Genomic DNA, 57,671 nt, shown 5'->3' with positions numbered 1-57,671 from the left:
TCCTGTCCCATTGAAGCATAAAATCTTTGCGTTTTACCTCCTCCCCTTGCAGGTGGACCTCCACGACCATCGAAAAATACAAGATCAACATCATATTCTCTAGCAATAGCCGTTAATTCAATTTTTGCACTGTAGATAGACCAATTAGCCATTAGATATCCCCCATCTTTAGTACTATCCGAATAACCCAGCATGATCGTTTGCTTATTCCCTCTTAATTTAAGGTGCTTTGCATATTCCTTATTCGTATAAAGGGATTTCATCACATCTGCAGCGCGGGTCAAATCATCTACAGTTTCAAATAATGGTACAAAATCAATTGTCAAGGCATCCTTGGTCCATCCTGACCATAAGAAAAGTTGTCTTAAACCTAAAATATCACTTGCTTGCTGACAATTACTAATGATAAAACGCTGCGCAGCACGTTCAGAACCTGATTTTTGAATATTTTTGAGCAAACGGATCACCTCTAGCGTATCTTTTTCCAATGCTGTAGCTTCATCATCAAATTTCAGATCCAACTCCTTAAAATTGATGGCCTCTTGCTTATCTATCTCGGACAATGATCCAAAATCAGCAGAAATACCGGTTTCTTTAGAGTATTTTTTAATGATATAATCAAAAGTTTGAGTCAAGATACTACTATCTTGGCGAATGTCCAATGTTGTAAAAAAGCAACCAAAAGTCATTACCTTACGCAAAAGATCATCGACGATCTCCACGAAAAGATTATTATGCTTTTCTTTCAGTACCTCCTGAATAGCTTTTAAATTTTCAATAATATGAGCAGTCTCATCGACAGGGTTTTCAACAGGATTAAAACTATTTTCATAAAATAGCTCCTGTAGATTGTCCATATATTGTTCAACACCTCTAAAAGTAATACGGCGTTTCACCACTCTGAAATCTCTGTAATAACAACGGAATAAAATAGTTCTTAAAAGTGTTGCCACTTTTTTAGTACTATCAGCACTCACATTTGGATTTCCATCGCGATCCCCCCCTGGCCAAAAACCAAGCTCAATCAATTGCCTCACTTCCTCTGTCTCAATCCCCAGCTCATCATCAATATAAGTTTGGATCTCAGAAGCTACTTTGTAGAACACATTTTCTAGAAACCAAGCCAAGCTAATCGCTTCATCAACCGGAGTAGGCTTGTTATTATTGATAAAAGGTGTTTTACCAAGTTGTTGCAATAATAAATGAATATTATGAATATCATTCTCTTTGATTGCACTGATCAGATCATTGATAATCGACAATACAGATCCAGGATAAAACTGAGTCGGGTGAGCAGTCAATACAAGGCGGACAGAGAAATCTTTTAGTTTCGCAACTATTTTTCGCTTAAGTTCCGGATTTGTTTCTGAAGATTTAATTAAAGACCCAAGCTGTGAAGATTGATCTGTTTTACCAATTGCTTTAAATGAAGAATCTTCAATTGCATCAAAAAGCACCACCTGTCTTTCGATGTATTGTACAAATCGAAATAACAAATCGACTTGAGTTTCCTCATCCGAATAAATTTCATGCTGCTCAAAAAAAGTATTGATGATATCTTCCGGAGTTTGATGCTTCTCTACTCCATTTTCACAGTGTTTGGCAAAAAAAGGTAATAAGGTACCCGTATCCTTTACCTGTTGGAAGGGTAGCGTTAAAAATAGACTTTTAAAAAGTTCAAATCGCGTCAAAACTTCGTTTTGAAAAACGGCTTCTTTTGTACTTAATTTCATATTATAGAAAAAACAGTTGTAGTTAATGGAGAACGTTTGAATATGATCAAACATTCAAATATATAAAATTTATATTCAAATAATCATTTAAATGAAAAAAAACTAATAATAACATCTTAAAATTACAATATTATTAAGAACAAAAACGTTTTTCACTTGTTATATTATTTTTGATCAAGTACAAATTACTAAATGTTACAAAATGGGAAAAATTTATACAGCAGAAGTTACTGCAACTGGCGGACGTAATGGTGAAGTAAAATCTTCAGATGGTATCATTGATTTAATTGTAAAAAAACCAACAGCTATGGGCGGTGATGGAAACGCGACCAATCCAGAGCAATTATTTGCAGCAGCATGGAGTTCATGTTTTTTAGGAGCCGTTGCCGCAGTAGGAGAAAAAGATAACGTCGATATGACCGATGCTACAGTGACGGTACGCGCATCATTTAACGAAGAAAACAATGCCTTCTTTATTTCTGCAGAAATTGATTTACATGTACCTACTCTTAGCGCCGAACAAGCTCAAAAGCTTGCGGAAAAAGCACATCATGTATGCCCCTATTCAAAGGCTACCAGAGGAAATGTAGAAACTAAAATAACAGGTATTTAATTACCGATCTTCAAATACGAACCCGCTATGCTTTTACAATAAAAAGCATAGCTTTTCCTATTCAATCTTGTATATTTGTTTGTATTCTAGATTATGAAGCAGACACAAGAGATAAAAAGTTTTTTTTATAGCCAATACTTCGCCGATGGTATCAGGATCACCATCGGATGTATCATTCCAGTCATTATTTTTGCGGCAATGGGCCAGTTCATAAATGGAACATTCGTGTCCTTAGGAGCACTGTTGGTTGGATTGTCAGATACTCCAGGCGCCCCCTCTCACCGTCGTACAGGGATGTATTTTGCAGCGATACTAACAATTATAACTTTTATTCTGACAGTCGCTGTAAATTCCAATATTTATTTACTAACGATATTAATTGCTGCCTTGTGCTTTATCTTTGCCATGTTTGCAGTGTTCAATGCTCGTGCAGCGAATGTCGGGTTGATGTGCATGTTGATGATGCTTATACATGTTGATACACCATTTACACTCGACAGCGCACTTACCTATTTATTTTATTACTCCATAGGTTGCCTTTGGTATATTATCATCAGCTTATCGATCACGCAAATTAGACCCTATAGACTAACGCAACAGGAACTTGCAGAATCCATTCGTCATGTTGCCGATTACCTACGTTTAAAAGCTAATTTTTACGACATCAATGTTGATAATGATAAAAATTATCTGAAACTGATAGATAAACAAGTCGAAGTAAACGACCATCAAGAAAACGTACGAAATCTACTCTTTCAGAGCAAAAGATCCATCAAAGATACCACCAAAACTGGACGGTATTTAACATTCGTATTCAATGATATTATTGATCTCTTTGAGCAAAGTATGGCAACTCATTATGATTATAATGCAGTCAGTGAAAAATTTGGACATACCGGTATTTTAAATGAATTTAAACATATCATCTTAAAATTAACGAATGAATTAGATCATATCGCCTATCAATTAAATGCAAATCGAATACCAACCCCAATGTACAACTTTGATCAAGAGATCAATTTAATGCACAAAAGGATCGATCAAGTGGAAAAAGAACTTCAATATAATGCCATTGCGCTTCGAAAAATTTTAATCAATGTTCGAGACATCATCCGTCATATCAATGATATTTATAGCTATTCGCACATAAAATCGACAGAAATTAATAAGCAAGAAATCGATGAGGCAAAAAAATTCATTGAACCATCCATTATTGATTTAAAAAAAATAAGAGAAAATCTAACCTTAGATTCAACTTATTTTAGACATGCGTTGCGCATGGCCATCGTCATGTCATTATCTTATTTTATAGCCAAGTCATTTCATATCAGCCAAAATATATTTTGGATATTGCTGACGATAATGGTCATTTTAAAACCAGGATTTGGATTAACAAAATCAAGAAATATCCAGCGCCTAATGGGGACCATAATTGGAGGACTGATCGGAGCTTTCATCCTTTTTATGGTACATGATGAAACCATTCGCTTTGTACTACTCATATTTTTCTTCCTAAGCGCTTATAGTCTCTTTCGAGTCAATTATATTGTAGCAGTTATATTCATGACGCCTTATGTACTGATCATGCTGAGTTTTGTCAGTACAAATACAATTGAAGTAACAAAAGAGCGAATTTTTGATACCTTTATTGGAGGTATGATTGCATTCCTTTCCAGTTATGTTATCTTCCCAAATTGGGAGTCAACACAAGTTAAAGTCTCTATGCAAAAGCTACTCCAAGCAAGTTATCACTATATTGCATTGACCATCAAAGAGATTGCAGGAAATGAACCAACAGTTACAGAATATAAGTTGGTTAGAAAAAAGCTGTATGTAGAAACAGCCAACATGGGATCAACATTTCAACGTATGCTTACAGAACCCAAAAACAAACAGAAATACACAAAAGATGTCAATAAGTTTGTTATTTTTAATCATGTTTTAGCATCATTTGCAGTTACCTTACATAATCAGGTTACTTCATCAAGAGCTAATCACAGCATCACAAAAGAACATATCAAATTGATTCGTAAGATATTAAGCTCCTTAGAAAGTGCAATCAGAGATTTAAGTAATCCCAATGAAGAAAATCCATTTACACCAGTCGATTTTCAGATACCTGAAACTCTCATAGCAATAGATGACATCAGGGACGAAAACAGTATTTTACTAACAGAGCAACTACAATTTATCAATAAAATCGCAGCAGATATTGCAAAGTTGGTACAGCAATTAAAAGAAAAAACAAGCGCGGAAATCGACCCGATGTTAAACAAAAAGGTACAATAGTTAAAATAAATGGCAATTATGCAAGATAATTATTTCGATATCATCATCGTAGGTGGGGGCCCAATAGGACTTGCCTGTGCTTTAGAAGCATCATTGAATAATCTCAGCTATCTTATATTGGAAAAAGGATGTCTTGTCAACTCACTTTATCATTATCCCCAAAATATGACTTTCTTTTCTTCATCAGACCGATTAGAAATTGGAGATATACCTTTCGTAACGACATTGCCCAAACCTAAGCGATCCGAAGCGCTGGAGTATTACCGACGCATTCAACAAAAGTTCAAATTAAAAATTAATTTATTTGAAGAAGTCACATCAATTGACAAAACGGAATTTGGCTTCCATACGCAAACGGTTAAAGACAGCTATACATCCAGATACGTCATCATTGCGACTGGCTTTTATGATATTCCTATGCAACTAAACATTCCTGGAGAAGATTTGGATAAGGTCAAACATTATTATGATGATCCACATTATTATGTCAATCAAAAAGTGATTGTAGTAGGCGCCAGTAATTCCTCTATTGACGCAGCTTTAGAGACCTTTAGAAAAGGGGCAGATGTTACCCTTGTTATACGTGGAAAAGAAATCAGTCCAAGAGTCAAGTACTGGGTCAAACCTGACATTGAGAATAGGATTGCTGCTGGTGAGATTCGCGTATTGTATAATAGTACACTGAGCAAGGTAACCCAATCTCACGCCTATATCCATACGCCAGATGCTGAAGTTGTACTAGAAAATGATTTTGTATTGGCTCTGACCGGATATCAGCCAAATTTCAAATTCCTAAAATCTGTCGGAATTCATATCGGTGAAGAGTCTCCATGTATTCCTGAGCATGACCCTATAACAATGGAAACTAACGTTAAAGGTCTTTATCTTGCAGGTGTTGTATGCGGAGGTCTAAACACTCATTTATGGTTTATAGAAAATTCCAGAATTCATGCTCAACAGATCATAACAGCGATCAAGCAGAAATAATGTATATACAACTATTTTCTTAAACCCTTTAAGAAAATCTTCATCATCTTTTTTTGTAAACTCAAGATATCGTCAAACTCATCTTTGGTCGGGAATAACATGTTTTTCATATCTTTCAAAATGCCCATGCGCATTCCAAATAAAGAATATAATAAAATTCGAGCTGTCTCTTCAATATCTTCAACCTCGATTTTATTGTGCTCTACGCCGATCACTAATATTTCAACAAAAAGTTCGACTTCCCTTACATGTGATTCTTTAAATACACGCTCCAATTCTTCAGGGAGCTCTTTGACCATATTGATCGTATATTCAAATAAATTATAGTACTTATTGATTTGTTCAACCCTTTTATCAAGTGTATACATCATGATTTCTTCAAAATCATCACAAGTATTAATTTTTTCTTTAATATCTTGAACCATTTTATCAATGACGTATTCAAATACAGCAGAATATAAACTATTCTTATCCGGGAAATAATAATAGAGCAGTGCTTTTGAAAAATTCAAATCAGTAGCAATTTCAGACATGGTTGTTTTTGCCATACCAAAATGCGCAAATCTACGTGTTGCCGCCTCCAATATCCTCGTTCTTTTTAAATCCGCATTTGCCATCAATTCAAAAATTAATTATACTTAATTACTGCTTTGTACTATCTTTACTAACTATTATATAAAGATAATTTATTTTTTTGATTTTTTGAAAAAACTAGTCAACAATGGGTATAAACATACAATCAGATATTTCTTTAAAAAAATACAACACATTCGGCATTGAGGAAGTTGCACACCATTTCATTGAGATCACTGAAGCAACTCAATTATTGGATGCTTATGAGTCTGGTATATTCGAAAAAGACTTTCTGACATTAGGCGGTGGAAGTAATATTTTATTCACCCATCCCTATGAAGGCTATATCATCAAAATTAACATCAAAGGAATAAATGCAAACCAAGTTCATCAGGAAATATTCCTAACCGCATCAGCCGGCGAAATCTGGAATGATCTCGTATGGTTCTGTGTTGATAATAATTACAACGGATTAGAAAACATGGCGCTTATCCCTGGTACAGTCGGAGCCTCTCCAGTCCAAAATATTGGAGCTTATGGCACTGAACTTATGGATATTTTTTACAGCTGCGTCGCCTTTGATACACTTGAAGGTGTATTTAGGATTTTTTATAATGAAGATTGTCAATTTTCTTATCGAGATAGTATTTTCAAATCCGAACAAAAAGGTAGATACATTATTACAGAGGTAACGTATAAACTTAAAACTACTCCATCGATCAACACTTCATATGGAGCAATCAGCACGGAGCTTGAAAAACGCAAAATAACACATCCTACGATACGAGATATTGCAGAAGTGGTGTCGACTATTCGTGTCGAAAAATTACCAGACCCGAGCACAGTTGGAAATGCAGGAAGTTTTTTCAAGAATCCAATTATATCGGCTGAGCAGTTCAAGAAGATCAAATCATTATTTCCAGATATGATCAGTTATGATATGCCAGATGGACGTGTAAAACTTGCCGCAGGTTGGCTGATTGAGCAATGCAACTGGAAAGGTCGAGTCATCGGTCAAGCAGGTGTATGGAAGAACCAAGCCCTTGTACTAATAAATATACAATCAGCTACAGGAAATGAAATTTTTGAATTATCGTCTAAAATAATAAACGATGTGTATCAAAAATTCAATGTGAAATTAGAACGTGAAGTAAATATTTTTTGATTTTTAATAAAAAAATATTTCATAAAAATTTTTATAAAAAAGCGCCCTATTAGGTATTTGAATTAGTGTTTATAGAAAAACAACTTTTCTATAAACGAAACTTCCTGTTAAATATTTATTAATTTAATATCAATTCTCAATAATTAGCATACTATTTGCAATCGGTTTACTGAACCGTATTAAAATCGCTGAGGAATTTACATTTTATTTCTCTCTCAGTGTTTTGCAAACCATTCATTTTAAAGTGAATATAAATTCAGTGATATGACTAAGTATGAATTCAACTCATTAGTGGTAGAGCAATCCGACTCCCTAAAACACTATGCAAAGAAATTTACAAATGACACCGAAGATGCAAATGATTTGGTGCAAGACACAATGTTAAAGGCTGTTACCTATTTCAACAACTTTAGAGAGGGAACCAATTTAAAAGGTTGGTTATATACTATTATGAAAAATACATTCATTAACAATTACAGAAGAATTGTTAAAACGAATTCTTTCATAACTAAAGAAGAAGAAATTTCAAGTGCTAACTTGATCTTGTCAGCATCAAAAAACCAAGGTGAAAATAAATTTGTCATGGAAGATATACATACCGCGCTTTCTAAGCTTTCAGAAGACTACTATGTCCCTTTTAGCATGTATTTTGAAGGATTTAAGTATCATGAAATTTCAGAATATTTAGCAATTCCTATTGGTACTGTCAAAACACGAATACATATCGCTCGAAAAGTTATGAAAAAATCATTATCAACTTATAAACTTATCGACTAAGTTTTATACCTTCGATTCATGGATCATCATGAAGCACTTCCCGTATATTCCAAATCGAAACTTGCATTGAGAAATGGTCAAGATCGGCCGGAAATATGGGTGGCTTTTCAAGGATTAATATACGATGTCACAGCAAGTAGATTGTGGAGATCCGGAAAACACTATGAGCATTGGGCGGGTCAAGACCTAACTGAGGAGCTTTCAGAAGCTCCTCACTCAGATCAAGTATTTCTTAAGTTTCCAATAATAGGAAAAATAGGATAATTAAATATCAAATTTAGCTAAAGAAACGAAAGCCTTCAATCGAGCTTCGATTTCTTCCTGCGTTAAAGTCTGCAAGCGTTCAGTACCAAATTTCTCAACACAGAATGATGCTAATGCGGATCCATAGACCACAGCATTTTTCATATTGGTAAAGTTAATTGTTTTCACTTTAGCCAAATAGCCGATAAAACCACCTGCAAACGCATCACCCGCACCGGTTGGATCAAATACTTCAGCCAAAGGCAATGCTGGAGCTGAGAAAATCTGTCCTTCACCGAATAATAAAGCACCATGCTCTCCTTTTTTAATGATCAAATATTTTGGTCCCATTTCAAGAATAACAGCAGCAGCTTTTACCAACGAATACTCACCAGATAGCTGACGAGCCTCACCATCATTAATAGTTAATACATCAACATGTTTCAATACCGCTTTCAAATCATCCATAGCGATATCCATCCAGAAATTCATGGTATCTAAAACAACCAATTTAGGTTTGTTTTTTAGGCGATTTAAAGTCGTCATCTGAACTTGAGGAGTCGCATTGCCCAATAACAAAAATTCGCAATCTTGGTAACTCTCAGGAATAATCGGATCAAAATTTTCCAATACATTCAATTCAGTAGTGATGGTATCACGACTGTTCATATCGTTATGATACTTACCAGCCCAGAAAAATGATTTACCCCCCTCTATGATCTGGATACCCTCAACATCTACACCTTTACTCGTAATGATATTGAGATTATCATCTCCAAAATCTTCACCGATTACGCCTACTAATTTTACTTGGTCATATAAGAAAGACGCTGAAAGTGCTGCGAAAGTTCCCGCTCCACCAACAATTTTATCTGTCTTACCAAAAGGTGTTTCGATAGCGTCGAATGCCACCGTACCCATTACTACTAAACTCATAGTGTATAAATAAATAACTTTAAACAAAAAAAACCGGCTTTTTAGCCGGTTTAACCTAATGCTCCTGAAGCTGGGCTCGAACCAGCGACCCTCTGATTAACAGTCAGATGCTCTAACCAGCTGAGCTATTCAGGAATCTTCTCAAGAAAGATGACTATATATCCTTCTCTTTTGATGCCACAAAAATAGCTAAATTCAACGTATTTCCAAATTATTTTAAATATTTTTTACTTTTTTTTTATCGAAATTATGATCATATTTAGATTATAAAATAGTAGCGATTGAAAACAAAGCAATTACATCATCCTATTACTTTAATAATTTGATTTAAATTTATTCCCTTATGCACAAAGTTGCTGTAAAAACAAGCACCCTTCTTCTCTTAGCCGCACTTGTTGTGAGTTGTAGCAAAAAAAATGTAACAGATGATGAACCGATAAAAGAGCCCGATACAAAAACCACACGTATCGAAAGATTGACAGACTCTCTTTTCTATTATGCAACAGATGCATATTTATGGAACACCGATCTTCCGACGTATACCGTTTTCAATCCACGACAATACAGCAAAGGAACTGATGAATATGAAAACCTCAACGCCGAACTATTTGCCATTACACGTTACGGTATAAATCCGAAGACGACACGACCTTATGAATATAGTTCCGATAATGAAACAAAATATAGTTATATCGACAAAGAAAGTTATAATGGGAGTACCGCTTTTATTAGAAAGAACGAATCAGCATCTCTCGACTTAGAAGGAAATGGAAATGACTTTGGTTTGAAAGTAGGTCTTTATGGAACCAATACAGACTACGACATTAAAATACAATTAACCTATACTGGTTCTCCAGCCGCTATAAAGCAGTTAGATCGTGGAGATGTAATCACACATATCGATGGCATTAAATATGGATCCAACTTCAACAGTGAAATAACAGCACTAAACAAAGCCCTATTTGATAGTGAATCAACCACAATCAAAGGGATAAAACTTGATGGAAAATCATTTGAATTCACATTAAATAAAGCAAGATATAAAACTCGTTCAGTTGTCAAAGATAGTGTGTATACCAGTGGAGCCAATAAAATTGGCTATTTTGCATTCACTTCATTTTCTAGCTTGGAACATACACAAGCCGATCTGACCAACACCTTTAATAAGTTCCAAACTGCAGGTGTTACGGATCTGATTATCGACTTACGCTATAATGGTGGTGGCTACATCAATACTGCTCAGTTTATTGCCAATAAAATTGCTCCAGCCTCTCTAAATGGGCAGCTGATGTTTTCAGAACATTATAATAGTACCATGCAAAACAACAAAACGCAATATCTGAAGAACCTGCCTTATCAGACAACGGATCGAATGGGAAATCCTGTAACGAGTAATTACGGTAATATTGATTATAGTGTTTCTGGCAATACATTTAAGTTTGCCCCAACCGGAAATTTAAATATCAAATCCATTGTATTTATTGTTACAGATAATACTGCTTCGGCCAGTGAACTACTCATTAACATCTTTAAGCCGTATTTAAATGTAAAATTAGTAGGTGAAAAAACCTATGGAAAACCGGTCGGATTCTTTCCTTTGACTATTGGAGGTTATGATGTCTACATGAGCATGTTTACATCGAAGAATTCAAAGAATGAAAGTGATTACTTTGATGGCATGTCCGTTGATAAAGCTAGCAGAGATGATGCAGATTATGCATTGGGAGACTTAAAAGAGCAATCATTACAAGCAGCCTATAATTACATTACCACGGGCAGTTATCTCAATAGCTCATCTGCAATTTCAAGTATACGGACATCAACGACCCAAATCAAGAAGTTAAAGGATTTATCCCCCAATCAGTTCAAAGGGATGGTAGAACATCGATTAAAAACAAGATAAACGCAGAAAGCCTTTCCAAAATGGAAAGGCTTTAATTTTTGTCTTCTCATGCGCAATTCTCAAATCAGATGATTGTTTCATCACCTAAATTGATCGATATAAGAATCGATATAAGAAATGATCACTATATAAGATACATTTAGCAAAGAGTAATGATCACGCATGATCAATGACCATCGGTTTCAGAATCCTTTCCTTAAAGGTCTTTCCGGATCCAGAAGCAGAAAATCTTTCAAAATCGTCCAGGCTTTTTATTTTTTGCAGTTCTAGATTGAGATCAGGATCAGATTTTATCGTCGATAAAACGGCAGGGTCATCTTTCATGAAATCAGACAGAATAATAACACCTTTTTCCAATCCAAGAGCAATCAATTCAGAAAACTTCGTATTGGCATATACATGTTCGGGTTTTCTAAAATACTCATTATTGAGCTGAACATATTTACCGGCAATCCATAAAGCGGTCTTTTCACTCTTAACACCAATCTTCCCATCCTGAACAGCAAGTTCATTTATAAAATGATGCACCTCAACAATATTGATTAAGCCAAAATGATATAAATCCCTCATCGTATAATCAATCCTATCCGCACAAAGGGCAGGAAGGGGCACCTCAAGCAAAGTATATTTTGGATCTTCCAGTAAAGAAGTACTGAATCCATGTTTAGTGAGAATAGATGGTATAGTGGAATTTGCAATTACTTCTTTAAAAATTTGCTCATGATAATCTTCTCCTGACTTTTGCAGAACATAATCGCTAACATGTGAAAAAGCAGTATGGGAGACATCGTGCAAAAGGGCAGCAATCTGCTCTTCCAGACTACCTCCAAGTTTCTTCACAAGAAGCATCACTCCGATCGCATGTTCATATCTGCTGTGACTAACATGTGGTGAAACCAAAAAAACCGCACCTCCCTGATGAATATTTTTTAATCTTTGAACCGGTGCCGAACTTATGAGATCGCTGAGGATATCTTCAAGTTCGAAATTGCCATAAAAAATATCCATTAACGTCATCATACAAATATAATAGATTTAGATAATGGTAGAGATAAACAAAAGGAATAATACGATTTTCTGATGATCTAGAAATTTAAAATCAGTTTTTATAATTGTATGGAGATTGTTCATTGGTATTCACCGAAAAGTTGACCTATAATGAGGGCAAGATCGAAGCGCCAATGTCGGCTTTATTTATGAACTTACACCTCCGGCTTAGAGCAGACTATGGGATAAAAAAAAGGAAAGCGACCGTTTTACCGTGCTTTCCCTTTTGCTCCTGAAGCTGGGCTCGAACCAGCGACCCTCTGATTAACAGTCAGATGCTCTAACCAGCTGAGCTATTCAGGAATCATTCAAGAGTATATTGCTATAGCTCTTTTTGGTTTTAAGAATTTACATTCTTATCTTTTAAATAAATTCAATCTAGACTATCGATTGAATGACGATTTTACTATCTAAAATCGCTTTGCTCCTGAAGCTGGGCTCGAACCAGCGACCCTCTGATTAACAGTCAGATGCTCTAACCAGCTGAGCTATTCAGGAATCCGGTTAATTTTCCGAAGCGTCATTTCCGTTTCGGTGATGCAATTATCGGAAGATTATTGCAATCCTACAAATCTTTTAAAAACATTTTTTGCAACTCCCTCGCTTCCAACAAGAATAATTTTTATCCCATTTAGATCAAAACACCCTTTAAGAGCAAAACAGCAAACGTGAAGTAAATCAGAAGACCCGTTACGTCAACTAAAGTGGATACAAATGGAGCCGACGAACTGGCAGGATCTGCACCAAGTTTTCTTAAAATAAAAGGGAGCATTGATCCCATCAACGAACCCCAAAGCACAACACCTACCAACGAAAAGCTGACCACAAGACCGACTAAAACCCAATGTTCACCATAAGCATGCGAAAATCCCTGCCAAGTCATAATTCGGATAAATCCTAAAATCCCAAGTATAAGACCCAACATAAATCCAGAGACTAATTCTCTCTTCATCACTCTCCACCAATCACCTAGTGTAACCTCACCCAGTGCCATGGCCTGAATAATTAATGTCGAAGCTTGTGAGCCACTATTACCACCACTCGATATAATGAGTGGCATCAAAGCAAAAAGCATGATAGCACTCGCTAATTGATGCTCAAAATGCTCGATGACGGTAGCTGTCAACAATTGTCCAAAAAACAAGACCACTAACCATCCAGATCGCTTTTTGACCAGATTGACAATAGATACATCCAAATAAGGTTCATCCAAAGCCTCCGTTCCCCCAAACCGCTGCATATCCTCAGTATACTCCTCATTTGCGACCCATAAAATATCATCAATCGTCACAATCCCCAACATGATTCCCGCTTTATCAACAACAGGCAATGCAACACGATTATTCATTCGAAAGATATTAACAGCCTCCTCCTGAGGATCATTGGCATTTAAAGAAATCAATCTATTATCGATAAGATCACCAACGACAACATTGGGGTCTGCCATCAGGACATCTTTAATACGAATATCATCGATCAATTTGCCAGCAGCATCAATAACATATAACACATCAATAGTTTCCGAATTTTTTCCATATTGACGAATATGTTCTAAAATTCGAATGATATTCCAGTGAGGTTTGACAGTGATATAATCAGGCGTCATCAAACGACCAACACTATCTTCCGGATATCCTAATAAAGAAAGAGCTTCTTTCCGATCTTTTGGAGGTAATAAAATAATTAATTGTTTTACGACATCACCATCCTTCAATTCACTAAAAAATGAAGTTCGATCATCGGGGGGCATTTCATTAATCAGTTCACTAATTTTACCACCAGAAAGCTTCTTAAAAATACGCTCCTGGGTAGGGAAATCCAAGATACGAAATACATTAACAGCACGGTTCAGATTTAAGGTCTCGATGAAGATATGGGCATACTCGGGAAGCTCATCGATCAGTGCCTCCACATCTGAAATATTTAGTTCATTTAAATATGCTTGTAATCCATCAGTATCCTTCGACTCAATGAACTGTTCAATTTGTTCAACTTGCATTTCCAATTCTTCCATAGTTCCCTTTCTTTACTAATATGCTACATCGGTGTATTTAAAATTTTATGCAAAAATCGTCTTTTTAAAAATAATATAAGAATTTATTTATAGTCTATTCCAAATACTTATTTTCACTTACGCATCGATGACAAAAAACAATATGAACTTCATTTTCATTTCATTTGAGAAAGGTAAGCAACTCTACGCGGTAATTCAAAACAATTAAAAAACAAGACATATTGTCACTCACACATCTATCCGAAAGAAGTGAAATTTTTGAAATAGAATTTGAGGATAAATTAAAATAGATCCACGCATGTGCACAACTATAGCGTATCAAGAAACTCCTAATAGGTCGATTTAGATTAATCGTATTCCAAATCGATCCCTGAATCAGATACTCCTTTAAAATCAAGCAATCACGCAGTTAAAATAGATAGAATAAAAGTTGTAAAAATAGAGAAACAAAGAAACAGAATACTCATTATCAATTGATTGAAATAAAAAAACACCAAAATAAGTAAATTAAAATAAAAAACTTATATTTAGTAATCGATTTATAAAAAAGCACAAGTATAATAACAAACTATAACATAACCACTTAATAACCAAATGGTAAATAAATCATTAAATTAACAAACAGGAATAATACTAAACTAATTAGCAATCAATGAAAACAACGATATAAAACTACCGTAAGTACATGAAAATCTACCTGTTATCTTTAATATTCTCTATTTTCACTTTCCATACTAGTTACTGTCAAATTTTTGAAGACAGTCAAGCCCCTCCGTCACAAAATTGGCATCAGATTGACTGTAAGGAATTTAGACTTATTTTCCCAATTGAAATGGAAAAGAAAGCCTCTACCCTAGCCGATCAAATTATACAATATCTAAGGATAAATGGTAAAGATTTACAGATAAAACCTCGAAAAATATCACTCATTCTACAAAACACAGAGCTGCGACCTAATGGATTTGTACAGTTAGCTCCTCGAAAATCCGAATTATATAGCAGTCCCTCACCCGAACCAGATAACCAAGAGTGGCTATCCAATCTAGCATTACATGAATTGAGGCACGTTGCACAATTTGACAAATTGACAGGAAAACTAAAAGCTCCTTTTTTAGAACAATTAGCACTCGCCATTTATGGATTAACGTTACCGTCGTGGTATTTCGAAGGCGACGCTGTCTGGACAGAAACCTTTTATTCAAAAGGTGGAAGAGGCAGACTCCCATCTTTTGAAATGACTTTAAAAGCGAATGAAAGAAGCGATAAAAAATACAGATTTGAAAAATACATACTCGGATCCTATCGCGATAAAATTCCGAGCTATTATACAATAGGCTATTTCATGACTGAATATCTAAAACGAAATTTTAAAGAAAATTTTGAACCAGAACTATATCAAAATATCAACAAAAATCTACTGACCCCATACAATTTCAGTCGATCATTAAAGAAAACAACAGGATATAATACAACAGGTTTGTTCACTAACACGATGAGCGCCCTGAATAATAAGTGGACACAAAATGAACAAACAAACGCATCCTCTGCATACCCAATAATTGAATTTAAAAGCAATAAAAACTATCAAGATTGGCTGCTACCGAAAAGTGATGAACACAGCAATTATTTTTCCATTTTGCAAACTCCCCATAACACCTCTGAAATTATTAAGACAGATCCTGATCATCATATTTCAACACTCATAAAATTAGGTTACCAAACGGTACCAAATTATGATATGCGAAATAATATGATTGTATGGGATGAAGTAAGGAGAGATCTGCGATATACAAAAAGATCCTATAATGTTATCAATCTGTATCATTTAGAAACAAAAAAGCAAGAACAAATCAGCTCTAAAAGTCGCTATTTCTACCCCATTATACATCCACATAAACCAGAGATCCTCACCCTTGAAGTCGATCTAAGTAACCAAACTGCAATTGTCATAATCGACATCACAACAAAAAAAGTACTAAAGAAAATCCCGATCGACCCCGCTATATTTCTCCAACAACCCTCATTTAATGCTGACGGATCAAAAATAGTCGCTATTGCAATTTCAAATAAAGGAACAAATTTAGCGGAAATAGTATTAAACTCTGGACAGATCACATTACTGCAAAAATGGGGAAATGAACAATTTGAAAGACCTCAATATATAGACGAAGATCAGATTTTATTTAAAGCGCAATACTCGGGGCTAGATAATATATATCAATACCATAAGCGATCAAAAAAATTGACAAAGCTCACGAATGTCCCGTTTGGTGCATTCAATCCTTTTTATGACCCCTATAAAAAGGAAATTCTATTTAATAACTATCAATATAACGGATATAAAATATCAAAAACAGCGCTACTGAATAACGATTCACTAAATGCAAATTCCTTTACCCTAGTGATGACTGATATAGATCAAAGTATAGAAAAACAATTTTCCAATTATTCCGATACCACAGCACAACATACAATATCTCCTTATAAAGGTTTATCCAGAACATTTAATTTTCACAGCCTATCATTAAGCAATACTAATTTCGAAAGCTTAGACAACTTTAAACCAGGTATATTTTGGCTCTCCAACAACATACTCAATACCACACAAATTGTTCTCGGATATGAGTACGATACAGATATTAAAAAATCTATCTATTCTGCTACCCTAAATTACAATAAGTACTTTCCAAAATTCACTTTGAAATATGAGAATAGAGGGCAGATAGGTACAGCTACCATTAATAATAAAACAGATAGCACCATCAACTTTGATTGGAGAGAACATGATGTAAGCGGACAAATATCCATACCGCTGGCTTATTACAGCAAAAACTATGTTTATAGCACAGGATTTAATTTTGCAACATCCTACCTTCAACGATACGATTTAAGTATGAATAGTTTGAAAAAATTCAACTCAAAGGTATTATTCCCATTAACCTATCAATTTTACTGGAATAGAAATGCGATGATGTCAAAAATGGATATAACACCAAGATGGGGACAAAACTTCAGCATCACATACCGTCATCTCCCCTTTGACAATCAACAAGGCACATTATTTTCAATCAGAAGCGGTTTCTATATTCCAGGATTGGCTACCAATCATGGTTTCCAAGTACGGTTTGGATATCAAAAAGCATCAGGCCGCTATCAGTACAGCAATGATATTCCAACCATTAGCGGATATGGGTATTACAAATATGAAAAAATTAAGAATACGCTATTAATAAATTACAGATTTCCTATTAGCTATCCCGATTGGGCTATTGGCGGTTTAACCTATATCAAACGGATCAAAGGCGGAGTATTTGCCGACTACCAAAATATACATCATCAATCCGATATCAGTCCAAAAACCTTTGGCCTCTCTGTATCTGCAGATTTTAATGCCTTTAGATTTCCATTGCCAAATTTTGACGCAAGTCTCAAATTGACTTATATCAATGATATCACAGCTAGCCAGAAAGTTGTTCCCGTATTTAGTCTCAACTACACTTACTAACGACAAAAGGCATCACATCGATGCCTTTTGCTTCATTATTTTTATGATTAATTAATCCTCTATAGCTTTTACACCAGGTAATACCTTACCCTCCATATATTCTAGCAAAGCACCACCACCTGTCGATACATAGCTTACTTGTTCAGTCATGCCAAATTTAGAAACCGCAGCAGCAGAATCTCCACCACCGATCAAGGAGAAAGCACCCTTTTCAGTTGCACTCACCACTGCATCTGCAACAGCTTTTGTTCCAGTAGCAAAAGTATCAAATTCAAAAACACCCATAGGACCATTCCAAAGAATCGTTTTAGACGCCTCGATTACTTTCGCAAAAGCAGCACCCGATTCCTTACCGATATCAAGACCTTGCAATTCTGCAGGGATCTCATCATTAGGACCATCATACACTTGAGCATCATTAGCAAATTTATCTGCAATCTGAGCATCAGTAGGTAGTATTAATTTCACACCTTTATCAGCAGCTTTCTTAACCAATGCTGTAGCCAAATCCAACTTATCAAGTTCTACCAATGATTTTCCGATCTCACCGCCACGAGCCTTTACAAAAGTATAAGCCATACCACCACCGATAATCAAATTATCAACACGGTCCAATAAAGCTTCGATTAATTCTAATTTATCTGAAACCTTAGCCCCGCCCATAATAGCAGTGAATGGACGTTCAGCCTTATTTAAAACTTTCTCTGCATTTCCAAGTTCTGCAGCCATTAAATAACCAAAATATTTGGCATCAGGAAAAAATTGTGCAATCACTGCAGTAGAAGCATGTGCACGATGCGCTGTACCAAAAGCATCATTCACATACACATCTCCCAATTTCGCTAACTTCTCAGCAAAAGCGACATCACCCTTTTCTTCCTCTTTATAAAAACGAAGATTTTCTAAAAGTAATACTTGACCAGGTTTCAAGTTCTTCGCTTTATCTACAGCCTCTTCACCAATACAATCATTTGCAAATTGAACATCTACACCTAAAACTTGAGATAAATGGGATACAATGTGTTTTAATGAATATTTATCCGTCGGTCCGTCTTTTGGTCTACCTAAGTGTGACATCAAAATAACCGATCCACCATCAGTTAAGATCTTTTTAATCGTAGGAGTTGCACCTTGAATTCTATTATCGTCTGTAATATTAAAATTATCATCTAAGGGAACGTTAAAATCAACACGTATCAGCGCTTTTTTGTCAGCGAAGTTTAAATTATCTACTGTTTTCATTTCTATTGTTTTTGTGAAGTATTACTAGTCCATTCAAATGGACAGCTAAATATAAAAAAAGCCTTTTACTATCCGAATAATAAAAGGCTTTTTTTGATAAATTTGAAAAGAATTAATGTATTTCAATCGAATATGGCAATTTTGCCATAATACCCGATTGACTGGAAACATTTTTAATTACATTAAAATAATTATAAAACTCCCCCATTTGTTGCTGAGCCATCCAGATCTGCACCTTTTCCTTAGATGAATTTAAAAACATAGATAAGGCATCATCTTTAGCCGGATATTGCTTGACCGCATATTGAGCTATTTTAGCTTTTTTAGCAGCAGATTTTATAGCATCATCGATACCACCAATACGATCTACCAAACCGATTTCAAGCGCTTGTTTACCCGTCCAGACACGACCTTGACCAATAGTATCAACCTGAGCAACAGTTATTTTTCTTCCATCCGAAACACGTTTCATAAATGTTTGATACACACGATTCACTTCCATCTGGATGATATCACGTTCTTCAGCAGTTAAAGGTCTATCGGGAACCATACCCAAATCCGAAAACTTACCTGTTTTAACACCATCAAAGTGTACACCAATTTTATTGTTCAACAAGTTTTTAAAATTGGGAATCACACCAAACACGCCGATGGAACCTGTAATTGTATTATTCTCCGCAAAGATAGAATCCGCGGCAGCAGAAATATAATAACCACCAGAAGCAGCATAATCACCCATAGAAACAACGATCGGTTTTACCTTTTTTGTCAATTCGACCTCTCTCCAAATAACATCAGAAGCTAAAGCAGATCCTCCAGGTGAATTAACGCGAAAAACTACAGCTTTCACATCTTCATTCTCACGCAACTTCCGAAGCTCTCTAGAGATCTTATCCGAGCCTATTTCATCTTTAGATCCTTCGCCACTTACAATTGCACCTTCAGCATACAAAACCGCGACTTGAGATGTCTCAGAACTGGTATTTGTTTTCGATTTATAATCCATTAAAGATACAACGGATAGATCATCCTTTGCCGATACGTTCAGTTTTTTCTTTAATGCTGCAATCAGTTCATCTTTATAGAATTTAGCGTCAGCCAATTTATAACGCACAGCATCATCTGCATTTCGAACCAAATAATTATGAGCAATATTCCGTAATGAATCCGCACTCATTTTTCTAGAAGTTGAAATCTCCTGAATAAAAGAATCATAGATACTTCCCAAATATGAATTTACTTGCAAACGGTTTGCAGCACTCATTTCATTTAAGAAATACGGTTCAACCGCACTTTTAAAAGTCCCGACTTTGACCACCTGCATATCAACTCCAAATTTATCGAAAGCATCTTTCATAAACATAGTAGAACTGGCCAAACCTTTAAAATCAATCGTTCCTTCTGGATTTACATATATTTGATCAGCAACACTCGCTAGGTAATATGCTTTTTGAGAATAGCTTTCATTATAAGCAACGATAAACTTACCTGATGATTTAAAATCCAGCAAAGCATCTCTAATTTCTTTTAGACTAGCAAATCCAGTAGCGATTGTGCTCGCATCCATATAGATGCCTTTAATTTTACCATCCTCCTTTGCATTTCTAATTCTAGCAAGAATATCATCCAAACCTAGATTCTTCAAGTTATAGCCCGGGATATCCAGAGAGCCAAATGGATTTTCCACCGAACGCTCTGAAATCGCATGATTAAAAGTAAGGTATAAAAGCGTATTATCTTTCACGATAACCTCCTTTTCCGAAGAAGCTGAAGTCACCAATGCACCTATAATACCGAGTGCTATAACAAATAAAACTACTGTTGATATCACAATTCCAGTGACAGTAGCCAGTACATATTTAAAAAATGATCTCATATAATAAAAAATCTAAAGTTCAATTGATTCATTAGTTGTCAATTCTGTACAAATGTTACAAATATATTTTTAAATCTTTCATATAATTAACTAAAATTCTATATTTATAAGGTGAAAAGCATCTACATTTTATTAGGAGCAAATCTTGGCGATCGAACAGCGCAATTAAATGACGCGTTAATCGCTATTGCAAGTTCAATTGGAAAAATTACAAGAGTATCTACTATCGTCGAAACCGCAGCTTGGGGCGTAGAAGAACAACCTAGTTTTCTCAATCAGGTTATTCAGGTTAAAACATTCCTCAATCCTATTGAAACCTTAGAAATCTGTCAACGTATAGAAAATCAATTAGGAAGAGTTCGTTCTCAAAAATGGGGAGCACGTGTCATAGATATTGATATCTTATATTATGAAAATGAAAGCGTCAACTTGCCACATCTTCAAATTCCACACCCTTACATCCAGGACCGTAAATTTACGCTCATCCCATTGGTTGAAATCGCGCCCGATTACATACATCCAGTTTTAAATAAGACTAACGATGAGCTGTTAGCCATATGCACAGACCCCTTAGACGTACATATTTATAATGAACATATATAAACACATTAAACCCGAAATTATTGAACAAAGTATGTTTAATAATGAAGAAATGATCAGAGAGTTTATTGCACTGTACCGGACACAGACTCCAATAGATTTTGAAAAATTAACAAAAGCAGTCCAACAAACAGATCATCAACAAATAATGAGTGCCGCCCATCATATCAAACCAACAATGGAATATATTGGAGCCTCGTATTTAAAAGATCAATTACAACTACTGGAAACATCAGCAAAAGAGATAGCCGCTATTGATCACATTCAATCACAATTCAATTCGTTAAAAATAGTGTTCGATGAACTATTTAATGAATTGGAGCAATATGAAAAATCACTATAACGATTATTTCAAACGTTGAAAATGTAACAACGAAAGGATAATATAGATGAGCAATATCATAGGCAAGGCTATAAACTGAAAAATAGCAAAAAGCGCAATTGCCAAAATCACGAAAATAAATTTAAATTTATTTTCTTCCCAGGACATCGAAGACAATTTCATCGAAAACAGTTTAATCTCACTGATCAACAGATAGCTCGTTATAGCAACGCTTATTAACAGAAAAAAAGGATTCAGGATGATCTGTGGGTATTTTTCTGCAATAAAAGGCAACGACAACACGTAAAAGGTATTCATTGGTGTATTTAAACCAATAAAGTCGGTCGTTTGACGTTCATCCAAATTAAATTTAGCGAGACGCAATGCCGAAAAGATGGTCACGACAAATCCCAAATAAGCTACTGCAGGTTGATCAACAAAAACCTCTCCCAGCAATTTATACATAATGACACCTGGTAAGAAGCCAAAACTTACCATATCAGCCAACGAATCCAATTCTTTTCCAATATTCGATTTCACGTGCAAGAGGCGCGCAACCATACCATCAAAAAAATCAAATATACCAGACGCCAACACACAATAAGCAGCTGACATATAATCCCCCTTTAGCGCCATCAGTACTCCGATACATCCACTAAATAGATTTAAACAGGTTATGGTATTAGGAATATGTTTTTTCATGTTTTCTGTATAAATAAAAAAGCCATCATTTTAATAAATGATGGCTAAATTATTAAAATCAAATGGGATTACCCATTCATACTGATCAAAAACTCTTCATTGGACTTAGTACCACGCATTTGCGCTAATAAAAATTCCATTGCTTCATTAGAATTCATATCTGCCAAATGATTACGCAATATCCAAAGACGACGAATCGATTCTTTATCCATTAATAAATCATCACGACGTGTACTAGAAGCAGTCAAATCGATAGCAGGGAAAATACGTTTATTCGCCAACTTACGATCCAATTGTAATTCCATGTTACCTGTACCTTTAAACTCTTCAAAGATCACTTCATCCATTTTAGATCCAGTCTCTGTCAGCGCAGTCGCTAAAATAGTCAATGAACCACCATGCTCAATATTACGAGCAGCACCGAAGAAACGCTTTGGTTTATGTAAAGCATTAGCATCCACACCACCAGATAAAATTTTACCAGAAGCAGGAGCAACCGTATTATAAGCACGGGCCAAACGAGTGATTGAATCTAACAAGATCACCACATCGTGACCACATTCGACCATACGTTTTGCTTTTTCCAATACGATATTAGCAATTTTCACATGACGCTCAGCAGGCTCATCAAAAGTAGATGAAACTACTTCAGCACGTACACTTCTAGCCATATCCGTTACCTCTTCTGGTCTTTCATCAATTAATAAAATAATTAAGTAGACCTCAGGGTGGTTTTTAGCGATTGCATTTGCAACCTCTTTTAATAAATTTGTTTTACCCGTTTTTGGTTGAGCAACGATTAGACCACGTTGACCTTTACCAATCGGTGTAAACAAATCCATGATACGTGTCGAATAATTACTTGTTCCTAAATCCAAGTTCAGACGCTCATTAGGAAATAATGGCGTTAAGAAATCAAAAGGAACACGATCACGAATTTCAGCAGGATTTTGACCATTGATCGCCTCTACGCGCACTAATGGAAAATATTTTTCGCCTTCTTTCGGAGGTCTGATACTTCCCCTTACCGTATCACCAGTTTTTAATCCAAATAATTTGATTTGAGACTGAGAAACATAAATATCATCCGGGGATGTTAAATAATTATAGTCAGAAGAGCGTAAAAATCCATAACCATCAGGCATAATCTCCAACACCCCTTCGTTGACAATCACATTGTCGAAATCAGCATTTGATGAAGTTGATTCTGCTTTTGTTGGAGTTGGTTTTATTGCTGGAGCAGCTTTTATATTTTCTTCAGATTCTGAGTTTACTACTTCAGTAGTTGAATCTGTTTCTTCTTTTTCTTTTTTGCGAACAGGGACCGGTTCTGATGTTTTTGCCGTTCTTATTCTTTTTCTAGGTCGCTCAGTTGATTCATCATGATGCTCCTCCTTTACTTCAGAAGTATTTTCTGCGTCATCACCAGTACTGATAATTTTTTCTATAAGTTCTTGCTTTCTAAGCTTATCAGCGTCACCGATACCTATTAATTTTGCAATTTCGCGTAATTCAGACACGAGTTTTGCATTTAATTCATTAATATCCATTAAATTTTTATTATGATATATTAGGATTTTATTTTAAAATGAAATCTATTTATTGCGCTCCATTAATCATTTTGATTAACAAACCAAGGGATTTAAGAACTAAGTGATTTCTTTTATACCTGAAGCGGAATAAATTATGAGAACCTGCACAAAGAAAAAAAACAAATATGACAATTCAAAATAAATTACAAAAAAAAACAAATTTTTAACAAAACATTTTTTGTTAAATCGTTTTACTAAAAATGGAAACGGACTTCCTAACGACAATATTATATTTGATTATGACATTTTTTTTTTAAGTTAGCGGTGCAAAAAAAAACAAAGCAAACGATTTAGATGGAAAATAAACTCATTAAAACGAATTATCCAGCCCTTTATACATTAATTATTGTATTTTTCTTTTGGGGCTTTATTGCAGCAGGAAATAGTGTATTCATTCCTTTTTGTAAAAACTACTTTCACTTGGATCAATTTCAATCACAATTGATTGACTTTGCCTTCTACACCGCCTATTATTTAGGAGCACTACTTCTTTTCATTTTCAGTACATTTTCCGGAAAGGATTTAGTAGGTAAGTGGGGGTACAAAAAAAAGTATTGTATATGGTTTACTTTTCTCTGCACTCGGTGCCGGCGCGATGATCGTAGCCGTAGAAGTCAACGTATATATAGGTATGCTCTTAGGTCTATTTACCGTAGCACTAGGTTTTTCACTTCAACAAACAGCAGCCAATCCATTCGCTGTTTTATTGGGCGACCCTAAAACTGGAGCCTCACGTGTTAATTTGGGCGGCGGTGTCAATTCTTTTGGAACAACGATAGGCCCATTAGTAATTGGTTTTGCCTTATTTGGAACATTTGAGAAAATATCAGATTCTGAAATTGCAAATTTACCCTTAGACAAAGTAGTCTATCTTTACATAGGTGTTGGTCTGTTGTTTCTATTAGCAGCAAGTCTATTTTATTTTAGTAAAAAAGTTCCTGCTGGAATCAGCAATGAGCCTATGGAAAAAGCAAACAAGGCGTTAAATACCTTGGTTATCATGACGATTTTGCTTTTTGCTATGTTTACACCGGTATTTTTAAGTTACAAAAGTGAAATAGCATTACAGTTAGAGCAATTAAATGCACAATTAAAGACCCTAACAGATCCAGCAAGTATTGACCAATTAAAACTTCAAATCAAAGAACTTGCTCATCCACTGGAGATACAACGCATGCTTTGGTTAGCAGGAGCTCTTATTGTCGTAGTAGGTGGACTGATATTCGCCAACGTTAAAGCACAAAAAAATGCCGAAGGATGGGGCGCAATGAAATATCCACAACTTGTCTTGGGTATGATTGCCTTATTTTTATATGTAGGTGTTGAAGTAGCCATAGGAAGTAACTTAGGTGAACTGCTTACTTTAAAAGAATTTGGAAGTCTTCAATCATCACAAATCACTCCATATGTATCCATGTATTGGGGAAGTATGATGATCGGACGTTGGGCTGGAGCAATTACAGCTTTCAATCTAACAAAATCAACTAAAAATATCCTATTGATCATTGTGCCACTAGTCGCTTTTTCTATTATTATAGGCGTTAATACAATGGCTGGATTTGAAATGACACATCTTTATTATTATGTGATCTGTATTATCATCCAAATCGGTGCATTCTACTTAAGTAAAGAAAAACCTGCTCGTACATTGATCGTTTTTGGCTTATTTGGTATCATAGCGATGACAGTAGGCTTATTATCTTCTGGAACAGTAGCGATTTATTCATTTTTAGCAGGTGGATTAGCATGTTCGATTATGTGGTCTTCTATTTTCAGTTTATCCATTGTAGGCCTTGGTAAGTATACTGCTCAAGGATCAGCATTCTTAGTCATGATGATCTTAGGTGGAGGTATCATCCCTCCTATTCAAGGAAAATTGGCCGACATCATCGGTATACATAATTCTTACTTACTTCCATTACTTGGATTTGTCTACATTGTATTCTTTGCAATCGCAGTAAGATCAGTATTGAAAAAACAAGGTATTAATATCGATGATATTGAAGCAGAAGGAGGACATTAAGCTCTCCAAAACCCCAACTAATTGTAAAAAATACACTATCAAACTAATTTGATAGAAATCAACAAAAAGCGCCTTAAATATAATTTTAAGGCGTTTTTTATGTAAAAGAAATTTTATGGTCGAAATAATTTTTTATTTTAGTACGCTGGGGATACATAAATTATAAATAAAAAAATGTATTTTCGAAAATCGGATTCTAATAATCCCATTTTAAAACGAAAAACTCAATTAAAACTACTCAATAATGATTATTATTGCTGACGGAGGATCAACGAAAACAAACTGGTGTTTGTTAGATGATTCAAACAAAAAAATTTACTTCAACACTGAAGGATACAACCCATATTTTGTGGATAGCGAGTATATCGTTAATTCATTAAAAAAAGGCCTTCCCAATGATTTACCATTTGATGATATTAAAGAGGTTAACTACTACGGGGCAGGTGTACACAATAAAGAAAAAGCAGAAATCGTTGTAAAAGCTATTCAAGAAGTTTTCCCACAAGCTCAAGTTGAAGTTGGCCATGATTTACTTGCCGCAGCAAGAGCTTTACTAGGTAAAGAAGCTGGATTCGCAGCTATTTTAGGTACAGGAACCAATTCTTGTATCTATGATGGACAAAACATCACCTACAACATCGATTCTTGTGCATACATTTTAGGAGACGAAGGTAGCGGCAGTTATATTGGTAAAAAATTATTAGCTGATTATATCCGTGATTTAATGCCTCAAGATGTTCGTAAAGTATTTTACGATACCTACAAAATCACACCTGATGAGATCATGGATGCGGTATACACAAAACCTTTAGCAAATCGTTTCTGCGCTAGTTTTAGTAAATTTGTTTACGACAACAACGTGAATATTGAATATACTCGTGCTATCGTTGACGAAGCTTTTGAAGCATTTTTCAAAAACTTAGTAAGTAAATATCCTAATTACCAAGAATACACCTTTAATTGTATCGGATCTGTAGGTTACAATTTCCGCAATGTACTGGAAGAAAAGGCATTACAATATGGAATGAAAGTAGGTAAGATCTTACGCTCGCCGATTGATGATTTAGTTCAGTTTCACATTAATAGAGCTTCAAAATAGGCACGCCCTATTTTAATACTAACAAACATAAAGGGTGGAAATCATGATTTCCACCCTTTATGTTTGTTAATAATTTCATAACAAAGCATTTATACACACATCATATTAAAATGCGTCTTTTGAAAAAACGAAGTTATGAAACGAAACCTCGATATTGTAGTACTATCAGACATTCATCTCGGAACCCATGGAAGTCATGCAAAAGAGTTGTTGTATTACCTAGAATCCATCGCTCCAAAAATGCTCATTTTGAATGGTGATATAATCGATATCTGGCAGTTCAAAAAAAGTTACTTCCCATCAGAGCATTTGCATGTGATCAAAAAAATCATTGATTTAAGTGCTAACGGTACAGAAGTCTATTATATCACAGGCAACCACGACGAAATGCTCCGAAAATTTGCTGATCTCAAACTGGGCAATATCAAATTAACCAATAAACTTCTGCTATCACTCAATAATAAAAAAGCATGGATATTCCATGGTGACGTATTTGATGCTTCCATTCAACATTCCAAATGGTTGGCAAAACTAGGTGGCTGGGGATATGATAAATTGATTCAGCTCAATCATTTCATCAATTGGATACTAGTCAAAATGGGGCGAGAAAAATATTCCCTATCTAAAAAAATAAAAAATAGTGTCAAGAAAGCAGTCAAATATATTTCAGATTTCGAAGAAACCGCTACAGAATTAGCGATTGAGAAAAACTATGACTACGTAATCTGCGGACACATCCACCAACCACAAATCAAGGAAGTCATCACAAGAAAAGGAACCGTAACCTATATGAACTCCGGCGATTGGGTTGAAAACCTGAGTAGTCTAGAATATCATAACGGCAAATGGACATTGTTCCATTACGAAGACTATAAAGAGTCTATCATGAAAAATAAGCTAGCGGATACACCCATTTTCACTTTAGAAGATTTAAAAAAATTAGTTACTATATAATATAAAAGGGGAATTAACACATAATTCCCCTTTTATAGCTATAATTCGATCGACTCACCGATTGCAGGTAAGTACAATGTCTTGCCGCAATTAGCAAATTTTTCTACTGCATTGACTTTGTCAATAGTAATTGGAGGAAATGTGTCATAATGAATTCCTACTATTTTATCACAATCGATAAATTCCGCAGCTCTTACTGCATCATCAACGTCCATTGTATAATGTCCACCGATAGGTAAAAAAGCCCAATCTAGTTCAATATCAGCCAACAATTTCATTTCCATGGTCAGCGCAGTATCTCCAGCAAAGTAAATTTTCTTATTCCCAGCATATAAGATAAATCCAACAGGAAATCCACCATATTCACCATCTGGAGTACTGTTAGTATGTAAAGCATATACCATCTTGACTGTACCAAAAGAAGTTTTTATAGTCCCTCCTAAGTTAAATTCAATTACCTTATCATCTGGTACACCTTGATTTCTTACCCAAGCAGCAGTCTCCACAATAGCAGCAACTGTAGCTTGGCTATTCTTTTGAATTTGAGCCATATCAGCTACATGATCCTGATGTCCATGACTTAAAAAAATATATTCAGGTAAGATCGCATTTACATCAATCGCTTTTGCCAATGGATTATAACTGATAAATGGATCCATTAATACCTCATGTCCATCAAAGTTAAATGCAACACAAGATTGTCCATAATAAGTAGCTTTCATAATTTTATTGATTAAATAGTCCACCTAATCCACCTAACATATCCTGACTAGCAGCAGACATTTCGGATTGACTCACATTTTCCGCTTGTACCATCGCCTTATTTAAAGCCACTACAAGTAGTTCCTCCAGCTCCTCTTTGTCCGCATTACTCAAAAAAATCGGATCAATTGTAATTTCCTTAATTTCCTTATTAGCGGTCGCAACAACTTTTATCAGTCCACCTTCAGCTTCTCCAAATACGGAAATATTATCTAATCGCTGTTTAATTTCTTGTGCCTTTTGTTGTGCTTGGAATAATTTATCAAACATAATATAAGATCTAAATTTACAATTCTAAATATAGGGCAATTTACACATTTGAATTCAAAACATAGATGTCAAAATTACCTTTCAATTTAATTCGCAAATCAAATCATCCTTTCGTAAATTTGCAACATGCAAAGCAATCAAGAAATTTTAGTTGAAGCTATCCTAAATCAATATGAAGTTGATCAAGCTCATTTGCCACAAGGAATTTTAGATGAAATCTATGCCATACCCAGTAACTTGGTGACGAGTAACGATATCATAAATTACACCAAGTGTATAGGTCAAGTATTAAATAAAACTGAAAAAACAGCTGATCTTTTAGAAATTTTAGATGATGAAGTCCATATCATCATCCATAAGCTGAAATTTATCACAGCATCAGATCGTCCTAAAGTCGTTGTTTTAGACGGACTAAACCCAACAGTAATAAACTCCAGCAATTATTTGCAAGAATGTCTGACCATTGCGGGCGGCATACCAACCAATAATATTGCAGAAGCTGATAAAGTCATGATTATCAATGATGAGGAATTAACAATTGCACAAATTCCTAATCTACTATCGGATTCAAACTGGTATGATACCAATGCCATTAAGCTAAATCAGGTTTTCTTAATCAATAAAGAAAAATTCGGAAAAATTCCAGGGAAAAACTACTGCCTAGAATTAGAAACATTAGCCGAGATACTGCAACCCAAATACTTTTTTTATGGGTTAGAAGGCACCACTTGGATTCAATTTCAACTACAATAAAAAAGCTGACTTAGTAGTCAGCTTTTTTATTGTAGTTATGCAAATCTCTTTCTAATCAAAGCATAAAGCTTATCAACACTATTAGGTTTTTCGACCCATTTATTTTTTACAGCATAATTGGTTTGTAAAAATGCGTCTGCTTCTGCATAATCATTACAACGATTCAGTAACTCAATTGCTTCGCTATAAGCCAAACTATAGCCGTTGAACAGATCTTTAATAAACAAAAGCTTATCATTCAAATTGATGATCGTCTTAATATCCTTCACCTGTCCTGAATTGCCTGTTGGATTATTCATTTCAAAAACACGATTTTGAACACCAGCTTTCTTTTGTTGTGAAATAATTTCATTTAATGTTAAAGGTCGAGCAGTAGTTTCAGATTCGCTTGAAGCTTCCACACGGATTTCTTCTTCTATGAAAATTTCCTTTGATTCTTCGATTACTTCATGAACAATCACTTTTTCTTGCTCCATTTCCGGTATTGCTGATGGAGCATCGCTTATCTCAACTTTCTCTTCAGGCACCACAGGTCTAACATACACCTGCTCGCTATCCACTACTTCACGTTCAACGTTAGCCTCTTCAGTAGCTTTAACCGATTCAGTAGGATTGACTTCCTGGGCAGGACTCACTTCATCCGCATGCGTTTGTTCAGCATCCGTATCCAAAATATCATTTCCACCTGTTAAATGATTTTTTTCAATGACGACATCAGCATGAGCAATAGGCTGCTCTTCTTTCTTCTGCAGACTACCTTGAAACAAATTGGAAGGTGGAGTAAAGTAATTATTAAATGACACCTTTTCTTCTTCTACTTGACTATGTACTACTTTTGGCGCAGCAGGTTCATCTTCCCGAGCCAATTTCTGTTCTTTATCGAGGAGATCCTGTGCCTTTAACACCCCTACTTGAGCAGCAAGATATTGTGCAGTAGCCTCTAACAGAGCTAAATCAGTTTTTTTATTTTCAAAACCATTTTTTGAAAGTGCTAAATACTGTACTTCCAACTCTTGCAATACATCGCCTATCTTATCAAATAAATTTTGTTTCGTCGCCATAAATTATACATTTCTTTGTTCTTGATGCCAGTAAAAGCTTAAATTTTACAAATGGAATTAAACGCTATTTCCAACTTACTGATTTATACTTTATTGTTCAGTATTTTAGTTATTATAGACTCAAATTTAATATTAAATTCTGATATTAGCAGGACTTAATCCGTATTATTTTACTTTAAAAATCAGATTTCGCACTGATTAGAGATAATACTCAATTTATTGATTTTAATTCATTTAAATGCTTTTTTCTGAACATAATTTTACCCAACGAGGGCCTGCATATGGAAGTATCGAAGTTATTTGTGGTTCCATGTTCTCGGGTAAGACCGAAGAACTCATTAGAAGACTTAAGCGAGCACAATATGCCAAACTCCATGTTGAAATTTTCAAGCCAGCAGTAGATAAAAGGTATGATGATCTTTTGGTAGTTTCACACGATAGCAACAGTATTCCATCCACGCCAGTAGATCATTCATCATCAATTTTGTTACTCAGCAACGATACACAAGTAGTTGGTATAGATGAAGCACAATTTTTTGATGAAGGTTTGACAGAGGTCTGTGTCAATTTGGCAAATAAAGGAATTCGTGTCATAGTAGCCGGATTGGATATGGATTTCAAAGCACAACCCTTTGGCCCCATTCCTAATATTATGGCTATTGCCGAACATGTCACTAAAGTACATGCCGTTTGTATGCAATGCGGAGCCCCGGCAAATTATTCTTTTAGAACTTCATCAGATACAACCACTGTACTTTTAGGCGAAAAAGAAGCGTATGAAGCAAGATGCAGAAGATGTTACTATAATTTAACAAACTCTTAACAATATTTTAATATTCGAACTATTTTTTGGCATTAGGTTTGTATATCTATATGAAACAAGATAATAACAGCTATTAGTAGCTATAAAATACTTTTCATAATTTAGGTTTATAATTGGTTAGTTAAAGTCCACCCTCCCAAGGTGGACTTTCTTTTTGCACACCTATTGAAAATACGATCAAAAAAAAACCAACAAATAAATCTGTTGGCTTTCAATTTCTATTTTTTTACCCAATTGACAATTTCATCGGACAATGGATTGACAGCTGAACGATAGCGGTGCACCAGTTTACCATGCTCATCAATTAGAAACTTTTCAAAGTTCCATTTAATTTCTCCTTTAAAATCTGGATTGTCCTGATTGGTTAAATATTTAAACAGTGGATCAATTTGGTCTCCTTTCACCTCAACCTTTTCAGCCATCAAAAATTCAACACCGAAATTTTGCTGACAAAATTCCTGAATATCATCATTAGTACCAGGCTCCTGATTTCCAAAATTGTTGGCTGGAAATCCGATAATCACCAAATCTTTACCATACTGTTTATACAGCTCTTGCAAATCCTTATACTGCTTCGTAAAGCCACATTTAGAAGCCGTATTGACTATTAGAATTTTCTTTCCTTTAAAAGAAGACATCTTGACGTCATGACCATCTAGACTTTTAAAGGTATAATCATAGATGCTGGGATTTCCAAATATCATGGAAAAACAAGCAATAATTGTGGATAAAATCATCATGTTGTGTTAAAAATTTATAAGTGAACTTTTTTCTCTTTCAATCACAAAATCAAACAATTCGTTGATCGGCGATTTTAATATTTTACCAATTTTAATATGATGACCATTACATACATCACGGAGTATCAAATCAAGATAATAAGCGATAGAACCCACAAAATGACATTCATAATCTTGATAATCCTGATACGTGAGTACACACGTCTGAACATATTCTTCAAAACCTGACCGAACAATTTCATCAATAAAAGGATGCGTAATATTAGCCGATAAAAATGGTGCAAATGAAGCCAAATAAGCATTTGGTCTCTCCTTTTGATAAACATTCTTAATAACGATCTCCTTTGTTACCCGATAATGTTCAGCAAAATTCTCAGCCAGATCTTTTGGAAGCCTTCCATACAGAAATAAAGTGATTAACTTTTTCCCAAACCAAGCTCCTGAGCCCTCATCACCTAACACATAACCATTGCCATAGTTAGAAGGTTGCACCTCCTCACCATCAAAAAAACTGATATCAGATCCCGTACCTAAAGTTGCTATATAACCTTTGTTCTTGCCACAAGTAGCTAATGCACTTCCAACCAGATCATTCTCAACAGATATAAATGCATTTTCAAACAATGGCGTCAAGGCATTTGAAACCATTTCCCTTCTATCAGGAGAGATGCAGCCGGCACCATAAAAATAAAGCTCCGTTATTTCGTTAGCATAAGGTATAATTTCAGGTATCTCTTTGATCACCCGAGTAATTTCTTTATCATTTACAAAAAAAGGATTGAGCCCATTTGTAGAAAAAGACAAAGGAGGACTATCTGGAAGTTCCAATTTCCAATCTGATTTGGATGAACCACTATCAACAACTAAAATCATAAATAAAAAGATTATGCTCCATGGAGCGTATCAAATATACAAAATTTTCAAGTTTTAAAATAACTTAACATTTGCCCTCAAAGCAAAATTACTAACGACACCCAAAACATTCACCAATAAATTTTGTATAACACACATAACCTTGTACTTTTGTAAACCACAAATAAATTTTGAACTGATATACGTATCAGTTATTTAACGCTTTAAAATGATCGAAAAAAGTAATAGTACATCAAAAGTACATTTTGATGTTTCCTTTAGTGAGCCTCAAGCACATTACGCAGATATAAAAATGTCTATCAAAGAAATTCAAACAGATTTCATTGACTTAAAAATGCCCGTTTGGTCTCCAGGATCCTACTTAATACGCGAATATTCAAAACAATTAGAACGATTCTCTGTCGAAGATCATGTAAAATATGAAAAAATTAGTAAAAACACGTGGCGTATTTACTGCAAAAATGTAAACTCATTAGTGATCAACTATCATGTCTATGGTTTTGAGAGCTCCGTCCGGACTAATTTCATTAACGACGAACATGCTTTCATTGTACCAACCGCAACTTTCCTACATATGGACGGTATGATTGATGAATCTGTAACCGTAAAATTTTTCCCTGCAGAAAATTGGAAATATATTTCAACGGGTCTTGAAAAAGTTGAACATCATACATTTTTTGCACCAGACTTTGATATTCTATACGATTCCCCCATTGAAATAGGCAATCAAGATATATGGACGATCCAAGCGTCGGACGTAGAACATGAATTTGCCATGGTAGGAGGCGGCACATACAATAAAGAAAGATTAAGTGCAGATGTTCAAAAAATAGTAGAAGAAGAAACCCGCATTTGGGGCTCCAACCCCAACAAAAGATATGTCTTCATCACCCATAACTATCAGTCAGGAGGAGGAGGATTAGAACATCTCAATTCAACAGTACTGGGAGCATCCAGAACAGCCTATAGCAATGAAGGATCTTACAAAACATATTTAAGTCTCATTGCACATGAGTACTTTCATTTATGGAATGTAAAACGTCTACGTCCTAAAGCGCTAGGTCCATTTGATTATGATCAAGAAAACTACACCACCGGTCTATGGATCATGGAAGGATTTACCTCATACTATGACAATTTAATCATCAAAAGGTGTGGTTTCTTTTCTGAGCAAGAGTATCTCAATTTATTAGCAAACGATTTTACGACTGTAGTCAATCGTCCTGGCCATCTCATACAATCTGCGGCCGAAGCAAGTTTTGATGCCTGGATCAAGTATTACAGACAAGATGAAAATTCACCCAATTCTAGCATCTCCTATTACAATAAAGGGGCTATGCTCACCGTGTTTTTAGATTTAAAAATAATTGCAGCATCAAAAGGAACAAAAAAATTAGATGACGTATTAAAAGTAGCTTACGACTATTTCTATATACAGGAAAATAGAGGATTTGAAGAGCACGAATTTCAACAACTGGTAGAGCAAGTTTCTGGAATTTCATTCGCTGATATCTTCCAAGCAGCACATGAAAATGGGGAACTTCCCTACAACGACTATTTCAACTTAGTGGGATATGAAATGATAGATGTAAATGCCGAAAGCAATTACCTAAGCCTTGGAATAAATTATCAAAAAAATGATGGTATGCATATTATTACCGCAATAGAAAAAGGATCAGGGGCTTGGGATGGAGGTCTCAATGTTCGTGATGAATTAATTGCGATCAATGGTATACGCCTAGATATGAAAGATAAAGAGTATGATTATTTTATGCAGCATAGTACTCAGGGCGAGATTTTAGATATCTTGATCGCACGAGACGGAATAATAAAAGAACTTAAAATTCAGATACGGGCCAACAATAAAAAGATGTTCCGTATCCAGCCATTAAAAGATCAATCCGAAGAACAGCAAAAATTAGCTCAATTCTGGCTATCATAACAAATAAAAGGCTGTCTTACCGATGGTAGGACAGCCTTTTATTGTTTACATCGAGTACTAAAATTTATACCGGAAAGAAAACCCAATTGGATCTATTAATTTAATCGAACTGGATTGTAAAAAATCAAAATAGGGTTTTACATCCAAAGACACTTGAAATGGAGTTTCTGGAATATTATATTCAATTCCAATGATTCCATCGATACTAAGTGCCAATTCCGAATCATGTTCCACACGCTTTCCATCAATTGTTTTGTCCTTCTCCTTATAAGATCCAAGTCCACCACCGAATCCATAATACCAATTAAAAGCAGATGAAATAGGTTTATAGTATTCGTATAAACCAACGACTCTAAACCTTCTGTAGTTAGAGTTACTTTGAATGCTTAACAGCGCCTCTACAGCTCGGTCATTTGAAAGTGTATGTCTATAGGTAATTCCTTGAGCAGAACCAAAACGAGCTCCAATGGCACCTTTAGAATCTAACTGCGCAAAAGCTTCATTTGTTATCCCCAATAAACCAACTGCCACCCCAACGATCCAAGATAATTTTTTCATACTTAATGTTCGTAATTTGTTTTTCAATATAATTTTCCAAAGGTAATATCAATAATTAAACGATACAAACGTTAAAATGTTATCAACAATTTTAAATATAAAAAAATGCACATCAAAACATTTTTCATATATTAGACTGTATTTGAATACTTAGTAATAACCCAATTAAGTACATATTATAAATTTATTATGGCACGACAAAATAGAATTTTTGATCTCATCACCAATTATATATCCGAATACTCTGATAAAACCATTATTGCCGGTCGCGATAAAACAGGTCATTGGAAAACATATTTAGCAAGTGAATTTATTGATCGTGTAAATAGCCTAAGCAAGGCATTATTGAATCTAGGTTTACAAAAAGGAGATCGGGTAGCCTTGATGTCTGGCAACCGTCCAGAATGGAGTATCGTCGATTTTGCCTGTAACCAATTGGGCATTGCACTCGTTCCACTTTACCCAACTTTAGCCTCACAAGACTTATCGTATATTGTCAACGATGCAGAAGTAAAATTAATCTTTGCAAGTAACAGCGAACTTGCAACACGTGTTGCCGAAGCATTGAACGATCACCAATTAATCATTCCAATCTATAATTTCGAAACTACTGGTGACGAAAAAAACTTAGAAGCTCTCCATCAAATTGGAGCAAAATTAGACATCGATCTTAAACCATATCATGATGCCATCCATGAAGATGACTTACTCACATTAATTTATACATCTGGCACTACAGGTAAACCTAAAGGTGTATATTTATCCCATAAAAATATTTTAAGTAATGTCCAAGCCTGCTATCATCTGATCAGATCAGATTTCAAAAAAGCGGTCAGTTTCTTGCCCCTCTGTCATATTTTTGAACGCATGGTTGTTTATATGTATTATGCAAAAGGTGTAGAAATCTATTTTTGTGAAACTTTAGATAATATCGTGGTCGACATCAATGAAGTAAAACCCGATGTCTTTACAACAGTACCGCGCGTATTAGAAAAAGTATATGATAAAATCGTAGCCAAAGGAAAAGATTTGACGGGGATAAAAAAATCACTATTCATGTGGGCATTAAACCTAGGCCTTCAATATCAAGAACCTACGAAAAATAGTTCTTGGTACAATTTTAAACTTGCCATCGCTCGAAAATTAATTTTTTCAAAATGGAAAGAAGCTCTTGGAGGAAATATAAAGATAATCGTATCCGGAGGCGCAGCACTACAAGAAAGACTTGCACGAGTTTTTTGGGCAGCCGATATCAAAGTTCTTGAAGGATATGGCTTGACAGAGACATCACCAGTGATCGCTGTAAATACGTTCTTCGATACCGGTATTAAATTTGGAACCGTCGGAAAACCATTAAAAAATCTAGAAGTAAAAATAGCTCAAGATGGTGAAATTTTGGTAAAAGGCCCAAGCATCACTTCCGGTTATTACAAAAATGATGAAGCAACCAAAGAAACCTTTGATGAAAATGGATTTTTCAAAACTGGAGATATTGGAGAAATTTCAGCAGATGGATTTTTAAAAATCACCGACCGCAAAAAGGAAATGTTTAAAACCGCAGGAGGCAAATATGTAGCACCTCAAGCAATTGAAACAAAACTTATGGAGTCTACACTCATTGCCCAGATTATGGTCGTCGGAGAAAATAGAAAATTTCCTTCCGCATTAATTGTACCCGCTTTTGAAGAAATTGAAAAATGGATGAAACATAAAGGCATTCCAGTCGTTTCGAAAGAAGAGACCATCAAAAATCCAAAAGTAATCGAAAAATATAATCAAGAAGTAGAAAGATTATCCACCGAATTTGGTCACTGGGAAAAAATTAAAAAATTCGTCCTACTAGCCAAGGAATGGACCATTGATGAAGGTCAATTAACACCAAAACTCAGTTTAAAAAGAAAAATCATTCTGAAAGAGAATGAAGAAAAAATTGAAAAAATCTATCAAGAAAATAGCTAAACAAAATATCCCCCTATCTAAAAATAGGGGGTGTTTTCTGAAAAAAAATTTGTTTTATCTGCGACTCACCATATGAAAGAAGTATACTTTAAAGATCTATTCACACACACTTACTGGAAACAAGTTTTACGATTAGTCTATGACGCCTTTAATGGTTTTATGGATGACAATTGCATGAAAAAAAGTGCCTCATTAGCATACTACACCATTTTCTCCATCGGTCCGTTATTAATCATAGTCATCTGGTGTATCGGTTTCTTTTATGGCGAACATCTCAGCCAAGAAACATCTGCGCAAAAGGAAGTTTTTGATGAACTTATGGTCCTGTTTGGAAAAGATGTAACACTTCAAATTCAATCTTATATTCAAAAAATAAATTTTGAAAATAAATCCAACATAGGGATCACAGTAGGGGTTGTAACACTTATTATCAGTTCAACGACACTTTTTGTAGATATACAAGATTCCATCAATCAGATATGGAAAGTAAAACCTAAACCTAAAAAAGGATGGCTAAAATTGATCATTAATCGCCTGATCTCATTTTCCATCATCATTGCATTGGGATTCTTATTAATTGCTTCTCTAATGATCAATGGGGTGATCGCTGCTGTCACAAATTTAGTTATACAATACTTACCTTTTATACCCATCACGTTAATTGACTGGGTCAATACCGGGATCACCTTTGTCGTCATTGTCACGCTATTCGGTTTTATTTTTTCATTCCTCCCGGATGCCAAAGTAAAATTTAAGGATATCCTAGGTGGCGCAATATTCACGAGCTTGTTATTTATGTTGGGAAGATATTTGATATCATTATACCTTTCTCTATCCTCTACAGCAAGTTTATATGGAGCAGCTGGTTCAATCATTGTCATGTTATTATGGATCTATTATTCAGCAGCAATCTTATATTTCGGTGCTGAATTCACCAAATTTTATGCTCAAAAACTGGGCGGAGGTATCGAACCCTCCTCATTTGCAGTCATGATTGAACAGACAGAACGGACCAAAAAAGTCGGTGAAGATGCCGATGCCAAAGAAGGTGAAATTATTCAAGTTCTTAAATAAAAAAAGGGAGTGCTTCTAAAATGAAGCACTCCCTTTTCACGATATATGAAAGACCCTTTTACTATTGTCTGACTTGGTAATGGATCACTTTTCTACCCACATTACCCGTTTCATCCATACCTTCCACGACAACTTTATATTGACCATTTCCATCCGCATTATAAAATTCTAAAGCAGCCTCACCAGTTTCTGTAACCTGCACTTTTGGATTCCAATATATAGTTGTTCTCAAATCATTAACAGCTTTGCTTTCTGCTGTTTCATATTTAGGTACATAAAACTTTCTTTCCTTAATATATCCTAATGGGAATAAATCAATCACATTCGATTTCGGTAACAATTTTTCAATCTCCGATAAAGACATTCTTGGTTTCTTCTCTACTTTTTTGGTATAAATCGAAACGACACCATTATTTTGATACATTCTTGAAACTGTTCCCAGATCATCTTTCAAGAAAATTTCAATTCCTTCAATATCAATAACATTAATACCATTTAATCCCGGTTCGTCAATCGCCATTCCATTTAAGAAAAATTGAACAGGAACCCGACTACCGCTGTTATAATCTCGAGTGACATAATACTTTTGAGTCTGTGAATCGTATGTTATACCCGTCAATAATGTAGTCAGACACATGGTCAAAACATTACAACCGGTTAATCGGTCAGCCTCGATACGGTGCTCAGGCATAGATAATCCCGAAATAGAGGGAAAGTCCCTATTTGTAATTACTTTTTTCTGTACTCCCGTAATCGCAACTTCATCTAATAAGATTGATGTTCTAAATTCCTTCTTGCTATTTTCCAAATAAGGAGCAATTGCTTTGTCAATATTCATGACAAAGTTATTTTTATAAGCATTATTCTTATCGATTTCCGGAAAGTAAGTTTGATCCATATTGATCACCATACTCCGATAATTATCATTTCCACGCGCATTAACCGTCACTTTGGATGAATCAGTAAATACAAGATCCTTAAACAAGAAACGTCCCTTGTCGTCCGTATACGTATCTTTACGAATACTACGAGAAGGAATGGACAACAACAATCCACCGTTAGGAACAGTCCGCCCTGTATTCAAGCGTAAAGTTCCACCAATTTCAATTCCTTGTTCTGGCATAAAGGATAACGTAGGGAGTTTCTCTGCGATCAGATCTTGATATTCAAATCTACGGAAACCCTGCGTCATTAATAAAGCATCCAATGCTTTATCTCGATTCGCATTTTTCTCATCAAAATAAGAATTTGGATTCTCCACATAGCCTTTCAAATCCGAAGTCAGTAAAAAGTTACTCACAATCGACAGATCCTGATTATCATCATAAGGAACCTTAGACTCATCGATTACTGAAATCGAATAACTTCCTGGAAACTTTTTACCATTATTTAAGACCGAAAGCTTCAAATTAACCTTTTCTTTAGCCTTAAACAATTCCTTATTAACCGCTAAATTAATATCTAAAAACTTTTCGCTCTTCACAAAAGTTAACCGCTCACTGACTACTTTACCAGCAGTATTTAACAAAGTCACCTGAGCGATACCATTAGGGAGACGTTCTTTCGGAATCACAATAAGAGCTGACGCACTTTTTAGATTAGCCTGAGCTGCATATACGAGGTGACCATTTGACTGCACCAAAACATAGTACGATTGATTAGGCGATTTAGCAAAATCTTCATCACTTGTCACAATCGCCATATTCAGATTTGTTTCATCTTGCTTCAAATAAACCACATTGGCTTTATTCTGAACCACCGGAGGCAATTTATACTTACGCTCTTGACCATTCGCAAAAGTGATTACAGCCTCATATTTCTCATTGGCCATAGGCAACAAGCTAAAATAGCCCATTCCCAGCCCAAAATCTGAAAATTCAGCCACTTGCTTACCCTTACCATCCAAAATACGACCTTTAACAGGCACACCCTTTCCCGATGAAGAAACAGCTTTAAAAGCCACATTTTTAGCAATACCCGCTAACAAATCGCCACCCTCAGGAAAAAACTGGACATCAGCATCCCAAAGCGAGTTCTTCAATGAAAATGTACTCTTTAATGGCTTTTCATTTTTATTTTCTAGAAGGGAGACCTCCAAATATGCTTTCTGCAAAATATCCTTCTCCTTGGCACTCAAGTTCACCGTAATTCTACCCAGATTATCCGTTTCACCCTTTCCGTTAGCGATGGTTTCCCAACCCGATATTAAAGACCAATTGACTTTCGAATTAATCAAAAGCTTGCCAACTGGATCTCTGAACTGAATAACAGCCTGACTTTTGGCCGCATTTTGATCGTTATTAATAAAGGAGATATCTGTTATCAACTTTTTATTAATAGCATCACCAACAGGAACGACTTTATTAAAGAAGTAATCGGAAGAGAAGTTTCCCATCCATTTTGTATAAGCCCTGAAGCGATAATTGTCTTGAGCAAGATATTGGGGATCTAATACCAAGTAGCCATCCCCCACTCCTTTGTCCAATGGAATTCTCAAGGTCTGGATCAATGAATCTCGGCTATTCAGCACCTCCACATAGGTGATTTTGCTCGGTTCATATTCTGCAAGATTGCGTGATAAGTAACTGTTAAACCACAAGGTATCTCCTACAGCATAATAAGGTTTGTCAAGATGCAGATGTACTTTTTCTACAGGAAATACTTGGAATAACTTTTGTACTCTTTCGACTATGGTATTGATCGGCATTGTAGCGTCTGTCGTCTGGGCAACAACTTGTTGAGCACCACAAACACCCATCGTAAGCGTCAATAATTTTATATACTTCATCTAATACTATTGGTAATTAAAATAGAATAGATAAATATATTCAATTTTAATTAAATATGGTAAGTATCATTAGTTTTTAACATTTTTTAATCTAGAGCAAAGGAGCCAAAAGTCGGCATAAAGAATCGATACCTCTTTTCCATTTTTTTCGATGCGCCCATATATATAAGGTCACTAAGTCTGACTCCTCCTTATCAAGTTCAAATTGCTGTTCCAGACGTTTACAATAAGCATCATCAGAGACAATACTCGATATTTCATAATTGATATAAAAACTTCGCATATCCAGATTTACGGTTCCTACTAAAGCCAATTGACCATCAATACAGATTGATTTAGCATGTATAAAGCCTTTCTTATAGAGATAAACCTGGACACCACGCTGTAAGAGAGGTTTTAGAAAGGAGAAGGAAGCATGCTGCACAATATACGAATCGGATCGTTCGGGCAACATCAATTCCACTTTTACACCTGATGAAACTGCGATCTCCAAAGCCGTAGATAACTGTTCACTCGGAATAAAATAAGGAGTGCACAGTTGAATACTCTCTTTAGCATCATTAATGGCCAATATAATTGCCTCCATATTAAAAGGTCCCACAGACCCCGGGTCACTTGATGAAAAAGCAACGGCAGCCCGTTCAGGAATTTGGGCAATATTAAAATTCAAATACTCTTCGCTCAGCACAAATGGTTCAGCGTCCGTTTGATTCCAACTGTTCCAAAATTGGATTTGTAAATTATTCACCGCAATTCCTTCCACCGCCATAGCCGTATCCCTCCAATAATCCTTTTGATTTGGACGATTAATATAGCGATCTGATATATTGATCCCTCCCACAAAACCGTAGTGGCAGTCAATCACCACGATCTTTCTGTGATTACGATAATTGCTATTTGCTAATGATGTAAAATTAACAGGCAGAAATGCAACAAATGGATAGCTAGGAGGATTTTTTCGTAAATATTTAATGACATCTGGAGAACCAAAACTATCTAAGATCAAACGGACTTTAACCCCTGACTTCGCTTTTTGTTCCAAAATTTCTAATACCTGTGTACCAATATGATCCAACTCAAAAATATAGTATTCCATATGGATAGAATGCTTGGCCTCACGAAGTCTCTTCAATAAAACTGGAAACTTCTCTTCCCCATTGATAAACAGTTCAACGCGATTGTTTAAGGAAAAAAATGATAATTTTTGATTTTTCAGATAATCAAATACCCGTGACAAAGTACCGATTTTTTCATGGATTGTCTCCAACTGCTCATCCATTCTATTTAGGTTTTCCTGCCAGGCTGCAAGTAATTTGGTATTCTGCTCCCGATTGATATGCTGTAACCGTTTTAATTTTCTAAACTTTTGACCAAATAAATAATAAAGAATCACACCCAGTCCAGGCAGAAAAACAATCACCATAACCCACGATATTGTTTTTGTCGGATTTCTATTTTCGATAAGTATCGTACTTATTATACCAAAATACAAAATAAATAAAGGTAGCCAATACCAATTTAACAGCCATTGCCACACCTGGTTCCAATCAATTTCAAGTTGATTAATAAAATTTTCCATAAAAAAATTAGCATATTTTTAACCTTGTAAGTAACAAAATTCCATCTTAAACGTTTTAACTATTGTAACACGCTAGTTACACAACTAGTAGATTACTGGACTTACAAATGACGATTCAAATCATTGTATCCTATTTGTTAACAAATGTTAAATCAAAAAAGGGTGGCCACATTGGCAATATTTATGTTACACACCCTAATAATTTAAAAGTCAAAAGTTAATTAACAATTAACCACTATACAATATTTATGAATAAATTCACACTATTTATCCTAGCCCTATCCTCCTCCGGAATACTCTTTTTTAGCTGTAACTCTGGTAGTACTAAAGAATTAGATAAAAAAAACAATGCTATTGCCCTACCAATATACTCAATTGATACAAGTTCTGCGAATACAATAAAAGATTATATTGGTACTATCGAAGGAAAGGTAAATGTGGAAATCCGACCTCAAGTAGAAGGAATTTTAGAAGAAATATATGTCGATGAGGGCGATTTTGTTGAAGCTGGTCAAAAATTATTTAAAATAAATGCATCTGCTTACGATGAAATATTAAATAATATGGTTGCTACAGAAAATGTAGCTAAAGCAAAATTACAAAATGCAAGATTAGAAATGGAGCGCCTTCGCCCTTTAGTCGAAAACGAGGTAATTTCAGAAGTACGATTAAAATCTGCCCAATCTGAGTTTGATGTCGCCAAAGCATCCTTACAGCAAGCCTCAGCTGCTGTACGTTCCGCCGACATCGATAAACAATTTACGACTATCAAAGCACCTGTATCGGGTTATATCGGACGTATACCAAAACGTGTCGGAAATTTAGTGACCAAAAATGATTCCCAATCTTTAACAGTCCTTTCTGATGTTCAGGAAGTCTATGTCTATTTTTCTATGAGTGAATCCGATTTCTTATATTTCAGTAAAAAACAAGCAAAACAAGATGTAAAAGATTCTATTTATTCCCAAAGCGGAAAAATTAGAAAACTTGCTTTCCCTGAAGTCTCCCTATTACTAGCCGATGGCGAATCTTATGGCCGAAAAGGTAAAGTAGATGCAGTCAACGGGCAAGTAAATAGAACAACAGGTGCAATCTCGTTGCGTGCAACATTTCCGAATACCGACAACATCCTACGTAATGGAAGTACTGGTACTCTCAAATTTGTAGAAACACAAAAAGGTGTTATTCAAATACCACAAGTATCCACATCAGAATTACAAGATAAAACCTTTGTATATGTTGTTGATAACAACAATATTGTTCACCGCAGATCTGTTAAAATTGAAGGAAAATCCAATTCCAACTACATTATCTCAGAAGGCTTAACTGTCGGAGATCGGATTTTACTATCGGGCTTTGACAAAATATCGGAAGGTGCCACCATCATTCCAATCAACAAAACCAAATAATCAACTTTTCTTAATTTTTAATAAACGATCTATAAATGCTAAAAACATTTGTTAATAAACCCGTATTGGCTACCGTGGTCTCCATGCTCTTAGTAGTCTTAGGAGCCGTGGGATTAAAAATGCTACCCGTATCTCGGTTCCCAGAAATAGCCCCACCCTCCGTAGTCGTTTCATTAAGTTATCCTGGTGCAAATGCAGAGACAGTAGCGAAGTCTGTTCTCTTACCCATAGAAGAAGCTATTAATGGTGTAGAAGATATGACCTACATCCGATCTACAGCCAGTAATTCTGGATCAGGTTCGGTACAAGTATTTTTCAAAACCGGTATTAATCCAGATATTGCCTCTGTTAATGTTCAGACCAGAATATCAAAAGCAATAGGCTCTATTCCCTCAGAAGTCAATGAAGCTGGTATCACCGTTATGCCTCGACAATCCGGGGTCATCATGACCATTAATCTCTTCGCAGATTCCAAGGAAAGCATGTTTGATGAAACGTTCTTACAAGCATATTCACAAATCAATATTATCCGACCTTTACTTCGTGTAGACGGTATCGCCCAAGTTTCACGCGTCGGAGCTCGTGATTATTCCATGCGCATGTGGTTGAATCCTGAAAAACTAGCTTTATTCAATCTTGTACCAGACGATGTCATTACAGCAATTAAGGATCAGAACTTTGAAATAGCACCAGGTAAATTTGGAGAAACATCCGATGAAGTATTTGAAACCGTGATCAAACATAAAGGACGCTTCAGTCAACCGGAAGAATTTGAAAATATCGTCATCAAAACAAATGAAGATGGTTCTGTATTATACTTACGCGATTTGGCGCGTATTGAATTTGGTTCCTCCAATCTAGGTTCAGACAATAAAGTAAATGGGAAACCAGGATTGACTTTAAATATTACACAAACATCTGGATCAAATGCCCATGATATTGATATTGAAGTGCGTAAAGTATTGGAAGATTTATCCAAGACATTTCCAGAGGGCATTAAATATGAAGTTTCCTACTCGGTTAGAGATCAGATTGATGCATCCATATCTCAAGTAAAACACACCCTATTTGAAGCCTTTATATTAGTCTTTATTATCGTCTTTATCTTTCTACAAGATTTTAGATCGACGATCATTCCTGCAATCGCCATTCCTGTTTCACTCATAGGTACCTTTTTCTTTCTCAATCTATTTGGCTTCTCGCTCAACGTACTGACCATGTTTGCCTTGGTACTCTCGATCGGTATCGTCGTTGATGATGCTATTGTTGTAGTCGAAGCGATTCACCTAAAAATGCATGAGACTGGTATGAAAGCCCGAGAAGCAACTCTTTCCACCATGTCAGAGATTTCTGGAGCTATCGTATCGATTACCTTAGTGATGGCAGCTGTATTTATTCCTGTCGGTTTTATGGAAGGGCCTGCCGGTATATTCTATAGACAATTTGCCTATACATTGGCAACAGCCATTTTAATTTCAGCACTAACCGCTCTAACATTAAGTCCAGCATTATGTGCCTTGATTTTAAAAGCACCCGAACACGAGGATTCGTCAGCACAATCCGAAAAAAATAAATTTACCGCCTATAAAAAGCGTTTCTTTACAGCCTTTAACACCTCATTTGACAACTTAACATCACGGTATATAGTTGGTGTTAAATATTTAATCCGAAATAAGAAGATTGCCATTACAGGTTTGATCGGTATTTCGGCGATCGGATTTACCCTATTATTATTAGCCCCTAAAAGTTTTATTCCTACTGAAGATGATAGTTTCGTTACTTATTCTTTGGCGATGCAACCAGGTGCGTCATTGGCAAGAACAACAGAAGTTTTAAAACAAGCCGATAGCATTCTACAAAAGCGTAATCCAGATATTGCAGGGATGACGACCATATCAGGTTACAATGCTTTAGATGGAAGTACAAGTCCTGCATATGCCGTAGGTTATATTAATCTAAAAAGCTATGATAAACGAGAAAAAATCAAAGATATTGAAGCCTTTATGGACACGATACGTCAGGATCTTTCGGTAATCAATGAAGCGACATTTAACGTATTTCCACGACCTACTGTTCAAGGTTTCGGAGATTTCGCAGGTATTCAATTGGTTTTAGAAGATAAATTAGGTGGAGAAATTTTAGATTTTAGTAGTATCGCCGATACCTTCATCAATGAAATCAATCAGCTACCCGAAGTTAAAAGTGCCTATACTTCCTTTAAAGCAAATTTCCCACAATATGAAGTAGATATTGATGCTGTTAAAGCCAAGTCATTAGGAGTGGACATTAAATCGCTCATGTCTACCATACGTGCATATTACGGACGCGTACAAGCAGGAGATTTTAGTCGCTTTGGCCGACAATATCGTGTTTACATACAAGCAGATTACGATTACCGAACAGATCCCGAATCCTTTAAATCAATTTTTGTCAGAAATAAAAACAATGAAATGGTTCCTATCAGCACCTTACTCACCTTAAAAAAGGTGGTAGGTCCAGAAACCATCACCCGTTACAATTTATATAATGCCATTACCATCAATGCTAACCCAAATGAAGGTTATAGTACCGGCGACGCTATGAAAGCAATTGAAAAATTAGCCGTAGAAAAGCTTCCTGGAAATTATAGTTATGAGTGGACCGGTATGAGCTTAGAGGAGTCCGAATCGGGTTCTCAGACTATACTGATCTTCATCATGAGTATTGTTTTTGTGTACTTCCTGTTATCAGCACAATATGAGAGCTATATCTTACCTTGGGCAGTATTATTATCCATACCAGTAGGTCTTGTCGGCGTCTATGCCACCATTTTACTCGTGGGTTTAGAAAACAATATATATGTACAGGTGGGAGTTATTATGTTAATTGGTCTACTTGCCAAAAATGCCATATTAATAATCGAGTTTGCCGTTCAGGAAAGAAACAAAGGACTAAGTATTTATGATTCCGCTGTAGCAGGAGCAAAGTTACGTTTGCGTCCTATCTTGATGACCTCTTTTGCATTTGTCGCTGGTTTAATACCACTCATGTGGTCTTCCGGACCATCCGCAAAAGGTAATCACTCGATCAGTTTCGGTGCTGCAGGAGGAATGCTGTTTGGTGTTTTACTCGGGATTTTCATTATCCCTGTACTCTATATCATCTTCAAAACCTTAGATGAACGCTTAAAAAATAATTTTAAATCCAACTAGTCTGTTATACATGCAACATATCAATCGTCATATTTTCTTATTTACAGCTATTTTAGTCCTATTTTCATCATGTAAAATGGGACAACGCTACACTGCTCCAAATTATCAACTTCCTGATCAATTTCGTGCTGACTCCACTTATCAGGATAGTATGGAAACACTTGCTCAAGTCGATTGGCGCAATTTTTTCACGGATTCGAGCCTAGTTCAGCTTATTGATGCTGGATTAGCCAATAATTACGATATGCGTAGCGCAATTTTAAATATTCAAATCGCCAATCGTCAATTGTCACAATCAAAAGCCGGCTATCTTCCACAATTAGATGCCACACTTGCAGGTGTTGGACAAGAATGGAGATCCAAGAATTATTATGCAGGACCTGCCTCTAAAATTTATGACGGAAAAGACGCAAAAAATAATCTTTTCAAAACACAATCACAATACTTAACCACTTTGAACTTAAGTTGGGAAATCGACATCTGGGGTAAAATATCCGCTCAAAAAGAAGAGGCATTAGCCAATTTTCTGGGCTCTACTGAAGCAAAAAAAGCGATACAAACAAGCTTGATTGCCAATATCGCAAAAGGTTATTTTAACCTGTTGACTTTGGATGCCCAAATTGAAGTAGCTCTTCGAAATGTACAACTTAATGACAGTACATTAAGAATGATTCAGTTGCAGTTTGATGCAGGTGAGATCACATCATTAGCCATTCAGCAAACTCAGTCTCAACGACTGCTTGCCGCTTCATTAGTACCACAGCTGGAACAGGAGATCCAAATTCAAGAAAATTCGTTATTGGAGCTGACAGGAAAAATGCCCGATAAAATCGCTCGTGGAAAAAGCTTACAACATTTAATTGATGAATCTAAAATTTCTTTAGGATCACCGTTAGACTTAATCCGTAATAGACCCGATATTAGAGAAGCAGAGCTAGACTTGATAGCGGCGAATGCGCAAATGAATATAAATCAAGCTTTGAGATATCCATCATTGACGCTTGGTGGTACACTGGGACTAAATTCGATGTTACCTGAAAATTGGTTTAATATCCCAGGTTCTTTACTGGGGTCGGCACTAGGAAATGTGACAATGCCGATTTTCAAAAACAGAAAATTAAAAACAGCTTACGAAGTCTCAAAATTAGAGCGCGAGAAAGCCGAAATAAATTTACAAAAAACTGTCTTGAGATCCGTAAATGAAGTATCCAATAGTTTCACCTCACTCACCAAATTAAAAGAACAATTGGTATTAGCCGAAGCCCGAGTTGCCAATTCACACTTGGCCGTGAAAAATGCCAACTTATTATTTAAATCTGGATATGCAACCTATCTGGAGGTCATAACAGCCCAATCCAATGCACTGACATCTGAATTGAATTTAGTTTCGATCAAGCAGTCTCAATTGGATTCTTTTGTCGAATTATACAAATCTTTAGGTGGCGGTTGGGCAACATCTATGTAATATGACAGTTTATTGCTCCATCAACATGGAGCAATGGACTTAAATATGGAATATCTAAATTTGCACCCCGTAATAAGAACCAGATTCCCATCAAAATATAAAGGAAGGGTAACCATTTCGAAAAATTCATTTTAAAATATGTTCGAATAAAATTACCTAAGAAAGAAAAGACTAATAACAAGGGAAGTGTTCCTAAACCGAACATGATCATGAAGTAAAAACTTGTCAGACTAGACGATGTATTCATCGCTGCTGCAGCTGCCATGTAAAGCATACCACAGGGCAAGATTCCATTTAAAACTCCAGCAAAAAAACTCCCACCTGGTCTATAGAGCCACCTTCCCATTATTTTGGCTATTGGTTGAACAAAACGCATTTGTAATTTTATAAAACCTTCATTTTTAATCTTAAATAATTGAACCAACCCTATAATGAGCAATATGATTCCTGTAAAAAGACTCAATCCCATCTGCCATCCTTGGATAGAAGCGATTTTACCAACCAGACCAAGTACGATACCAAAAATACCATAAGTCAGTATTCTTCCAACTTGATAGAATAGTTTATTTAGAGCTATTTTCCAAGTCAATTCTTGACTACCTTGTATCGCAAGAAGTAAAGGTCCGCACATGACAGCGCAATGAATGCTTCCAAATAGACCCATAAAAAACGCAAAATACAGATAGCTCATCTTACAAATGCAATTGTTGATCTGTTAAAAAATCCAATCCACCACTCTTCCAGACGATTTCCAAATTCCAAGTCCCTTTTTTCAAACTCGAAATCGGTAATTGGTATAAGGTAGAATTGGTCTCAAAGGGTAATTGTAAATCAATACTACTATCAGAAGGTCGCTTAAAGATTAAGTTTCCTTTATTTGCTGCATGGACAAATTCAATATACAAGGTATCCTGACTGATTTTTACAATAGGTTTAGCCCGATGCGTAACCACATTTTCTTTTTTATTATAAACTTGATCATAGTTTAAACCCTGCTCATAATAATCCGTATCTTCTAATGTATCCGTATCATGGCTTACCATATAAATCCCAGCACTTATGATACACAACATAAATACACCTAAACTTAAAAATATTTTACCACCCCAATTCATCTGCTATTTTTCTTATTTTACAATTTCTATAAATTTACATACCAGGAGGAGCAATAAATGTCGTTTTAAGTGTCTCAACTTTTCGATCTCCAGAATAGACAGCTATTTTCACGTTCTCCTTATATTTCTCCACATCATCCTTATTAATGATTAGGAAAAAGCTTAATGAGGCAGTTCCACCTTTAGCCAATGTCTTTATCGGATTTACAACCTGAATTTTTAATTTTTTATCCTCAGGAACTAATCTGAACGGCATTTCTGATGCACTCTTATTTACTAATTCGAGTGAATATAGATTACTGATAGTCTGATCATCCCGTAATTGATAGGAACTTCCCTTAGCTCTTAATAAAGTAGCACCGACATCTGAACGCATTATGATCAGCGAAACAAAAACAGAGATCAATGCCACTAATACAACCGAATACGCGATCGCTCTTGTATTACTTCTTTTAGTGACAGTTCCTTGAATTTCACCCATCGTATAAAAACCGATCAGCTTTTTAGGCTTACCAATTTTTTCCATGACAGCATCACAAGCATCCACACAAGCCGTACAGCTCACACACTCCATTTGCAAACCATTTCGAATATCAATGCCAGTAGGACACACATGAACACAAATTTGGCAATCAATGCAATCTCCCTTTACTTCCTGTATATCCTTTTTTTGTTTACCACGAGGTTCACCACGACGATGATCGTAAGCGACGGTTATACTTTGATCATCGAGCAATACACCCTGTAACCTTCCATATGGACAGATCGTGGTACAGACAATTTCCCTAATATGGGCAAATACAGCATAAAAAACAAAGGTGAAAATGGTAATAGCAAATAATCCTCCCAAATGCTGATCCAGCGGGTCGGTAACAATTTTATAAAGCGCATCTACTCCAATGATGTAGGATAAAAAGATATTGGATATTAAAAATGAAATCAATAGAAATATGCTATGTTTTAATATCTTTTTAAATTTCTTCTCATCAGTATTAGGACCTTCATTCAATTTTTTTTGTTGCTGCCAATCCCCTTCAATCCAATACTCAATTTTCCGAAAAATCAGCTCCATAAAAATCGTTTGAGGACAAGTCCAGCCACACCAGATACGACCAAAAACAACAGTAAATAAAACAACACAAACCATCACGATCAACATCCCAAAAACAAAAATGTGTAAATCCTGAGGATAAAAAATGCTTCCTAGAATACTGAACTTCCGTTCCAAGATGTTGAACATCAAAAATGGCTCACCTCCTATTTTTATAAAAGGAGCTGCAAATAAAAACAGTAGCAACCCATACCCGACCCATTGCCTTATCACATATAATTGTCCCGAAGGCTTCTTTGCATATATCCAGGCACGTTTTGTCTTATTATTATTCGGAGTCTCAGGAAAATTTGTCGCTACTGCTTTCATAAATATAATGTTATTGAACTTTTGTAGAATCTGTTGCGGCAGCTTTCGCATCTGCAGCTTGATATGCTACCTCAATACCTTGAGGTTCTTTTGGATTTGCCGGTTTTGTATCACGGAGGGAAATAATATAACTGCTCACCTCGGCAATCTGTCCTGGAGTCAATGTCTGTTCCCAAGGGACCATCCCCTTATCAGGAACACCATATTTAACCGTTTTAAAAATATCCTTAATTTCGCCGCCATGTAGCCAAAATTTATCCGTTAAGTTTGGACCTATACCGCCTTCTCCAGCTCCACCATGACAAGCGACACAATTGGCCTGAAAGACAGCATGACCAGCTGCAACCTTAGTCTCATCAAAGAGTACACTAGATTCATCAATTAAATTGGCTGCCTGAGCTAAGTACTCTTGCTTTGCAATTTCCGCCTTTTCCATCTCCTGAACGTACTCTTGATTCTGATTAAGTCCCCAGCCAAATACATGGTAGATCAGAATATAAACAACTGCGAAAGTCATGGTCGAATAAAACAGCGCGTTGAACCAAATAGGTACCGGATTGTCCAATTCACTGATTCCATCATACTCGTGGTCGATAATCAAGTCTTTCTCTTCAGAAATTGGACGTAAACCCAATAATTTATTCCAAGAAGCTTTTCGCGACTCTTTTCTCTTAACTTTAGTTAGTTGTTCTTCCTTTAAAACTTCCGGCATTGTGATGCGCAGAATAGAACGCATGGCCTTATTCACGATCAATGCTGTAGCTAGTAAAGCAAGCATGACAACAATAAGTACAACAACTAAAATATCTTGATACATATTGCCTGAGCCAATGCCCCATGCTGCCGCATTTAAAACTGTAATATTTAAAAATAAACTCATATTTATAAACTATCTGATGACTCACTTTTATTAATATCATCCTCTTGGAACGGAAGTTCCTTCATATATGAAATATGCTCTTTATTCATTCTGAATAACATAATTCCGACAATAATGAAGAATACTAGAAATATCCATAATGAAGCGATCAGATACAGTTCGCTACCATTTAAATTTGTTATCTGTTTGAACATAATCCTTTATTTTAATTGAGTTCATCAACTTTTTCAGCCACTTTGGGTTCAGCTTTAATATCTGTACCCAATCGTTGTAAATATGCAATCATGGCTATAATTTCACGATTTGGCAATACATTTACTTGATTCTTTTTCAAATCAGCAGCGATCTCCTGAGCTTGTTTATCTAAAGCTGACTGAGCTTGAGCAATCTGTTGATCTGTATAAGGAACCCCTAATTTTTTCATGGCTTCCAATTTAGCTGTCAGCAAAGAATTATCTAATTCTTGATCAATCAACCAAGGATACGTAGGCATAATGCTACCAGGAGAAGTGATCGTTGGATCTAAGAGGTGATCAAAGTGCCACTTATTTGGATATTTGCCACCGATCCGATGTAAATCTGGACCAGTACGTTTTGATCCCCATAAAAATGGATGATCATAAACATATTCACCCGCCTTACTATATTCACCGTATCGTGCAGTCTCTGAACGGAATGGACGAATCGATTGCGTATGACAGTTGACACAACCTTCACGAATATATAGATCCCTACCTTGGAGTTCCAATGCTGTATATGGTTTTACACTTGCGATAGTTGGTATGTTAGAAGAAATCGTAAATGTAGGGATCATCTCCACAATACCACCGATCAAAATAGCAATCAATGCCAATACCATAAACATAACGGGTTTACGTTCCAAACGTCTATGCTTAGATTGTTCATTGGTCGTCACCGGCAACAAAGCAGGTGCTTGAGCAGGTTCATCGGCCAATAACTTACCTTGGCGCATAGTTTTTACTAAGTTGAACGTCATTAAAATAGCGCCACTCAGATATAACGCACCACCGACAGCACGCATCATATGCATAGGGATAATTTCCAATGTTGTTGCAAGGAAATTTGGATACTTCAGCACACCTTCTGGTGTAAATTCTTTCCACATCAAACCTTGCACTACTGCAGCCCAGTACATCGGAATAGCATAAAATAAAATTCCAAGTGTACCGATCCAAAAGTGAACAGAAGCCAATTTTTTAGAATACAACTCTGTCTTATATATACGCGGGATCAACCAATACAAAATTGCAAAAGTCATAAATCCATTCCATCCCAAAGCGCCAACATGTACGTGAGCTACTATCCAATCTGTAAAATGGGCAATTGCATTCACTTGTTTCAGCGACAGCATAGGTCCTTCGAAAGTAGCCATACCATAACAGGTCAGGGCAACCACCATAAATTTGAGAATGGGCTCAGTACGTACTTTGTCCCATGCCCCACGAAGTGTCAATAAACCATTGATCATACCACCCCAGCTCGGAGCAATCAACATAATGGAAAATGCTACACCTAAAGATTGAACCCAGCCCGGAAGAGCAGTGTACAATAAGTGATGGGGACCAGCCCAAATATAAATGAAGATCAATGACCAGAAGTGAAGAATACTCAATTTGTACGAGTAAACAGGACGATTTGCCATTTTAGGTAAAAAGTAATACATCATACCTAAGAAAGGAGTAGTCAAGAAAAATGCAACAGCATTATGTCCGTACCACCATTGTACTAATGCATCTTGAACACCAGAATACACATAATAACTTTTCCAACCCGATACAGGTAGCTGCACAGAGTTGACAATGTGTAATACGGCAACAGTAACAAATGTGGCAATATAAAACCAGACCGCTACATACATATGTCGCTCTCTACGTTTTATAATTGTACCAAACATATTGATACCAAATACCACCCAAATTATTGTGATACCAAGATCAATAGGCCATTCCATCTCCGCATATTCATGACTTGTCGTCAAGCCAAGAGGTAATGTAATAGCCGAAGCTACAATGACCAACTGCCAACCCCAGAAATGAATCTTGCTGAGTGCATCACTGAACATACGTGCTCTTAACACACGTTGCAACGAATAATAAACACCCATAAAAATTGCATTACCGACAAACGCGAAGATAATCGCATTTGTATGAACAGGTCGGATTCGACCAAAAGTGGAAAATTGAATTCCAAAATTCATCGCAGGCCATACCAGTTGAGTAGCTACAAGTAGTCCGATGGACATACCAACTATCCCCCAAATAATGGTAGCGATACCGAAATTTCTGACAATCTTGTTGTCATAATTAAACTGCTCTAACTGCATTACTTATAATATTGATTTCTTAATCAAAAGTAGAGCTTGTTTTATGACATTAGAATGATGACGATAACCAAAAAAAATAACATTCGTCACACTTTTATCACACACATGTAACGAATTTGTCCGAGTCTAAATATTAAAATAGCAATTAGTATAAATCGTGGTAGAATTTATTGATTTTATAGGTCAATATGTTGTACTTAGAACGATGAAATACTAAGCTATATGACTTTAACATTGGTCTGAATGTTATTGACATGATGAAAGAAGATACTCAACTTATGCATTACCAATAGGCTTATTCACCTACAGGATCATCAGCTAACTAGCAGGATAGATCAGCTAGATGAATAGAAAGCAGGATATCACCGATTCTACGGCAGTTCACGGGGTGAGCTATAAGCGTATTTCAAAAGCAGGAGTTGCCTACCGTGGATATGGAGGATGAGCTTGAAGTGGAACCGTGCCGCCAATAGCCATATATAGAACCAGCTCGGACATGAAGGAGAAGAAATGTAAGTGTGCTCCCTCTGCAGTACTGCCGTAGCAAGTCGATATCTTTGACTGTGAAAGGGGTTATCTGCGGCAGCAGGATTGTTAATTGCTGCGTCAGTGGTATTGATTATACTGTAGCAGCGGAATGGCTTGTTCTAAAGCAATGAGATTGGGCTATGCTGCATCCGAAAGACAGAAAAAGTTTAGCGCACAAAAAAGCCCCTGCTGCTTAGCAAGGGCTTCTGTATAAAAAAAGGCACCGACCTACTCTCCCACCTGTTACGGCAATACCATCGGCTCTGGCGGGCTTGACTGCTCTGTTCGGAATGGGAAGAGGTAGACACCGCCGATATAGGCACCTAAAATGTTTTTATTAGTCATACAAATGAGATACAATATCCCATCCAACATACCAATCTATAGACAATTGAAAGAAAAACTAAAAGAGGAAGACAACAGTGTCTGCGTTGCTTGAGAAAGCTTCGGGTGATTAGTATTGCTCAGCTATGATATCTCTACCTTTACACCTGCAACCTATCAACGTAGTAGTCTACTACGGCCCTATAAGGAAGTCTCATCTCGTGGCTAGTTTCGCACTTAGATGCTTTCAGCGCTTATCTATTCCCGACGTAGCTACCCAGCCGTACACCTGGCGGCATAACTGGTTTACCAGCGGTCAGTCCATCCCGGTCCTCTCGTACTAAGGACAGATCCACTCAAACTTCCAACGCCCACAACAGATAGGGACCGAACTGTCTCGCGACGTTCTGAACCCAGCTCGCGTGCCACTTTAATGGGCGAACAGCCCAACCCTTGGGACCTTCTCCAGCCCCAGGATGTGACGAGCCGACATCGAGGTGCCAAACCTCCCCGTCGATATGAGCTCTTGGGGGAGATCAGCCTGTTATCCCCAGCGTACCTTTTATCCTTTGAGCGATGGCCCTTCCATACAGAACCACCGGATCACTATGTCCGTCTTTCGACCCTGTTCGACTTGTTGGTCTCACAGTCAAGCAAGCTTATGCCATTGCACTCCACGTACGGTTACCAAGCGTACTGAGCTTACCTTTGAAAGCCTCCGTTACCTTTTTGGAGGCGACCACCCCAGTCAAACTACCCACCAAACAATGTCCTCGGCATGACCGAGTTAGAAACCGAATACAGAAAGGGCGGTATTTCAAGGTTGATTCCATGACTCCTGGCGAAGCCACTTCAACATCTCCCGCCTATCCTACACATCCTGTACCCAATTCCAATGTTAAGCTATAGTGAAGGTGCATGGGGTCTTTCCGTCCCGTTGCGGGTAATCGGCGTCTTCACCGATACCACAATTTCACCGAGCTCATGGCTGAGACAGCGCCCAGATCGTTACACCATTCGTGCAGGTCGGAACTTACCCGACAAGGAATTTCGCTACCTTAGGACCGTTATAGTTACGGCCGCCGTTTACTGGGGCTTCGATTCAATGCTTCTCTTGCGATGACATCCCCTCTTAACCTTCCAGCACCGGGCAGGTGTCAGGCCTTATACCTCATCTTTCGATTTTGCAAAGCCATATGTTTTTGTTAAACAGTCGCCTGGGCCTTTTCACTGCGGCTTCTCCATTGCTGGAGGAAGCGCCCCTTCTCCCGAAGTTACAGGGCCATTTTGCCGAGTTCCTTAGCCATGATTCACTCGAGCACCTTAGGATTCTCTCCTCGACTACCTGTGTCGGTTTACGGTACGGGTTTTTATAACCTGAAGCTTAGCGGGTTTTCTTGGAAGTCTGTTTACCTGCTCTATCAGCGCCGCCGAAGCTTTGCTGTACTATTGGGTTTCAGCAGGGTCGGCGGATTTGCCTACCGTCCCTATACCTACGCCTTTCAACGAACTATTCCGTCAGTTCGCGGCAGTGTCACTACTCCGTCACCACATCGCAGTTATAAAAAGTACTGGAATATTAACCAGTTGTCCATCGGCTTACTCCCTTCGGATGCGC

44 protein-coding genes, 3 tRNA genes and 2 rRNA genes (2 of these 49 cut by a window edge) are annotated in these 57,671 nt (G+C 36.2%); 21 read left to right on the top strand and 28 right to left on the bottom strand.

Annotated features, from left to right (window positions below; translation table 11 throughout):
* On the bottom strand, positions 1-1,733 hold the 5' portion of the coding sequence (locus AC06G9_RS04885; protein ID WP_480957616.1) for a phosphoenolpyruvate carboxylase. 844 nt of this gene lie to the left of the window's left edge; the window shows 1,733 of its 2,577 coding nt (coding positions 1-1,733); its start codon is at positions 1,731-1,733; the stop codon falls past the left edge of the window.
* A 202-nt stretch (positions 1,734-1,935) separates the two neighbouring features.
* Here AC06G9_RS04885 and AC06G9_RS04880 point away from each other — a divergent pair, with 202 nt between their 5' ends.
* From AC06G9_RS04880 to AC06G9_RS04870, 3 genes are all read left to right on the top strand, one after another.
* Positions 1,936-2,346 (top strand): organic hydroperoxide resistance protein, encoded by a 411-nt coding sequence (locus tag AC06G9_RS04880; RefSeq protein WP_045754816.1) that lies wholly within the window; start codon positions 1,936-1,938, stop codon positions 2,344-2,346.
* A 93-nt stretch (positions 2,347-2,439) separates the two neighbouring features.
* The gene (locus AC06G9_RS04875; protein WP_480957615.1) at positions 2,440-4,635 is read left to right on the top strand and encodes an FUSC family protein; all 2,196 of its coding nucleotides are present in this window, start codon (positions 2,440-2,442) and stop codon (positions 4,633-4,635) included.
* Positions 4,636-4,653: 18 nt separating this feature from the next.
* Complete coding sequence (locus AC06G9_RS04870) at positions 4,654-5,622, top strand: YpdA family putative bacillithiol disulfide reductase (RefSeq protein ID WP_480957614.1); 969 nt, start codon at positions 4,654-4,656, stop codon at positions 5,620-5,622.
* Between the two features lie 11 nt (positions 5,623-5,633).
* Here AC06G9_RS04870 and AC06G9_RS04865 read toward each other — a convergent pair whose 3' ends face one another.
* Complete coding sequence (locus tag AC06G9_RS04865) at positions 5,634-6,239, bottom strand: TetR/AcrR family transcriptional regulator (protein ID WP_045754819.1); 606 nt, start codon at positions 6,237-6,239, stop codon at positions 5,634-5,636.
* Positions 6,240-6,343: 104 nt separating this feature from the next.
* On the opposite strand from AC06G9_RS04865, the gene murB reads away from it, so the two are divergent.
* From murB to AC06G9_RS04850, 3 genes are all read left to right on the top strand, one after another.
* Entirely contained in the window at positions 6,344-7,360 is a 1,017-nt protein-coding gene (gene murB / locus AC06G9_RS04860) for a UDP-N-acetylmuramate dehydrogenase (RefSeq protein ID WP_045754820.1), read from the top strand.
* 264 nt (positions 7,361-7,624) lie between these two features.
* Complete coding sequence (locus tag AC06G9_RS04855; RefSeq protein ID WP_045754821.1) at positions 7,625-8,137, top strand: RNA polymerase sigma factor; 513 nt, start codon at positions 7,625-7,627, stop codon at positions 8,135-8,137.
* An 18-nt stretch (positions 8,138-8,155) separates the two neighbouring features.
* On the top strand, positions 8,156-8,401 hold the full coding sequence (locus tag AC06G9_RS04850; protein ID WP_045754822.1) for a cytochrome b5 domain-containing protein: 246 nt from the start codon (positions 8,156-8,158) through the stop codon (positions 8,399-8,401).
* Here AC06G9_RS04850 and AC06G9_RS04845 read toward each other — a convergent pair whose 3' ends face one another.
* Positions 8,402-9,316, bottom strand: coding sequence for a PfkB family carbohydrate kinase (locus tag AC06G9_RS04845; protein WP_045754823.1), 915 nt, complete (start codon positions 9,314-9,316; stop codon positions 8,402-8,404). It abuts the gene before it with no gap.
* 61 nt (positions 9,317-9,377) lie between these two features.
* Positions 9,378-9,451: transfer RNA gene (locus AC06G9_RS04840), tRNA-Asn, on the bottom strand.
* Positions 9,452-9,659: 208 nt separating this feature from the next.
* On the opposite strand from AC06G9_RS04840, the gene AC06G9_RS04835 reads away from it, so the two are divergent.
* Entirely contained in the window at positions 9,660-11,219 is a 1,560-nt protein-coding gene (locus tag AC06G9_RS04835) for a S41 family peptidase (RefSeq protein ID WP_094772852.1), read from the top strand.
* A 156-nt stretch (positions 11,220-11,375) separates the two neighbouring features.
* Here AC06G9_RS04835 and AC06G9_RS04830 read toward each other — a convergent pair whose 3' ends face one another.
* The 4 genes from AC06G9_RS04830 to mgtE form a co-directional block, all read right to left on the bottom strand.
* The gene (locus AC06G9_RS04830) at positions 11,376-12,239 is read right to left on the bottom strand and encodes an HD domain-containing protein (RefSeq protein WP_480957613.1); all 864 of its coding nucleotides are present in this window, start codon (positions 12,237-12,239) and stop codon (positions 11,376-11,378) included.
* Positions 12,240-12,495: 256 nt separating this feature from the next.
* Positions 12,496-12,569, bottom strand: a tRNA-Asn gene (locus tag AC06G9_RS04825).
* A gap of 121 nt (positions 12,570-12,690) precedes the next feature.
* Positions 12,691-12,764: transfer RNA gene (locus AC06G9_RS04820), tRNA-Asn, on the bottom strand.
* Positions 12,765-12,897: 133 nt separating this feature from the next.
* Complete coding sequence (gene mgtE, locus AC06G9_RS04815; RefSeq protein ID WP_045753400.1) at positions 12,898-14,280, bottom strand: magnesium transporter; 1,383 nt, start codon at positions 14,278-14,280, stop codon at positions 12,898-12,900.
* 685 nt (positions 14,281-14,965) lie between these two features.
* On the opposite strand from mgtE, the gene AC06G9_RS04810 reads away from it, so the two are divergent.
* Positions 14,966-17,785, top strand: a complete 2,820-nt coding sequence (locus AC06G9_RS04810) for a TolB family protein (protein WP_480957612.1) — start codon at positions 14,966-14,968, stop codon at positions 17,783-17,785.
* Positions 17,786-17,836: 51 nt separating this feature from the next.
* Here AC06G9_RS04810 and AC06G9_RS04805 read toward each other — a convergent pair whose 3' ends face one another.
* Positions 17,837-19,027 (bottom strand): phosphoglycerate kinase, encoded by a 1,191-nt coding sequence (locus AC06G9_RS04805; RefSeq protein WP_045753398.1) that lies wholly within the window; start codon positions 19,025-19,027, stop codon positions 17,837-17,839.
* A 112-nt stretch (positions 19,028-19,139) separates the two neighbouring features.
* The gene (gene sppA, locus AC06G9_RS04800; RefSeq protein ID WP_045753397.1) at positions 19,140-20,903 is read right to left on the bottom strand and encodes a signal peptide peptidase SppA; all 1,764 of its coding nucleotides are present in this window, start codon (positions 20,901-20,903) and stop codon (positions 19,140-19,142) included.
* A gap of 111 nt (positions 20,904-21,014) precedes the next feature.
* Between sppA and folK the strand changes: the two genes are divergently transcribed.
* Together folK and AC06G9_RS04790 are read left to right on the top strand one after the other, a co-directional pair.
* Positions 21,015-21,506 carry a 2-amino-4-hydroxy-6-hydroxymethyldihydropteridine diphosphokinase gene (gene folK / locus AC06G9_RS04795; RefSeq protein ID WP_094772857.1) on the top strand — a complete coding sequence of 164 codons (492 nt, stop codon included), beginning with the start codon at positions 21,015-21,017 and terminating at the stop codon, positions 21,504-21,506.
* Positions 21,493-21,846, top strand: a complete 354-nt coding sequence (locus tag AC06G9_RS04790) for an Hpt domain-containing protein (RefSeq protein WP_052627539.1) — start codon at positions 21,493-21,495, stop codon at positions 21,844-21,846. Before folK ends, AC06G9_RS04790 begins: the two co-directional genes overlap by 14 nt.
* 3 nt (positions 21,847-21,849) lie before the next feature.
* On the opposite strand, the gene pssA is transcribed toward AC06G9_RS04790, so the two are convergent.
* Both pssA and rho read right to left on the bottom strand, forming a co-directional pair.
* Entirely contained in the window at positions 21,850-22,527 is a 678-nt protein-coding gene (pssA, locus tag AC06G9_RS04785; protein ID WP_094772859.1) for a CDP-diacylglycerol--serine O-phosphatidyltransferase, read from the bottom strand.
* A 68-nt stretch (positions 22,528-22,595) separates the two neighbouring features.
* On the bottom strand, positions 22,596-24,077 hold the full coding sequence (gene rho / locus AC06G9_RS04780; RefSeq protein ID WP_248754597.1) for a transcription termination factor Rho: 1,482 nt from the start codon (positions 24,075-24,077) through the stop codon (positions 22,596-22,598).
* A 637-nt stretch (positions 24,078-24,714) separates the two neighbouring features.
* Between rho and AC06G9_RS04775 the strand changes: the two genes are divergently transcribed.
* The 3 genes from AC06G9_RS04775 to AC06G9_RS04765 all read left to right on the top strand — a co-directional run bounded on the left by AC06G9_RS04775 (position 24,715) and on the right by AC06G9_RS04765 (position 28,195).
* The gene (locus AC06G9_RS04775; RefSeq protein WP_480957611.1) at positions 24,715-26,142 is read left to right on the top strand and encodes an MFS transporter; all 1,428 of its coding nucleotides are present in this window, start codon (positions 24,715-24,717) and stop codon (positions 26,140-26,142) included.
* Between the two features lie 244 nt (positions 26,143-26,386).
* Entirely contained in the window at positions 26,387-27,241 is an 855-nt protein-coding gene (locus AC06G9_RS04770) for an N-acetylglucosamine kinase (RefSeq protein WP_045756144.1), read from the top strand.
* A 135-nt stretch (positions 27,242-27,376) separates the two neighbouring features.
* A complete protein-coding gene (locus AC06G9_RS04765; protein WP_045756143.1) occupies positions 27,377-28,195 on the top strand; it encodes a UDP-2,3-diacylglucosamine diphosphatase in 819 nt (272 codons plus the stop codon).
* A gap of 38 nt (positions 28,196-28,233) precedes the next feature.
* On the opposite strand, the gene AC06G9_RS04760 is transcribed toward AC06G9_RS04765, so the two are convergent.
* Both AC06G9_RS04760 and AC06G9_RS04755 read right to left on the bottom strand, forming a co-directional pair.
* Positions 28,234-28,917: a metal-dependent hydrolase gene (locus AC06G9_RS04760; protein WP_480957610.1), complete on the bottom strand. Its 684-nt coding sequence runs from the start codon at positions 28,915-28,917 to the stop codon at positions 28,234-28,236.
* A gap of 4 nt (positions 28,918-28,921) precedes the next feature.
* A complete protein-coding gene (locus AC06G9_RS04755; RefSeq protein WP_045756141.1) occupies positions 28,922-29,227 on the bottom strand; it encodes a YbaB/EbfC family nucleoid-associated protein in 306 nt (101 codons plus the stop codon).
* 126 nt (positions 29,228-29,353) lie between these two features.
* Between AC06G9_RS04755 and AC06G9_RS04750 the strand changes: the two genes are divergently transcribed.
* The gene (locus AC06G9_RS04750) at positions 29,354-29,980 is read left to right on the top strand and encodes a substrate-binding domain-containing protein (protein ID WP_045756140.1); all 627 of its coding nucleotides are present in this window, start codon (positions 29,354-29,356) and stop codon (positions 29,978-29,980) included.
* Positions 29,981-30,015: 35 nt separating this feature from the next.
* On the opposite strand, the gene AC06G9_RS04745 is transcribed toward AC06G9_RS04750, so the two are convergent.
* Positions 30,016-31,041: a hypothetical protein gene (locus AC06G9_RS04745; RefSeq protein WP_480957609.1), complete on the bottom strand. Its 1,026-nt coding sequence runs from the start codon at positions 31,039-31,041 to the stop codon at positions 30,016-30,018.
* Positions 31,042-31,279: 238 nt separating this feature from the next.
* Here AC06G9_RS04745 and AC06G9_RS04740 point away from each other — a divergent pair, with 238 nt between their 5' ends.
* Entirely contained in the window at positions 31,280-31,864 is a 585-nt protein-coding gene (locus tag AC06G9_RS04740; RefSeq protein ID WP_045756138.1) for a thymidine kinase, read from the top strand.
* A 218-nt stretch (positions 31,865-32,082) separates the two neighbouring features.
* On the opposite strand, the gene AC06G9_RS04735 is transcribed toward AC06G9_RS04740, so the two are convergent.
* Both AC06G9_RS04735 and AC06G9_RS04730 read right to left on the bottom strand, forming a co-directional pair.
* Complete coding sequence (locus tag AC06G9_RS04735) at positions 32,083-32,601, bottom strand: glutathione peroxidase (RefSeq protein WP_480958172.1); 519 nt, start codon at positions 32,599-32,601, stop codon at positions 32,083-32,085.
* A 9-nt stretch (positions 32,602-32,610) separates the two neighbouring features.
* A complete protein-coding gene (locus AC06G9_RS04730; RefSeq protein WP_045753295.1) occupies positions 32,611-33,477 on the bottom strand; it encodes an N-acetylglucosamine kinase in 867 nt (288 codons plus the stop codon).
* 208 nt (positions 33,478-33,685) lie between these two features.
* Between AC06G9_RS04730 and AC06G9_RS04725 the strand changes: the two genes are divergently transcribed.
* A complete protein-coding gene (locus AC06G9_RS04725; RefSeq protein ID WP_480957608.1) occupies positions 33,686-35,419 on the top strand; it encodes a M61 family metallopeptidase in 1,734 nt (577 codons plus the stop codon).
* A gap of 57 nt (positions 35,420-35,476) precedes the next feature.
* Here the strand turns inward: AC06G9_RS04725 and AC06G9_RS04720 are convergent, their stop codons facing one another.
* Positions 35,477-35,977, bottom strand: a complete 501-nt coding sequence (locus AC06G9_RS04720) for a hypothetical protein (RefSeq protein WP_045753293.1) — start codon at positions 35,975-35,977, stop codon at positions 35,477-35,479.
* A 189-nt stretch (positions 35,978-36,166) separates the two neighbouring features.
* On the opposite strand from AC06G9_RS04720, the gene AC06G9_RS04715 reads away from it, so the two are divergent.
* Positions 36,167-37,936, top strand: a complete 1,770-nt coding sequence (locus AC06G9_RS04715) for an AMP-dependent synthetase/ligase (RefSeq protein WP_045753292.1) — start codon at positions 36,167-36,169, stop codon at positions 37,934-37,936.
* Between the two features lie 72 nt (positions 37,937-38,008).
* Positions 38,009-39,010 (top strand): YihY/virulence factor BrkB family protein, encoded by a 1,002-nt coding sequence (locus AC06G9_RS04710; RefSeq protein WP_045753291.1) that lies wholly within the window; start codon positions 38,009-38,011, stop codon positions 39,008-39,010.
* A 61-nt stretch (positions 39,011-39,071) separates the two neighbouring features.
* Here the strand turns inward: AC06G9_RS04710 and AC06G9_RS04705 are convergent, their stop codons facing one another.
* Together AC06G9_RS04705 and cls are read right to left on the bottom strand one after the other, a co-directional pair.
* Positions 39,072-41,798 carry a carboxypeptidase-like regulatory domain-containing protein gene (locus AC06G9_RS04705; RefSeq protein ID WP_480957607.1) on the bottom strand — a complete coding sequence of 909 codons (2,727 nt, stop codon included), beginning with the start codon at positions 41,796-41,798 and terminating at the stop codon, positions 39,072-39,074.
* Positions 41,799-41,889: 91 nt separating this feature from the next.
* Complete coding sequence (cls, locus tag AC06G9_RS04700) at positions 41,890-43,377, bottom strand: cardiolipin synthase (protein ID WP_094772865.1); 1,488 nt, start codon at positions 43,375-43,377, stop codon at positions 41,890-41,892.
* A 248-nt stretch (positions 43,378-43,625) separates the two neighbouring features.
* Between cls and AC06G9_RS04695 the strand changes: the two genes are divergently transcribed.
* The 3 genes from AC06G9_RS04695 to AC06G9_RS04685 are packed head-to-tail and all read left to right on the top strand — an operon-like array spanning position 43,626 to position 49,442.
* Positions 43,626-44,786: an efflux RND transporter periplasmic adaptor subunit gene (locus tag AC06G9_RS04695; RefSeq protein WP_293923946.1), complete on the top strand. Its 1,161-nt coding sequence runs from the start codon at positions 43,626-43,628 to the stop codon at positions 44,784-44,786.
* 35 nt (positions 44,787-44,821) lie between these two features.
* Entirely contained in the window at positions 44,822-47,977 is a 3,156-nt protein-coding gene (locus AC06G9_RS04690) for an efflux RND transporter permease subunit (RefSeq protein WP_346576243.1), read from the top strand.
* Between the two features lie 10 nt (positions 47,978-47,987).
* Entirely contained in the window at positions 47,988-49,442 is a 1,455-nt protein-coding gene (locus AC06G9_RS04685; protein ID WP_480957606.1) for a TolC family protein, read from the top strand.
* Here the strand turns inward: AC06G9_RS04685 and AC06G9_RS04680 are convergent.
* From AC06G9_RS04680 to AC06G9_RS04645, 8 genes are all read right to left on the bottom strand, one after another.
* Positions 49,435-50,133: a sulfite exporter TauE/SafE family protein gene (locus tag AC06G9_RS04680; RefSeq protein WP_094772868.1), complete on the bottom strand. Its 699-nt coding sequence runs from the start codon at positions 50,131-50,133 to the stop codon at positions 49,435-49,437. The two genes, AC06G9_RS04685 and AC06G9_RS04680, sit on opposite strands and share 8 nt — an antisense overlap.
* Before the next feature lies 1 nt (position 50,134).
* A complete protein-coding gene (locus AC06G9_RS04675) occupies positions 50,135-50,557 on the bottom strand; it encodes a FixH family protein (RefSeq protein ID WP_045753284.1) in 423 nt (140 codons plus the stop codon).
* A 34-nt stretch (positions 50,558-50,591) separates the two neighbouring features.
* Positions 50,592-51,977, bottom strand: a complete 1,386-nt coding sequence (ccoG, locus tag AC06G9_RS04670; RefSeq protein WP_346570274.1) for a cytochrome c oxidase accessory protein CcoG — start codon at positions 51,975-51,977, stop codon at positions 50,592-50,594.
* A gap of 10 nt (positions 51,978-51,987) precedes the next feature.
* Positions 51,988-52,857, bottom strand: coding sequence for a cbb3-type cytochrome c oxidase N-terminal domain-containing protein (locus tag AC06G9_RS04665; protein WP_480957605.1), 870 nt, complete (start codon positions 52,855-52,857; stop codon positions 51,988-51,990).
* 2 nt (positions 52,858-52,859) lie between these two features.
* A complete protein-coding gene (locus AC06G9_RS04660) occupies positions 52,860-53,051 on the bottom strand; it encodes a hypothetical protein (RefSeq protein ID WP_045753281.1) in 192 nt (63 codons plus the stop codon).
* Between the two features lie 11 nt (positions 53,052-53,062).
* The gene (gene ccoN, locus AC06G9_RS04655; RefSeq protein WP_293923928.1) at positions 53,063-55,201 is read right to left on the bottom strand and encodes a cytochrome-c oxidase, cbb3-type subunit I; all 2,139 of its coding nucleotides are present in this window, start codon (positions 55,199-55,201) and stop codon (positions 53,063-53,065) included.
* A 743-nt stretch (positions 55,202-55,944) separates the two neighbouring features.
* Positions 55,945-56,056: ribosomal RNA gene (rrf, locus tag AC06G9_RS04650) — 5S ribosomal RNA — on the bottom strand.
* A 108-nt stretch (positions 56,057-56,164) separates the two neighbouring features.
* A 23S ribosomal RNA gene (locus tag AC06G9_RS04645) occupies positions 56,165-57,671 on the bottom strand; it runs 1,382 nt beyond the window's last position.

It is taken from the genome of Sphingobacterium sp. MAE, assembly GCF_056711605.1.
This window is presented reverse-complemented; position numbering and strand designations above follow the sequence as displayed.

Excerpts from the sequence above, each read along its gene's own strand:
- AC06G9_RS04835 (WP_094772852.1), top strand. The coding sequence starts at position 9,660 with ATGCACAAAGTTGCTGTAAAAACAAGCACCCTTCTTCTCTTAGCCGCA.
- AC06G9_RS04855 (WP_045754821.1), top strand. The coding sequence starts at position 7,625 with ATGACTAAGTATGAATTCAACTCATTAGTGGTAGAGCAATCCGACTCC.
- AC06G9_RS04735 (WP_480958172.1), bottom strand. The coding sequence starts at position 32,601 with ATGATTTTATCCACAATTATTGCTTGTTTTTCCATGATATTTGGAAAT.
- AC06G9_RS04865 (WP_045754819.1), bottom strand. The coding sequence starts at position 6,239 with ATGGCAAATGCGGATTTAAAAAGAACGAGGATATTGGAGGCGGCAACA.
- AC06G9_RS04755 (WP_045756141.1), bottom strand. The coding sequence starts at position 29,227 with ATGTTTGATAAATTATTCCAAGCACAACAAAAGGCACAAGAAATTAAA.
- AC06G9_RS04720 (WP_045753293.1), bottom strand. The coding sequence starts at position 35,977 with ATGAAAAAATTATCTTGGATCGTTGGGGTGGCAGTTGGTTTATTGGGG.
- AC06G9_RS04705 (WP_480957607.1), bottom strand. The coding sequence starts at position 41,798 with ATGAAGTATATAAAATTATTGACGCTTACGATGGGTGTTTGTGGTGCT.
- AC06G9_RS04805 (WP_045753398.1), bottom strand. The coding sequence starts at position 19,027 with ATGAAAACAGTAGATAATTTAAACTTCGCTGACAAAAAAGCGCTGATA.
- AC06G9_RS04845 (WP_045754823.1), bottom strand. The coding sequence starts at position 9,316 with ATGAGTTTAGTAGTAATGGGTACGGTGGCATTCGACGCTATCGAAACA.
- AC06G9_RS04675 (WP_045753284.1), bottom strand. The coding sequence starts at position 50,557 with ATGAATTGGGGTGGTAAAATATTTTTAAGTTTAGGTGTATTTATGTTG.
- cls (WP_094772865.1), bottom strand. The coding sequence starts at position 43,377 with ATGGAAAATTTTATTAATCAACTTGAAATTGATTGGAACCAGGTGTGG.
- AC06G9_RS04695 (WP_293923946.1), top strand. The coding sequence starts at position 43,626 with ATGAATAAATTCACACTATTTATCCTAGCCCTATCCTCCTCCGGAATA.
- AC06G9_RS04770 (WP_045756144.1), top strand. The coding sequence starts at position 26,387 with ATGATTATTATTGCTGACGGAGGATCAACGAAAACAAACTGGTGTTTG.
- ccoN (WP_293923928.1), bottom strand. The coding sequence starts at position 55,201 with ATGCAGTTAGAGCAGTTTAATTATGACAACAAGATTGTCAGAAATTTC.
- ccoG (WP_346570274.1), bottom strand. The coding sequence starts at position 51,977 with ATGAAAGCAGTAGCGACAAATTTTCCTGAGACTCCGAATAATAATAAG.
- AC06G9_RS04685 (WP_480957606.1), top strand. The coding sequence starts at position 47,988 with ATGCAACATATCAATCGTCATATTTTCTTATTTACAGCTATTTTAGTC.
- sppA (WP_045753397.1), bottom strand. The coding sequence starts at position 20,903 with ATGAGATCATTTTTTAAATATGTACTGGCTACTGTCACTGGAATTGTG.
- mgtE (WP_045753400.1), bottom strand. The coding sequence starts at position 14,280 with ATGGAAGAATTGGAAATGCAAGTTGAACAAATTGAACAGTTCATTGAG.
- AC06G9_RS04680 (WP_094772868.1), bottom strand. The coding sequence starts at position 50,133 with ATGAGCTATCTGTATTTTGCGTTTTTTATGGGTCTATTTGGAAGCATT.
- AC06G9_RS04745 (WP_480957609.1), bottom strand. The coding sequence starts at position 31,041 with ATGGCGACGAAACAAAATTTATTTGATAAGATAGGCGATGTATTGCAA.
- AC06G9_RS04725 (WP_480957608.1), top strand. The coding sequence starts at position 33,686 with ATGATCGAAAAAAGTAATAGTACATCAAAAGTACATTTTGATGTTTCC.
- AC06G9_RS04775 (WP_480957611.1), top strand. The coding sequence starts at position 24,715 with ATGATCGTAGCCGTAGAAGTCAACGTATATATAGGTATGCTCTTAGGT.
- AC06G9_RS04660 (WP_045753281.1), bottom strand. The coding sequence starts at position 53,051 with ATGTTCAAACAGATAACAAATTTAAATGGTAGCGAACTGTATCTGATC.
- rho (WP_248754597.1), bottom strand. The coding sequence starts at position 24,077 with ATGGATATTAATGAATTAAATGCAAAACTCGTGTCTGAATTACGCGAA.
- AC06G9_RS04750 (WP_045756140.1), top strand. The coding sequence starts at position 29,354 with ATGCAAAGCAATCAAGAAATTTTAGTTGAAGCTATCCTAAATCAATAT.
- AC06G9_RS04765 (WP_045756143.1), top strand. The coding sequence starts at position 27,377 with ATGAAACGAAACCTCGATATTGTAGTACTATCAGACATTCATCTCGGA.
- AC06G9_RS04690 (WP_346576243.1), top strand. The coding sequence starts at position 44,822 with ATGCTAAAAACATTTGTTAATAAACCCGTATTGGCTACCGTGGTCTCC.
- AC06G9_RS04850 (WP_045754822.1), top strand. The coding sequence starts at position 8,156 with ATGGATCATCATGAAGCACTTCCCGTATATTCCAAATCGAAACTTGCA.
- AC06G9_RS04740 (WP_045756138.1), top strand. The coding sequence starts at position 31,280 with ATGCTTTTTTCTGAACATAATTTTACCCAACGAGGGCCTGCATATGGA.
- AC06G9_RS04665 (WP_480957605.1), bottom strand. The coding sequence starts at position 52,857 with ATGAGTTTATTTTTAAATATTACAGTTTTAAATGCGGCAGCATGGGGC.
- AC06G9_RS04875 (WP_480957615.1), top strand. The coding sequence starts at position 2,440 with ATGAAGCAGACACAAGAGATAAAAAGTTTTTTTTATAGCCAATACTTC.
- AC06G9_RS04730 (WP_045753295.1), bottom strand. The coding sequence starts at position 33,477 with ATGATTTTAGTTGTTGATAGTGGTTCATCCAAATCAGATTGGAAATTG.
- pssA (WP_094772859.1), bottom strand. The coding sequence starts at position 22,527 with ATGAAAAAACATATTCCTAATACCATAACCTGTTTAAATCTATTTAGT.
- AC06G9_RS04870 (WP_480957614.1), top strand. The coding sequence starts at position 4,654 with ATGCAAGATAATTATTTCGATATCATCATCGTAGGTGGGGGCCCAATA.
- AC06G9_RS04830 (WP_480957613.1), bottom strand. The coding sequence starts at position 12,239 with ATGATGACGTTAATGGATATTTTTTATGGCAATTTCGAACTTGAAGAT.
- AC06G9_RS04790 (WP_052627539.1), top strand. The coding sequence starts at position 21,493 with ATGAACATATATAAACACATTAAACCCGAAATTATTGAACAAAGTATG.
- AC06G9_RS04715 (WP_045753292.1), top strand. The coding sequence starts at position 36,167 with ATGGCACGACAAAATAGAATTTTTGATCTCATCACCAATTATATATCC.
- AC06G9_RS04760 (WP_480957610.1), bottom strand. The coding sequence starts at position 28,917 with ATGAAAGCTACTTATTATGGACAATCTTGTGTTGCATTTAACTTTGAT.
- AC06G9_RS04710 (WP_045753291.1), top strand. The coding sequence starts at position 38,009 with ATGAAAGAAGTATACTTTAAAGATCTATTCACACACACTTACTGGAAA.
- AC06G9_RS04810 (WP_480957612.1), top strand. The coding sequence starts at position 14,966 with ATGAAAATCTACCTGTTATCTTTAATATTCTCTATTTTCACTTTCCAT.
- AC06G9_RS04880 (WP_045754816.1), top strand. The coding sequence starts at position 1,936 with ATGGGAAAAATTTATACAGCAGAAGTTACTGCAACTGGCGGACGTAAT.
- murB (WP_045754820.1), top strand. The coding sequence starts at position 6,344 with ATGGGTATAAACATACAATCAGATATTTCTTTAAAAAAATACAACACA.